The sequence below is a fragment of the Segatella copri genome, assembly GCF_009495355.1.
GTDB lineage: Bacteria > Bacteroidota > Bacteroidia > Bacteroidales > Bacteroidaceae > Prevotella.
Genome location: NZ_VZAD01000013.1, coordinates 115343 through 162644, shown reverse-complemented (window position 1 = coordinate 162644; position 47302 = coordinate 115343). Strand labels below are relative to the sequence as shown.

Here is a 47302-nt window from a genome sequence, read left to right as displayed (position 1 = left end):
TAATTAACGTTAAAAAATACGCTCAAAGCTTGCTCAATTAGAGTAAAACAGGGCGTGCTGATTGTACCCGTTGCCCTGGGCTAAGAGCTTCTGCCCCTTCAGGGCGTGCTGATTGTACCCGTTGCCCTGGGCTAAGAGCTTCTGCCCCTTCAAGCGTGTGGGGCAAAACTTACGAAATTTTGGTGGTGCAAAGTTACGTATTACAGAAACTTCAGTCAAGAGTCCACTTGAAAAAGTCGAAAAACGTATTTTTTGTCTTTGCAACTTATTGATAATCAAGAGTAGGTTTTCGTAAAATTGACTTTTTCAAGTGGGCTCAAAACTGGAATAGAAGACACTTCTTTTTTAGTCTTTTAAATCGACTCAAAGCCGAATTTAATGATGTTTCTTGTGATTTATGATACTTCTATGATACTTCTTGTAAAATAAACGAAAAAGTATCATTCTTGTATTGTACAGTATATCAGATGTTTATAAGGATATCGTACTAAATAATGATACTATGATACATTTTCCAGAAAAATACATTTATGCGCAAGCAATTATTTTCCGATTTTGTCTTTTGATTGTTCGGGGCTATGAAATGATATTTATGTTATCTCTGTGTTAGTGGTAACTCAAAAAGCTCCAAAAAACCTTTTTCGCTCGTATTTTATGATTATCAATGAAAGGAATAATATTGCGAAATGCTCAACTGTTTGTATGTTCCGTAAACATTTTGAGAATATTTTTCCTTTTTCTGAAATTATTCTCGTACTTTTGCAAGCGTATTCACCTATTATATAATAATGTATGGCAAAGAAAGATGTAAACAGATTGAAGATAATGTTGGCAGTAACCAAGCGCTCAAACAAGTGGTTGGCAGAAATGTTGGGTAAAGACCAAGCAACCATTTCTAAATGGTGCACCAATACTTGCCAACCAGACTTGGAAACCTTAATACGGATTTCTGATTTGCTGAAAGTGGATGTAAACGATTTGTTGAATAAAGAATGTATCAAAGAATGACGGACGATATATCGAAACAGATAAAGGCAGGCGAGGTGTCGGGGGTGCAGTTCAAGGAACGCATTCTCGACAAATATGATATTGCCTGTGAGTTAGTGGCGTTCAGTAATTCACATGGTGGCAAGTTGGTAGTTGGCATAAAGGATAAGACCGGAGAAACCAATGCCTTGTCGTATTCTGAGGTACAAGAAACAACCAACTTGTTGAGTGACATTGCTTCAGAAAACGTAGTGCCATCCATTCTGATAAAGATACATACTGTTGAAGTTGAGGATGGCAACTTGGTTGTTGCTATTGTGAAGGAAGGACTCAACAAGCCTTATCATGACAACAAGGGAATCGTATGGGTGAAGAATGGTGCCGACAAGCGTAAAGTGTTCGATAATGCTGAACTTGCAGAAATGATGACCGACTGCGGTAGTTTTGCACCAGACGAGGCTGGTGTTAGGGATGCAACTGTCAACGACCTTGATGCAGCGACCATCAAGCAGTTTCTTAGCAACCGTTTTGATAGAGTGTTGGAAAAGAAAGGCTTGACAGGTGACGCTTTTAATGAAGCATCACTTGATATGATATGCTCTGCCATAGCTAAGGGGCATGACTGTGAGAAGATACTTCGCAATCTGCGATTTATCCGTCCTGATGGTTCACTGACCGTTGCTGCCATGCTTCTGTTTGGCAAATACACCCAACGTTGGTTGCCAATGATGACAGCCAAGTGTATCTGTTTTGCAGGCAATAGCGTCGGCAGCAAGGTTTTTCGTGACAAGGTGAATGATGCAGATATGGAGGGAAATCTGCTTCACCAGTATGACACTATCATGGATTTCTTCACTCGTAATCTGCATAATGTGCAGGTGGGAGCTGAATTCAACAGCATGGGAAAGTTGGAAATACCTTACACAAGCTTGGTTGAGTTCACGGTAAACAGCCTTGTACATCGCTCGTTGAACATGAAAGCCCCTGTTCGCATTTTCATTTTCGACAATCGTGTTGAGATTCACAGTCCTGGTGCATTGCCTAACGGACTCACTATTGATGACATCAAGGCAGGAACCTCTATGCCTCGCAATATGTTCCTTTTTAACAATGCTATATACTTGCTGCCATACACTGGTGTGGGTAGCGGTATCACTCGTGCTCTTGATGAAGATGTTAATGTCACATTTATGAATAATGACAAGGCACAGGAATTTGTCATCACGGTTTGGAGAGGAGAAGGTAACCAAGTCGAGGGGGAAAGTAACCAAGTCGGTAACCAAGTCGAACAAAAAAGTAACCAAGTCGAGGAAAAAAGTAACCAAGTCGAAGACCATAACACTGGACTTAGACACTCTGACACCGACCATGACACTCGACTTAGACACTCTGGCACCGACTTAGACACTTCTGAGAACGACTTAGACACTCGACTTAGACACTCTGGTACCGACTTAGACACTTCTGAGAACGACTTAGACACTCGACTTAGACACTCTGACACTCCAAAAGTGTCATTGTCTAACAAGCAAAGGGACATAGTCAATTTCTGTTCTGTTCCTCGAACCACCAAAGAGATACTTGACAGAATTGGAGTCAGCATGCATTCCAAGAACCGAGAGCGTTACATCACCTCCCTTGTTGCAGCAGGATATTTGCAGATGACCAACCCAGAAAATCCTACGGCAAGCAATCAAAAATACAAGAAAGTAACAACAAAATAGTAAGAATGATGGACTTTTTATATTTCCTCCAGTTTGCATGTTTCATCTTCATGCTCATCAATGCCCTAATCCTCGGCATCACCCACCTGCACATGAAGTGGGTCAACCGACGCTATGAGTGGTCACGCTGGCTGATACTTGCAGGTATGACGGGACTTGCCATACAATATCTCTTGCAGATGCTCTTGGGTTTTCGTGCGAAAAGCGATGACTTGGGAGCTGTCTTCAATATCTTGGTCTATACCCCATGCTTCACCACTATCTCCATGGGCATATACAACATTGAGGCGACCCATGCCAACCGCCGAAAGATGAACATCGTATGCACTTGCATTTATGCCGCCATCATAGCAGTTTTCTGCATAGGTTACAGCAATAGCGGAAGTCTTAACATCGGCAATTGGCTCTATGCGATGCTCGTATTGTTCGGTGCAAACGTAGCGTATTGCATCTATATGATTATGATTGAGATGCGGAAACGCAAGAAAATGTTGGAGCTGATGACTGGTGACGACATGCTGCCCTATGTGCGATATGCCCGAGCCAGCATTTTCGCCCTGTTCTTCTCTACCCTTACCATGCCTTTCGCCATCCTCTCCACCACCTTATTATATATAATAGGTCCGTTGGCTTTGCTCTCTATCCTTTTCTTCAACCTGAGTTTCGTGGCTATGGGCTACAATTACGTTCCTACCGAGGAACTCTTGGACAAGGAGGAAGAAGAAAGCGCAGCCCTCGCAGATGAAATAACAGAAAGCTCCGATGGGCAGGATGCAGAGTCTGCCGATAGTAAAGAAACATTGCCATCGTTTTCTCAGGAGCGTCAGGCAGCCATCAAGGAGAAGCTCGACAAGTGGTGCGAAGAGTTGGGCTATAAAGACACCACAGTAAACATGTTCACCCTGTCACGCTCGCTGAACATTTCTAAGAACGAGTTATCACGCTACTTCACATCATGCCTTAATTCCACCTTCCGCATCTGGCTTGCCGAGGTATGTTTCGAGGCGGCAAAGAAGATGATGCTCGACTATCCCGACTACAACAACGACATCATTTCTGCCGAATGTGGCTTCTCTTCACGCTCCTATCTCTATCGCATATTCAAAGAGAAAGAAGGTTGCTCCCCAACTGTCTGGAGAGCGAAAATACAATAAAATCACGCCTTAGGTGTCTACTTCCCCCACCAAGTAGACACCTATTTTGTAGGAAGTAGACACCTAAGTGGGGGAAGTGGACACCTTTTTCCGAAGAAAAACACTATTTTTGCGCCATGGGAAATATGATAGAGACTCTCACGAAAGAGGAACAGGCTATTTTCATTGTGGCATTGTTTCTTCTGTTGTTCGCCATAGTCATGAGCTATGCCATGGTTCAAGACTACAGGATATATCTTGATGAGAACTACAAGGCTCGCTACAGCTTCTGTGATTTCATCAAGAGAGAAAGATTCTATATCTATCTGTTTCTCGGACTGACTTTCGTCATCATCCTGGGATTTACAGTATATATAATGGCAATGAGAGAATAGGTGTCTTCGGTGGATAATGCCGCTGCATAGTGGCAAGATTTGGCAGAATGCACAAAAGTATTTATTTTTACAATAAATTATTAATTCAAAAACAAAAAATATGAAAAAGAATTTTGTAAGATTGAGATGGTTTTTCACGATGCTCTTGTTCGTGACAACCATGATTATGCCAACCATGATGTTGGCGAAAAGTATTACTCCAACCAAACCGAATGGTGATGGCAAAACAGAACCATATCAAATTGGTACTGCTGAAGAACTTTATTGGTTTGCAGGTCTGGTGAATGGTACGCTTCCAGACGGGGGGAAGAATTTATCTGCCAATGCAATCCTCACGGCAAACATTACCGTGAACACAGGCGTTCTTGACGCAAATAAAAATCTGGTAAGCAAAAGCGACCTTACAGAATGGGAACCTATTGGTGCTCGTTGGTCTCCATATACTGGCACCTTTGATGGCCAGGGATACACCATCAGCGGATTGTATTTCAATAATCCTCACTCATCTTATGTTGGCTTGTTTGGCTGCATAGGAGCCAACGGCAAGATTTCCAACGTAGGAGTTTTGGATTCATATTTTCAGTTCAGTGCGCTTGGGGGAGGTGTATGCGGAGTGAATTATGGCACTGTCAGAGATTGCAAAAATACAGGTTCTGTTAGAGGATTTTCAACAATAGGCGGCGTGTGCGGATTAAATGAAAAAGGCGGAATAATAGAAAACAGCTTTAATGAAGGCACTGTCAGCGGAACAGGTGATAATGCTCAACAAGTCGGCGGCGTGAGCGGCTATAACAATGGCACAATCAAAAGCTGCTATAACACAGCTTCTGTAAGCGGACAAGAATCTGTCGGCGGCGTGTGCGGCTTTAACTCGGTTGGTACAACAACAAATTGCTTTAATGAAGGCACTGTCAGCGGACAAAATTTTGTCGGCGGCGTGTGCGGAAATGGCTGTGGTGTTACAACAACAAATTGCTTTAATGAAGGCACTGTCAGCGGACAAAGTCACGTCGGCGGCGTGTGCGGATATGACTATTACTATGATGGTACATTAACAAATTGCTATTATCTTAGTGACACAGCCACAGGCGGTATAAACGGAAAAGATGTGAGTGGCAAGGCAGAGGGAAAGTCCATAGAGCAGTTTAAAAGTGGCGAGGTGGCATGGCTTCTTAACGGTTCCACATCTGTTCCTACCGAAGGAAGCACCTTGGTATGGTATCAGAAGTTGGGCGACAATGCTGACGCTTACCCAGTCTTGAAATCCACTGGCGACAATACTGTATATCAAGCACCCCTCATCTCTTGCGACGGGACAACCCAAATTGGTGAATATGCAAACAATCCGAATGGCGACCAGTTGTCTCACAACTATCAGATGGCAACTGTAGCAGATGCCAATGGACTCTATGGGGGTGTATGCGTAGAATGTAACTCTCCAGAAGAAAGTGTAAAATACATTCAGCACTTCTGTGGCATTCTTGGCAACAACCTGAAACTGACCTACGCTGATGGTAAGTACACTGCTGAGGCAGTGACGCTCACAGATGGCGAGGCTTATAATAGCCCAGTAGATATAGAGGTGGCTGACTTCAAGTACATTCGTACATTCGATGCCTACAAGTGGCAATCGCTCTATGTGCCATTTAGGATGAGTCTTGAACAGTTGACAAGCAATGGTTTAAACGTGGCAACCCCAGTGGACATCGAAGTGGTCAATAAGACTGTTACACGACTGAACGTAAAGAAGTTGAAGTCTGGTTTCTCGAAAGCAAACTATCCAAGCTTGATCATGTGTGAGAGTGATGGAGAAAAGACCATCGAGTTGGCAGATGTCATGTTTTCTGCAGCGAAGGAAAAATTTATCGACTGTATGAGTATGACAAGAAAATATGTTTTTAATGGTGTTTATCAAGCCAATAAAAACCTTGCGTCTAACTCGGAGGATGCTATCAATTACATCATAAAAGATGGTGGACTGGTCTTGCGAACTGACGATGATGTGCCTGCGCCACAAAGTTGGTACATGAATGTAACTATACGCGAGAATCCTTTCGGAGGTGCAGATGAACCTTTGTCTTCCGACGCTAAGACTATGCCTATTTATGTGATGGGTGAAGGTTATGCTACTGGCATAGAGAATGTGAATACCGCAGAGGAACATATTCTGCATGGCATCTACGACTTGCAAGGTCGCAAGTTGAGTCAGGAGCCAGAAAGCGGCATCTATATCAAGGATGGAAAGAAGTACGTGAAATAATTGACTCAACTTGCGAAACATTCGCTACATCGATATGTACTTTTTGACATTTACTCCATCACCTCCCAGAAACTCTCGGGGAGGTGATGTTCTTTATCTCCTTTGCCTCCTTGAACAGTGGGGCGATGTCCTATGAGTCAAAGCCGGCAATGCCGCAACCGATGGGTGTTATCAGGAACTGCTTCTCGGGATGCAGACTCCTCTGTTCTCATATCATTTGCGATATTGTTTTAATTGTTTGCAAATATATAGTTTTTTGAGGAGAAAAGGGCTTCTTCGCCCAATTTTTCTCCTATTTAAATATTATAAGATTCAAGTTTCGCAAGTGTTTTAGGAGAAAAAAGCGTGGCTATCCGATAGAAGAACTAAGAACATATCGGTAGAAAATCCTTGTTAGCAAATCGGTATCCACAGTGTTGCAGCTCATTAAAACTTATATATAGGCAAAATCTTGACCTTATAACCATTTTTCTCAATTATTCTTTCCTCATTCATCGTGACAATGATCAGATTGGAGCATTTGAGTTCCCCCGCACATTCAATGATGCTATCTACTTCCCGCTTGAGCGTTCGTTCGGATGAGAGGTCATAACATACTTGTATAAGACTTTCTACATGAGCACCCTGCCTTGTAACAAAATCAGTCTCCTTGTCATTACGGGAGCGATAATAGAAAAGTGATGTTTCTGCATGATACCCCCTACGAATCAACTCTATAAAAACCTGATTCTCCAATAACCTGCCTAAGTTCTCACTCACACTAAAAGCCTTGGCTTCTACAAAACCATTGTCAACCACATATACTTTTTGTGGAGCTTTCTTCATTACTTTCAACTTGTTGTTGTAACGTGGCAGATAATACAAGAGATAGGGCTCACTTAAATATCCCATAAACTTCTTGGTGGTTGCTACGCTTGAAAATCCCAGCGTTTCTGCCAGTTCGTTGGCACTGAATGGATTGCAGAAGTTAGAAACCAGATACATGGCCAGGTTGTTCAAATCCTCTACATTGCGTACTTTATGACGCTTGGCAATGTCTTTCCAAATGATGGAATCAAAGAGTGTGGAGAGATAGTTTTGGGTCAGGCTTCTTGCTGCTACAGTCTCTGGATAGCCACCATGGTGCAGATAGTCTGCAATAAGCGAGAGGTCTGATGCGCTGTCTTTCATCTCTGATACTTCCGAAAGATTTCTGTGGTTCCAGATAAAGAATTCAGAAAGACTGAAAGGTAGCATCTCTATTTGGATATATCTGCCTGTGAGCAATGTTGCCATTTCGCTACTCAGCAATTTGGCGTTGCTTCCCGTAATAACCATGTTGATTCCCATGCGGTAAAGTTTGGAAACCCATAAATGCCAACCATCCAGATTTTGAACCTCATCAAGCAGAAGATACTCGAAGTCGGGATAAACGGCATGTAATGTTTCCCAAACCAAATCATCGTCCCATGCACTCAGGAGTTTGCCGTCATCAAAATTCAGATAGGCAAAGTTCCTGCCTTTCAGCATCAGCAAAGCCTCTGTCGATTTGCCAGTTCTTCTGGGACCCGTTATCAACTTGATTTGCTTGCTTGCCAACAGTTCATCCTCATCATATTTGGTATGACGTGTAAGGTAAGGACGGGAAAGCAGAATATCCCGTTCCTTTTTCTGGTTACTGATAATTGTTCTCATTTCTCTTCAGATGAATTGATTAAACCGAGACAAAGATACAAAAAATATTCATTCTATCCATCGTATTGAATAAAAAAGTGCTGATTTTATTCAATACGATGGATAGAATGAATAAAAAACGACAAGGGGCTATATGCCACGATGATAAGTGCAAGCGCATTCACCATTCTTTCATCGTCACCATTCGCTACATCGACTATAATAGTTGTAACTACTCAGTCCACCCATATTGTCATGAGTTGTTACGTTAATGTGAGTCAACGTGTATTATTAATAAAGCTTAAAGTGGTCAACTATATTTTTATAGTTTCTATCAGAATAATGCAATAGGCTTCAACTGCTTACGAAGCCGCTTTCATATTTCGAGCCTTTTCTATTCAAAGTTTTCAATAGGGGTACTGAGTTATAAGACAAATGTAGGGGAAAAATTAAGCAGAGAATCATTTTTTCAGAAAAACTTTGCCAACTGATGTCCAGCCATCACGGCGATGAGGCCAAGGATGAGGCTGCCGAAGAGATAGAGCATCATGTAGAGATATTGCTCATCCTTCATCAGCGATGAACCTTCGTTCATGAAGGTGGAGAAGGTGGTGAAGCCACCGCAGAAGCCTGTGGTGAGCAGCAACTTGGTGGAGGGATTCATCCATCCGCCGCCATTCCACGAAATGCCGGAGAGAAATCCGATGATGAAGCAGCCCAACACGTTTACTGTCATGGTGCCGAAGGGGAAAGCTATGAGGCTGCACGACTGCACCATCTTGGAAATCCAATATCTCAGGCCGCCTCCAAAGAAGCTGCCTATGCTTACGATTAATACTTCTTTCATGTCTGTTTCTTGTCTTATATCTGTTTTCTTGCTTTGCCTCGGAAACTGTTTCGTGCCAGTGCCGACTCGCAGTCGCGGCAAAGACTTTCTGAGGCATAATGGTGCTTGAAACCTTCTATCATGGCCTGGGCTCTTGGCGAGGAGAGAATCTCCTCGAGCGGCTGGTCGAAGAGGTTGCCCAGCACGACATCGCCGTTATGGTCGAGGCAGCAGGGCACGAGGCTTCCGTCTGCCAGCACACCTATCTGTTTGATCAGAGCCTTGCAGAAAACCTCTCTTCCCTTGATGTTACTCTTGTCTTCCTCGCTGTTGCCTGTTTCCTGTCCTTCTTCTTTGTTGTCGAAGTTGGGCCACTCGAACTTTCTGTCAAACTCCAAGTAGAGATTGTCGCTGAGGCGGAATCCGTCGGGACGCTCTTTCCAGGGCTTAGGCACGTACTTCTCGATGAGGCTCATCACCTCCTCGTTCTCTTGGTCCATGCCTCCTTGGTTCCATAGGCGCAACACCATACAGGTGCCTTTGGCTGCTGCCTGAGTGGAGAAGCGCATCACCTCGTCCATATAGTCGGACAGCCTGCCGCGTGCATTGCTCTCGTGCGAGTGAACAGAGAGCTGAATCTTATGAGGCAGCGTGTCTAAGAGTTCCATGGCCCGATGCAGGAGGGTGCCATTGGAGGTAAGCACGGTTTTGAAACCACGCTCTCTTGCCAGAGTGATGAATTGTGGCAGCAGAGGGTGGAGCAGGGGCTCTCCCATGAGATGGAAGTAGAGGAAACAAACCTTGCCTTTCAACTTACTGGTTAGCAAGTCGAACTCTTCTGCCGTGAGCTGTCTCTTCGTTCTGTTGTGCTTCGGACAGAAGTGGCAATTCAGGTTGCACGTATTGATAATTTCTATGTAACAGCGGTCTATCATACTTTGTTGGTTGTGTAACGTAGTGCAAAAGTAACAAAAAATCAGCAATCATCAGCCTCTTGTCCATGCAAAAAGACAAAAAAATGCTTTTCGCTATAACTTTAGCAACCTATGGGAGCGATAAAACCCTGAACGAAAACTTCTGCCCCAGCGAAAGTTCCAATAATCATAGATTAGGAAAAAAAGTAGAGGCTGTTTTTTACTTTTCTTCTCAGAAGAGGTCTAATAGATGTAACAGGTAAGAAATGACATATCTATGAATATAGACGATAAAGAGTTAATAGAAAAGCTACAGGTAAATCCAGAGAAAGGATTTCGCATGCTGATGACCAAATATCAGGAGGCAGTCTATTGGCACATACGCCGACTGGTGGTTTCGCATGCCATTATCAGGGCGACGGTTTCCCTTGCCATTATCAGGGCGACGATATCCGAGTAGCTTTTCCTACCTTCTGATACGTGGTTGACCTTGAGATAAAGGTCGAAGACATAGTCCTGCATACTACTGAGAGCTTTGCTTCGCTTGCAGAGCCAGTAGTGGCGGTCGTTCTTGGCCAGCTTTATGATCTCTGGGCGAATATAGTTTATCAATTGTTCGCCCTCCTTTTCTCCTAATAGGTCGAAGACACTTTTGAGAACATGTGGAAGAAAGTGGTAATAACCACTAAACTTCACAGCCTTGTCTGTCGACGATGTGCATGCCAAGTAGCTGTAGAAGTTGGCTTCGCCCTCATGGGCTATTCCTAAGAAATGTGCATATTCGTGCGCATAGATGGCGGGATAGTCGTGGGGGCGGATTTCGCCGTTGAGGGTAAACTCGCAGAAGAAGGGTGCCATGCTACCTGTTACACCAACCATCGAACTGATGGGTGTGAACACCATCGTCTTGACATGGGGATGAGGATTGAAGGGAGCATTGATGCCTTCTTTGCGTCCCATCTTCTCATATACATTCAGAATCGCATCACTCACTCTTCGTTTCCACTCTTCACTTTCCTGTTCTTCACTCTTCACTCTTTGTTCTTCACTCAATAAGTTGAGGCTGTCAGCGTAGCGATAGGCAAACTCGCGTAGCTTATCCTTATCTACTTCTGCTGGTTTCATGCCTGTGCGCTGATAGATGTTGGGCTGCGAGTAGTTGAGTCCCCAGGCCATGTAGAACCATACGTAGATCCACAGCAGATATTCTGCCACTCTTCCCCACACCGTCTTTGTCTTGGGATAACAGTTCCCTTTAGCTGCCAGGAAGGCATAACGGCGGGCAAGTCGTTTGCGAAGGACAATCTCGTAGAGAGGATAAAGAATGACCCATGCGATGCTGAGGGCGATGAAGATGTCGCCTATGGCAAACGGGAAGATGCCCGAAAAGGAAGATAGTATTCTCCCGATGGTGCTGTATATATATAAGGTGTAAATGTAGCCTAAGTATGGGTGCCACTTAATGACGAGAATGAGGACGAGCAACGACAGGAGCAACCTGTGTCGCCATCTTCGTCGGTTGAAAGTATTTGATAGTTTCATGCGTGGTTTGATAATGAGAATTTTCATACATTTTACAATGCTGCAAAAATACACAATTTTTCTGAATTATTGACAAGGTGACTCTGTTTTTTTTCTATATTTGCAATCACAAAGCAGATTATTAACTTTAACATATAGGAGGGCGGATCATGAAAAAGTCATTAGAAGCATTCGAGGCAAAGAACCTGGAGTATGAGAACATCTACAACGAAGAAGATGATCGTAGAGAATATAACTCTATTTGGTACAACTAAGCATCTTGTTTGAAGCTTTTACCCACGTGCTGTTGAATTTCTGATTCAGAGTACGTGGGTAAATTTTTGTCATTTCTCGAAGTGCTGATAGTCTTTGCTGTGCTTCCAGTCGCCACCCCATCTGAATCCTTTTTCCTTGAAAAGGCGATAGCATAAGTCGCCCCTTTGAATCATGTATGCGTGTTTCTTACTGCGGTCGAGATAAGGACGGGCTGTGGCTGGTTCTGTTACGGTCTTTCCGTTCTTGAGCCTTTTGTGGTAGGGGTTGTAGAGGGTGTTGATGTCTACAGCCATTCCTCTGCCGTGCTTTGATACGGTGTGGGTATGCGAGATAAACCTGAAGTTAAAGCACGAGGAGTTGTTGGCTCTCATGGCCCGTTCGTCGTCTGCGTTCCAATAGTCGATGAGCCGCATTCGTTCTATCGGATATTTTGCCCGGTAGAGTTTGTACAGAATGTCGAGCACATCGTTAGCTATGGCTTTGTTGACCACCATTTCTCCCACGATGCTTCTGCCTTCCTTGTCGGTGTGCAGGCAGCGCAGATAGCGCAGCTCGCTTCTTGGCACAGTACAATTCTTCTTGTATGTTTTTCCCTTCATCATGCTGAAGATGTTGTCGGGAATGGGCACGGCATAAAAGTAATGTTTTTCTCCCTTTTTGCTGATGCTTTGCTCTGTGACAATCTCGCCTGGGTTCTGTGCTTTCAAGGGCATACAGAACAGCGAAGAGAGCATGATGCACAGAAGGAGGAGTGTCTTATAGATGCTGCGGAGGTATTTTTGAATAGTCTTCATCTTTGGTTGGAATTTTTTTTGTTATGAGTTGCTTCTATTTATAATTGAGCCCACTTTAAAAAGGGGCATATTTTGGTACAAAAATAATCAAAAAAGTTAAGCCCTACAAATAATATGAAAAAAACTGCCATCCTGTATAGCAAAATTTTCGACCTGTTGTATGGTTGGAACGCCCTTTACCTTTCCGCTACGCGCCGGTGACCGTTGGTTCAGGGCGTGCTGTGTAATTCCATCCGTACAGGTCGATTTTTTTTTCGCAGTTAAGTGCAGTATGCTTGTGAATATTTATGCACGGCTTTCTTTTTGCGTAAAACTCGGGCAAAGTCTTGGCTTTTTCATGATTTCTCCGTACCTTTGCACGCCGAAGAATAAAACAAAACGAAAAAACATTATGGAATATATGTCTCAGGAAGGCTACGATGAGCTCGTGGCTGAACTTCAACACATGGTAAAGGTGGAACTGCCTGCTGTGCGTGACGCCATAGCCGAGGCACGCGACAAGGGCGACCTCAGCGAGAACTTTGAGTATCATGCTGCCAAGCGAGAGCAGGGCAAGCTGTTGAGCAGAATCAGTTTCAAGCAGAAGATTCTGGAGAATGCCCGCGTAATAGACAAGTCGCGACTGCAAAGCGACAAGGTGGGACTGTTGAGCAAGGTGAAGATTACCAATGTGGCCAATAAGTGCAGCATGACCTACACCATAGTGAATCCTCACGAGGCAGACCTTCATAGTGGAAAAATCTCTATCAAGTCGCCCATCGCACAGGCTCTCTTGGGCAAGAAAGCCGGCGATGAGGTCATGGTGAAGGTGCCTGCCGGACTGATGAAATTCCACATAGACAATGTGGAACTGTAAGAACGATTACTCAGAAAGAATATTTCTCAACTCTCCGAGCATATTTCCTAAGTCGTCGAAGACGGCCTGGATGTATGCTCGGATTTTTTTGTCTTCCTGTTCGCCGATGTGCTCGGGCGAGAGAGCCTGCAGCTGCTGTTGACATTCCGCCTGCATCATCTGGGCTATGGGTTGCAGTTTGTGGGCGATTCTTACCACATTCTGCTTGTCCTCCTGGCTGAGTTCCACTTGTGCCTCCTGTGTATTTTCCTCCTGTGCTTTTTTCCCCTTTTCGGCAGCAGGCAGATACTTGTTCAACGATTCCCGGTAAGTTTCCATTTCTGCCGTCACGGTTTTCACAATCTCCATCTCCGCTTCCTTGTCGCCTCCGGCAAAGATCAAAAGTGAAGACAGCCTTTCACGGACAGATACATCGGCGGCAGGATCTTCTGCAGTTGTTTCTTCAGCGGCAGGCTCTTCTGTAGCTGCTTCTCGGGCAGCAGGAGCCAACAAACTCTCTAAGGCTTCAGGACGGAAGGGCTTGAACAGGCAGTCGTCGAAGCCTGCCTCCGTCAGTTCTTCCTTGATGCTGATGTTGTGGGCTGTCATGGCAATCACCTTCATGTGTCTGTGATTGATCATGCGGATAATCTCCGTTCCGTTCATCTCTGGCATTTCTATATCCATCAGCATCAGGGCGGGCTGCTCGTTGTGCAGAATGGTAAGAGCCTCGGTAACATGCTGACAGGCAAATATCTGCCAGTCGTCATTGGCCTTGCGGTGCAGCATCTCCTGAAGCAGTTGCAGCTGCAGACGGTCGTCGTCGAGGATCAGAATCTTATGGTTGGCAAGGGGCTGCTGGTTCGCTGATGACAGTTCTGTGCCCGCGGCGCTGATACTTGCCGGCTGCTTTTCGGCAGCTTCGCCCATCGAGGCTTCCCGAACGGAAGGAGGATTCTGCCTGATAGGAAGGGTGATGGCAAAGGTGGAGCCGGTGCCCTTCTCTGATTGCAGACTGATCTGTCCGCCCAAGAGAGTGACGAGTTCATGGGTGATGGACAGTCCCAAGCCTGTGCCTTCTATGCCCTGTGCGTCCTTGAGACGTGTGAAAGCCTGGAACACTTTTTGGCATTCCTCGGAAGTCATGCCCATGCCCGTATCCTTTACCTTTATAATAAGGTGGCAGATGCCTGCCGATGGGGCTGGCTTGACGAGGGCAGTGACAGTAACCTTTCCTTTCGCGGTGTACTTGATGGCGTTGCTGATGAGATTGTCCAACACCTGACGGATGCGGAAAGCATCTGCCTGATAGGTGATTGCGGCATCGGCTGCTAATCCTTGCAGCTTGGCAGCCTTATCCTGATAAGAGGAACTTAACACCAGGTTCTTCTTCTCTGCCTGCATCCTCATGCCTTCGGTGCATTGCTGAATGAGCGAGGCTGGCGAGAAACTGGAGGGATGGAGTTCCAGCAGTCCGTTCTCCAATTTGTGATAGTCGAGGAGCGAGGCCACCAATCTTGACAGATGGCTGGCAGAGCTGGCTATGTTGTCGATATAGTTCATGCCTTTCTCGTCGCTCACATGTTCTCTCATCAGGTCGATGAAGCCCGAAATGGAAGCTACGGGAGCCTTGATGTCGTGGGTGATGGTAAGAAGGAGTCTTTCGCGTTGGTTCATGATGCGCTGAATCTCGGTGTTGGCCTCTTCCAAGTTCTCACGATAGATGCGTTCCTTTTTGGTGTCTTTGAAGATGTAGCACAGCAAGACTACGGCGGCGGTCATGGCAAGCAAAGCCATAAGGGTAATCTGCCACAGGAGTGACCGGCGGGCATTCAGGGCCTTGCCTAAAGCCTGCTGCATGGACTGCATCTCGCTTTGGCGGATGGTGTTGAGCAAGTGGGAAGTACGTTCGGCAAGCTGGGCGTTCACTTTCTGCAGGTCGCTCACCTCTTTGTTTACTGCTTTCTCCTTCTTCTGTGTGTTCTGTTTGTCTTCCTGTCCTATCTGCGACAGCACCTGTGCCACCTCTCCTGCGATGTCGACAGGTGTGGAAATCGAGTCGGTTGTAGTTTGGTTGACATCATTGTGTATGGCTATGGTGTCGGTGGCGCCTTTCTTGAAGGCGTCGGCGAGTCGGCGGAAGAAGCCTTTTCGGGTCTTCACCACCTCAACGGTTGTCCTTTTGTTCTCATGGGTTTGTGCAGTCTTGGGGTGCACCACTACCGAGTCTTTTCCGCTGCTCAGATTGCTCACCTTTTCGTGAAGAAAGCTCTCATGATTGTTGGCTATCAACACTCTCCGGAGTTGCTTCAGGTTGACTTGTTTCAGGTTGAGCAGACTGACGAGGGTGTCCATGCGTGCTTTCTGCAGGGAGTCCTTTTCCAGAGCCTTGAGTTTGAGTGCCTGCACCTTGGCTTCTGAGATGGAGTGGTTGAGTTCCTCCCAGTTTCCCGATGTCTCCATATAGATGGAACGTTCGTTGTTGCTCACATCGAGCAGGCTGTACACCAGGCTGTCGGCCATATTGCGCTTGTGGGTATAGTCACGTGAAGCCTTGTCGATGTTCAGGATAGACTGCGTGTTGCTGTATACGAGCGCTACTGCCAGGGCCATCACCACGGCTACGGCAGCATATCCTAAGGCTACTTTGAGAGGAATATTGTTTTTTATCATGGTGCAAAAATACAAAAAAATATCTTGCCTTCGGAAGACAAGGCAAGATATTTTCATTTTAAAAGCTGCATGTATACTGTTTTTTGAAGGTGGAGCGGTTTACTGAGCCTGTTCTGCTGTTGAGTCGGCTGGAGTATTTGTTGTGTCAGCAGGAGCAGGAGTCTCTGTTGGAGCAGGAGTCTCGGCTGGTGCTACTGTGTCAGTTGGCTCGATGTCGCTGAGTGACATTACCAAAGATGCTTCCGCAGGCTTCTCTGTTGTAGTCTCTGTAGTGTCGGCTGGAGCTACTGTATCAGTTGGCTCGTAAGCTGATGTGCTGATCATTTTGTTACTTGCAAATACGTTGTTTGCTGATACGAAAACGAATGCTGCTGCGATAACTGCGAAAAATAACTTCTTCATAATTGTAATGTTTTAAATTGTTAATATTCTATTTTTGTTTATATTCTCTGTTGAAACTCTTGTTGAACATTCAGTTCGTTTGCGAGTTCACTATCTAATATCACAATCAGCGTGCCAAAAATGAAGAAAGTTTGCTAAGCTCTTGATAATCAGAGGTTGGAATGGTTGTGCCAAAAAGTGGGGAAGTGTGGAAAGTGTGGAAAGAGTGTGGAATATTTCCCCAAAAAGTTGTGGAAGTCTGTTGTGGAATGGGGAATTGGCATAGGATGTCGGGACATGATAGAAAAGCTATCATACAGCAAGGACGGACTATGAACCCCATTGGGTTTACAGTCCGTCCTTGCTATGTGTTATAGGAAGTTGCAGAGGTCTACAGATTATATTTCTTGATTTTGTTGTAGAGGGTTTTTCTGTCCACTCCCAACAGTTGGGCAGCCTTGCTCTTGTTGCCATTGGCGGTTTTCAGAGCAGCTTCTATGCGTTGCAACTCGGTTTGCTCATCCCGCAAAGTTAGTGTCTCTGTGGGTTGTTGCAGATGACTCATGCTCTGCTGGAGTTCAGTCCTGCCGATATAGTTTCCCTTAGTCAGCAGGGTGGCACGCTTCATCACGTTGTTGAGTTCGCGCAGGTTGCCGGGCCAGCTGTACGAGGCAATCATCTCTGAAGCCTTGTCATCGAACCCGAGCACGTGCCGTCCCAACTCCTTGTTGGCATGCTTGACGAAGAGGTTGGCGAAGAGGAAGAGATCTGTGCCGCGGTCTTTCAGTTCGGGCATATAGATGGTGAACTCGTTGATGCGGTGGAAGAGGTCTTCGCGGAACTGTCCCTCAGCCACTCTCTGTGCCAGGTTTTCGTTGGTGGCGCAAACCAGTCGGATATCGATATCGATTTCCTTTGTTCCTCCCACGGGTCTTATCTTTCTCTCCTGCAGGGCACGAAGCAGTTGCACCTGCACGTCATAGCTCAGGTTTCCCATCTCGTCGAGGAAGAGTGTTCCTCCGTTGGCCACTTCGAAAGCTCCCTTCTTGTCTTGTTCGGCTCCTGTAAAGGCACCTTTCACATGACCGAAGAATTCGGATGCAGCCACATCTCTTGGTATGGCTCCACAGTCAATGGCGAAGAAGGGCTTGTCGGAACGGCTGCTCAATTCGTGTATGCGATGCGCCACATATTCCTTGCCTGTGCCGCTTGCTCCGAGTATCAGCACCGACATAGGTGTAGGGGCTACGAGTGACACATATCTATATAGCTGTTGCGAGGCTTCGCTCTTGCCCTCTATGTATTTGGGTGCCTCGTCTTCGTCGGGCTGTGTGGTAGTTTGCTGAGGTGTTTCTTGTTGAGTCGGCGTGGCAGGAGAGTTTGCCGGAGCAGGTGCCGACGAGGCTTGCTTGATAGCCTCGTTGATTTTCTCTAACAGAATGTCGGGATGAAACGGTTTGGCCACATAGTCGTTGGCTCCCGATTTCATGGCGAGTACAGCGTTCTGCACCTCTGCATAGCTTGTCATGACGATAAAGGGAATGTGAAGGCCCTGTTTGTGGAGCCATCTCAGTATGGTGAGTCCGTCGTGGTCGGGAAGTCTGAGGTCTGAGAGAATCAGATCGCGCTGGCTGTCTTCCTGCAACAACCTCAAGGCAGCACCAACCGATGTGGCTTTCTCTACTTCGAAACCTTTCTTTCTGAGCCATGTCTGAATCATGGTTCCAAATGCCAAATCGTCTTCTATAATCAATATCTTTGCCATCTTGTTGCTGTTTTTATGGTGCAAAGATACGGCTATTTAAAGACTCTACCAAAAGAAACTGATATTTTATAGATTTTTGCTATTCTTTTCACTTCTTATTTCCTTTTGGGGTCATGACAGATGACCAACCTGTGGCTTAATAGAAGGCTGAATAAATCCTACTTCTTAAATCGTAATCAGTTGTTTATAGTGCGATACATTCTATAGTATGCGTATATATAAACGAGTGTGTTGGAAAAAGCAGAGAACATATTGACACAGGTGAAGGCTGTTGGATGACTGATTCCCAATAGATAAAATATAGTGGTTGGGAGGATGTTTACACATATCAGCCATACGATGAAAACCAGGATAAGTGCTGTGCCCAGTTGTTGCATGCTTCCTTTATGTTTTCTTCCTAAATGGCAACCGGCAATCAGTGATGCGATGACAGAGAGCAAGCCGATGCTGCTTTCTGTCCAAGTGAGGATAGTTGCAGTCCTGGTTATCAAGCCATTTTGTGTCATGGGTATTAGGTTGAACTTAAAACATATTGACAGGACGAATGAAAACACATAGTAAAATACCATCACCTCGCAGCAACGTCGCAGCAACTTTTCGTTTCTTGGTTGTATTAATCGGAATATTCCCCATAATGCTATGGGGGCAAGCATTAATACCCATTGTTTGATGGTGAGTAAGATGGATGGAATGTTGACTGCAACACCAAGACTTCCACAAACCGTGTTTACGAGTGAAAGAATCGCAAAAAAACAGTATGCATACATGGCATATTGTGCCATGCGTTTTTTTCTGTTATGTCGTTTTTTCATGCAATAATCTTAATAACGAAGTTTTTATACTCTTGCGGCATTATTTATCCAAAAACGCCGCATATTTTGCGGCAAAGATACGAAGAAAACGCCGCGTCCCCAAATTAATTTAGGTTATATTAAACGTTATCAGAAACTTTTTCACTTCTAATTCTACAGATTTATCTTCCTTGGCACCTTCAATTCTGTTGGAATGAACAACAGCACTGGTCATTTGTCTGCCTTTTCCTACAGACTTGAATTTTACCACAAAGAAATCGTCTATGCTATAGTCACTGGAGAACAGATCATAATACTCAGAGATACTATTCTCTTCACCCTTCATTTTGGGTTTGGATCTGTCTGGAAATGGCTGCTGTAAATACATTTTTAAGGACGACTTTTTGTGATTTTCCACACTTTTAAGGACGACTTTTTGCGATTTTCCACACTTTTAAGGACGACTTTTATTGGTCGGCAGAAAATTCACGTGGTGAAATAGATTTCCTGGTGCAGGATGAGGAAAGAATCATTCCGATAGAAGTAAAGGCTGAGGAGAATTTGCAGGCTAAGAGTCTGAGGGTGTTTGTGGAGCGCAATCAAGGATTGAAAGGTATGCGCCTATCCATGTCACCTTATAGAGAGCAGGATTGGCTTGCTAATTATCCTTTATATTCTGTATCTGCAATATTCGACTAATTTCACTCAAATCGTATCAAGTTATTTTTTCCCGTCACTAAGTTGTTGTGTTGGACATCCATAACTTTGTTGCCACTATGGTTAATACAATCATCTTCGAGTTACAGTTCCAAAAAAGGCATGGCGCAAATCGCTTGCGCCATGCCCGATACATAGAACACCTTATAGTCAAAAAAGAATCGATTAGTTAGTATCTTGCGTTCTGAGGGTCGAAGTTGGTCCAGCCGTTCAGCCAGTTGTTGCTGCCATCGAATGCACCGATGAAGCTTACTACATCAAAGCCTGTCCAGCCAGAGAATGATGCTGCACTGAGCAGAGGGCTGCCAGCGATAGGAGTGTAACCGTCGGCACCTACCAGTGAGGTCCAACTGTCGAAGTACTTGTTGTTCAACTCGGGTAAGAGGAAGAAGGTGTGGCTGTATGAATCCTTATTCTTGTCGAGATCCGTCTTGTTGGCTGCATCGTAGAGGTAATCCTCATACTTTTTGTTGGCATCGGTTCCTATCGCGTCCATACCTGCGAAATAAACATTCTGGAGTTTGAACTTCTTGTCCTTGGCATTCTGAACTGTTTCACCCTTCTCACCGTCGATAATCAAGCCGATAGGCCAGCCTAAGGCTACAGAGTTGATGCAGTTGAGATTAGAAGAACGGCGAATCTGCATGGCTGCCTGGAACTTGCCGAGGGCAGAACCGTTGTTGGGATTGTATGCGCCGGCGTTGATATAGTTTGTTGTGTTCTGGAACTTGTCATCCAAAACTTTTGGACCTACGAAGGTGATGTTGGAGAAGGTGGCTGTAGTGCGAGGATCCACGGTAGCACCGTCAGAACAGTTGTCGCTCTCGAAACCGTTGCTCTGAGAGGTGTCGGCAATCTTGCTGTCGCGGATAGAGAGACCATACTGTACCTTTCCTGAGAAACCGTTGTCGGTATCGAAGTCATCATCCCAGCCCTTGTAGGCAACGAGGTACTTGCAGTTCACAGCACCACCAAACCACTCGAAGGAATCATCATTAGAGTATGATACCTGAACGTGGTCAATCTGTGTGCCAGAACCTACAGAACCTAAGGTAAGACCATTGATCTCCTTATCCTTCTGGAAAGGATAACCTGCGAACTCGATGCGAACATAGCTCAAGGCTCCCGAATTGTCGGCATCGTCGTTGCCGCCATGTTGTGTACGAGGACCACCCTCTATCTGTTGCTGAGTCTGGTTGCTCTTAGCCTTGCCGCAGAGGATGACGCCGCCCCAGTCGCCAGGTTTTCTGCTGCCAGCAGCCTCTTCTGATGTGAAGACGATAGGCTCTGTTGCTGTACCTTTGGCGATGAGTTTACCGCCACGCTCTGCGATGAGGGCTGCCTTGCTCTGCTTGTCGCCCTTGATAATCGTTCCCGGTTCGATGGTGAGCTCAGCGCCATCTGCGATATATACCCATCCCTTGAGGAGATAAGTGCCTTTCTTCAAAGTCTGCTTTCCTGTGAAAACGAATTCCTGGTCGCCGTTTCCGATTTGTGTTCCGTTGGCGTTCTCCTTGTTGTCAGTTTCGAAGAGAATGTGGTCGCAAGCCTTAAGACCGCCATTGGTAGTCCACTTGTACTCGGTAGTGCTGCCTCCATTACCCTCGTCGTCACTGCTGCAACTGCTCAACATGGCAGATGCTGCGAGAATGCCTATGCATCCCATTAAATACATCTTGTTCATCATTGTTTCTTGTTTTAAATTTTTTATTTAACAAACATCTAATATTTTCTTTTTAAACCACAGAAATCTTACTCTTATACTATATAAATGTTTTCTTTGCCTTATAAAATCTCTGTTCAAAGCCTTTGAATGTCCGTTCAAAGCCTTTGAATGTACGTTCAGAGCCTTTGAATGTCGGTTCAAAGACTTGGAACAGACATTTCCAAACAATGGAACGGAAATTTAATCATAGAGACAGAACAAATCATAACGAACTGAAAACAATTTGTATCGTATTAAAGTAACTACTTATGGCTATAGGGGGCTGAGTTGTTACCTTTGCTAAACTTCTTCCTAAAATTTATATATCGCCTGCAAACCTATGTTTCTGCCAGGTTTGTAGCATCTTGTAATCTCCTCTACCTCTTTGGTTCGTCCATCGCTGTAGGTCACGTCGGCAAACTGCTTGTAGTAAACTTTTTCTGCCAGCAGGTCTCTGATGTTGAGTTTCAGTTCCAGGTGGCAGCCAAACTTCTTGGCAAACGAGAGGTCGATGGTGTTGCGAGGCATCTCGTAGCTGTGGGGCACTCGTGCATTGGAGTCATCGCCAGAGCTTCCTTCGCTTCTTCCCACACCGATGATTCGTTTTCCGATGCGGTTGTAGAGCAGGGCAATGTCCATCTTGAGTGGCTCGTTCTTATAGAAGAGTCCGGTGTTGATGAGGTAGGGCGACTGTCCCTGCATGGGTCTGTTCTCCTCTTTGGCTCCTTTCTCAAACTGCACCTTGCTCTTGATCAGGGCTCCATTGAACGACCAGCTGAAGTTGCGAAGACCGATGAAGTCGAGACTCTTGCGGATATCCAACTCTATTCCGTAGTTGCTGGCACTCTTGGCGTTCTTGTATGAATAGATGAGGTCGGTACCGCCAGCCACGGTGTAGGTCCATTCTACGGGCGAGTCGAAGTGCTTGTAGAAGACAGCCAGTGAGATGAGTTCGCCTCTTGATGGATACCATTCGTAGCGCAAGTCGAGATTGTCGACATAGCAGTTCTTCAACTCTGTATTTCCCTGCACGTTGCTTGCCAGGTCGAAGTCGTAGTAAACTGATGATGAAACCTCGCGGAACTCAGGTCGGTTGATGCTGCGGCCATACGACAGACGAATCTGATGCTGGTCGTTCAACTTGTAGGTGGTATTGAGTGAAGGGAAGAAGTCGCTGGTTCTGTAGTGGCGGCTTGTCTCGCTTTTCTCGTAGTCGCGGGTATTGGAGATCAGCTCCATGTCGTTGTGCTCAAAGCGGACACCAGCGTGGATGCCAAACTGCCCAAAGGGGAGAGACAAGGTAAGGTATCCTGCGCCTAATGTGTTGTGTCCGCGATAGTTGTTGCGCATCTGCTTCTGCTCAAGCAAGTACAGTTTGTCGTAGCCCATATTCTCCTCATTGGAAAGAAGGGTAGGAATGTCGCTGTGGCGGAAGTCGGATGGCATATTATTGTCAGAAACATTCCAGTTGTAGATAAAATTGCGAGTCTGGTACTGGCGGCTTCGATACTCTCCATAGGCACCCACCTGCAAGTCTGGCTCAAAGTTGCCAAACTTGAAGTGGTGCTTGTCGTTGATGCCAAGAGAGAGAATGTGCTCGTCGAGTTGTGTCCACTCGCGAGATATGTCGTTTCCGGTGCTCAGAGCGTATACGCCCGATTCGAGAGCATCGTCGATGAGATATCTACGACGGTCAGGCAAATGACGGTTGGCATACGCATACCCGATACTCCAGTCAAGGGCATCGCTGGTGAAGGTGTGCTTGCCGGTAAGCTGACCGTTATATGTAGTTCGACTGCGGTAGTAATACTCAGCACTTCGCTCCAGGTTCGACTGTGCGCTCACACCGTCACGCCAGGTATATCGGCTTGTAGCCAACTGGTTGAAGATGTTCTTGAGCTGGTACTTGTGGTTGCCGTTCTTGGAGAGGAGGGTGAAGTTGAGCATGGCTCCGAGTCTGACATTATTATTATATTGGTCGTCGACAGAATGACGCAGATAGTTGGGCTTGTCGTTAGCAGCATCGTAGATACCAAAGAGGTTGTTCTCCATCTTCTCGTAGGTGCGATATTCATTGGTGTAGTTCAGTGCGGCAAGCATGCCGAGTGTTCTGCCTCCCAACATCCATCGGTGGTTCAGGCTGGCTGCCAACTTCAGGTCGCCCAGGGGCTTCTTGCTCTTTACCATCCATTCGTTGTTCAGGTGGTTGCCCAAGAGGGATGTGGCATAGTTGTCTATCGGGCTGCCGTTGGCTTCGAGCTGAGGAGCCAAGGAGGCATTGATACCTCCGTGAATGCTCCGCATCCCGTTGTCGAAAGCCAGGAAGTCGGTTGCCGAACCTTTAGAATAAGCAAAGTCCTGGAAGGCTGAAGCTGTGTTCCAGTTTCCACCTACAGATAAAGAAAAACTGTTTTCTGCCGGAATCTCTTTGGTGTTGACGATGATAAAACCGCCCGAATAGTCGGCAGGATATTCTGCGGTTGGGCTTTTCACGATAGTAAGATTGTCAATTTGTGAACTTGGGATGATGTCGAAGGAGAATGCCCTTGAGTCGGCCTCCGAACTGGGCACCGCTCCTCCGTTGACCCAAACATTGTTGTAACGCTGAGACAGTCCACGTACCATGACGAACTTGTCGTCGATGAGGCTCACGCCTGGCACACGGCGTATCACCTCACCCGCATTGGTGTCTTGCGTACGACTTATTTCTTGTGCTGAAACATTGCTCACGATGACGGGACTGCTTTTGGCTACCTGTATCATTGCCGCATCCGTATTACGCCTTTCCACTGCGGTAACGGTAACGCCTTTCAGTTGCTGTTCATCAGGCTGCAAAGCAATCGTCAGGTTTGCATCCTTCATCTGAACCCCGTCAATTTTTAGAGTTTTATACCCTACATATTTAATATATAATGTATAAGTACCATCTTTCAATCCTTTGAACGAAAAGTTTCCGTTCACGTCGGTTACTGCTTTCACATCGGTTCCTTCGATGCTGATAACGGCTCCGATGAGTGTCTCTTTCGAGTTTTTGTCGATAACGACTCCCTTGAGTTGTTGCGCCCACGACTGCAAGCTTACAGCCGAAAGCAATCCCAAAGCAATGATTCCCCTTTTTAGTTTCATACCTTTTTCTTTTTTCTTGTTACATCTTCTTTTGTCTGAGAGGACTGCTTGTTTCAGCTCCCTCTCTCTTTGTCGGGATTTGGGTTATGATAACCCTCTTCTTTTCGGATGCAAAGATACGATGGTATTGTTACAGGGTGGTTGCGATGAGATTGAAAGGTATTGACGAAAATGAGACAAAGATGTTACAAAAAAGGAGCACTCACAAGGAGTGCCCCCTACCTAATCTAAATCATCAATAAAAGTGAAATGTCGGTAGTATTCTTCTTATACCCATTGCGGCAGGAAGCTCGAGATGATGAGCACCACGATGCCGAGGATGAGCACGGCAATAGTCTTGGGTGAACAGCCCTTCCATTCCTTCAGGATGATTCCCCATACGTTGGAGAATACAACGTTGAGTGCCATGAGGATGCAGAAGGAAAGTGTCATGAGGGTAGGTGACTCGTTGAGGAAGCCCTTGCCCAATGACAGTCCGAAGAACTGACTGTACCACAGGGCACCTGCCAAAGCACAGAACAGGATATTGTTGTTCCATACCTCGCGCTTCAGATAATCACCCCAAGTGTGGTTCTTGGAGTTCTGATAGAAGCAATAGATGGCATTGGTGATGAATCCACCCACTGTTACCAGGAAGGTAGCGGGAAGCGTCTTGTACATATCGGGAGTGAATGTTCCGAAGTGTATGTCGCTGCCAAAGGCCAGACCTACGTTGAAACATCCGCTCATGAAACCTGCCAGCAACGCTATGGTCAAGCCCTTGGGGAAGTTGAAATCCTTGACTGCAGCCTTCTTCTCTTCTTCTGAGAGCGATGAGGCCTTCATGCTTCCTGCCACTCCGATGATGGCGATACCCAACAAGGTGACCACCACTCCGAGGATAACGCTGAAGGTAAGCGAAGACAAGGCATCCATCTCGGGTAAGAAGATGTTGAGCAACACAGGTCCCATGATGGTTCCCAAGCCTGCACATGTACCTAAGGCAATGCTCTGTCCTAATGCCACTCCCAAGTAGCGCATGGAGAGTCCGAAGGTAAGGCCTCCCACTCCCCAGAGCATACCGAAGAGCATGGTCATCATCACCTCGAAGCCATAGCCGTCGAAGAGCTCGAAGAACGAATGGCCGGTTGGCACGGCAAGCATGGCACCTATGAAAGGAAGGATAAGCCATGCAAAGACGCCCTGTACAATCCAGTAAGATTCCCAGCTCCAGTCCTTTATCTTATTGATTGGAACATAGCAGCTCGACTGGCAGAAGGCGCCCACTGCTATGATTAAAAGTCCTATTAATATTTCCATATTGTTAATAGTTTGGTTTTTAGGTTACTGAACTTTAGTATATAAAGAAGTTAAAGAAGTTAAAGGAGTTAAGGAAGTTAAGGAGTTAAGACGTATGTCTTGTTGCTTAAAAACTACGTGCAAAGACTGTTGTCTTAACTCCTTTAACTTCTTTAACTCCTGAACATACAAATGTTCAATATCTTAGTTTCTCTTAGCGAGTACTTCTGCCTCGTATTTCTCGATGTCGGCAATGTATTCCTCGCCTACAGGGATATTGTTCTTCAGGTTGAAGTAGTCGTATACAGCACCGAAAGGCAATGTTTTCTCTTCCTCCAAGAGAGCCAAGCGCTGGAAGAGCTTGCCCTCGTCCTCATACTTGCGGAGAGTATCGAGAGGCTCAAGGAATGCCTGCAGCAAAGACTTCTGGGCAGCACGTACGCCGATGATATAAGCTCCGATACGATTGATGGAACCATCGAAATAGTCGAGACCGATGTGTGCACGATCGAGCGCATTGGCACGAACCAACTCTGAGAAGAGGTTGCGGGTGTTGTCGTCGAAGAGAGTCACGTGGTCTGAATCCCAGTGCATAGGACGAGATACGTGGAGCATCAACTCAGGAACGAAGAGAAGGAGTGCAGAAACGGCATCCGAAACATTCTCTGTAGGCTCATAGTGACCTGTATCGAGGGTGTACATCACATTGTTCTTGGCGCAATAGCCTGCGTAGAAGTCGTGAGAACCTACGGTGTAAGCCTCCAGTCCGATACCGAAGAGTTTAGCTTCGAGGCATGACTTCATATTTGGCAACTCCTCTGCCAGGATTTCATCGAGCGAGTTCTTCAGAATCTCACGATAGCGGCCTTTCTCTACGGTGATGTCCTTGCTGCCATCGTGTACCCAGATGTTCATGATACATGGATCGTTCTGGAACTTACCCATAGCATCGGCAATGCGGCGGCAACGCTTGGTGTGCTCTATCCAGAACTCGCGGATAGCAGGATCGGGATTTGACAAAGAGAGACTTTCACTCTTAGGGTGAGAGAAAGAAGTAGAGTTGAAGTCGAGCTTCATGTTCTGCTCCTTAGCCCACTGCATCCAGCCTGTAAACTGATCTACGGTTACCTCGTTGCGGTCAATCTGCTTGCCACCGAACTCACCGTAAATCTCATGCAGGTTAAGACGGAAGGTACCAGCCAGAAGAGAGTTTACCTTCTCGATGTCCTGACGCAGCTCGTCGATATTGCGAGCCTTGCCGGGATAGTTGCCAGTACTCTGTATGCCACCCGATGCAGCTTCGCCACGTTCAAAACCTACTACATCATCAGCCTGCCAGCAGTGCAGGGAGATAGGAGTCTTCTCTAATGTGGCAATAGCCTTGTCTGTATCCACACCAAGAGCCGCATAGCGCTCCTTGGCAATCTCGTAATTCTTTAAAATCAAATCTGCTTTCATTGTTTTTAAGTTTTTTCTTATTGTTGTTATTATTTTTTGAATTTTAGCAAGTTCAGAAGTTTTTACTTTTTTACCTTTTTACCCTTTTACCTTTAAAAACTTCTCGTATGCCGCATCCCATGCCTCCTTGTCCTGAGGCTCAAATTGCTGCAACTCGATAGAGTTGGCGATGATCTGTCGCATTTCCCATATATCCTTCACATCGCCCGATGCCTTTGCCTGCAACATGATATTGCCTATGGCTGTTCCTTCCTGAGGACCTGCCAATATGCTGACACCACAACTGTTGGCGGTGAACTGGTTGAGATGTTTGTTGAGCGAGCCTCCACCTATTATATGAAGAACATTGAGGTCGATGTCGGCAAACTCCTTCAGCCAGCCAAATACCTGACGATAACGGAGAGCCAGACTCTCGAAGATACAACGGCAGAACTCGCCATTCGTTTGTGGCACATGCTGTCCGGTCTTTTCGCAATATTGTTGGATGACCTCTGTCATGCTCGAAGGATTGGCGAAGCAGTCATCGTCGGGGTTGATGATGCTCTGGAAGGCTGGTTGCTTCATCGCTTCTGCTATCAGTTCGCCATGTCCCAAGGCTGTCATGTCTTTCTGATGGGCTGCAGCCTCGTCTTTCCATTCCTTGCGGCAACGCTCGTAAATCCACATGCCGCAGATATTCTTGAGGAATCGGGTAGTGCCCTCTATTCCTCCCTCGTTGGTGAAGTTGAGTTCGTAGCTCTTCTCGTTGATGATGGCGTTCTTGGTCTCAATGCCCATCAGGCTCCATGTGCCAGAGCTCAGGTAGGCAAACTCCTCGTTCTTGGCAGGCACGGCAGCTACTGCACTGGCTGTGTCATGTCCTGCCACGGCAATAACGGGCACAGCCTTCAGACCAGTCATCTGCTGAACCTCTTCGGTCAGGGTGCCTATGATGGTTGCAGGATGGGTCATCTTTCCAAACTGCTCTCTCTTCAGTCCAAGGCTTTCTACGAGATCGTTGTCGAGGTCGCCTGTCATAGGGTTGAGAATCTGCGAGGTGGAAGCCACGGTGTATTCACAGATGGCATTGCCTGTAAGCATATAGCTCAGCGCGTCGGGGATGAAGAGTATCTTGTCGGCATTCTCGAGCGCCACGTTGCCAGCCTTGCGCATGGCATAAAGCTGGAAAAGCGAGTTGAAGTTCATAAACTGTATACCCGTCTTCTCGTATACCTTTTCCTTGCTTATCTTCTCGTCGAAGTATTTCTCCATCATGCCCACGGTGTGTGGGTCGCGGTAAGCCAGTGGGTTGCGCAGGATAGCTCCATCCTTGGCTACGTACACGAAGTCGCATCCCCAGGTGTCAATACCGATGCTCTGTATGTTGATGCCGCGTTGCGCCACCAGTTTCAGACCTTTGATGATTTCCTGATACAGGGCATAGATGTCCCAGTAGAAGTGTCCGCCTGTCTGTATCAGGTTGTTGTCGAAGCGTGTCAGTTCTTCGAGACAGAACTTACCTTCCGACAAAGAACCGATGATGGTTCGTCCGCTGGTAGCACCGAGGTCTACCGCAAAATAGTATTTTTTGTTGTTCATTCGATTAGGTCGTTAGATTTCCTATGTTGTTTACGGTTGCAAAGATAGTACTAAAAGAAGCTGCCGACCACGATTATTTGATTTTTCATCCTTATTTTTTGACCCGGTGATTTTTCTGTCGTCAGGAAGGCTACGTGAAACAGTAACAGATAGAAGAAAACACCTGCTGTTTCGGACAAAAGTAAAAGTAAGTAAACGATTTCATATAAATATAATAAGGAAAAGAACAGATATTGCGTTTCTTTTCGTAACTTTGCACCCGTTTGGCAAAAATACGATCCAATACAAACAAATATAAAAAATATCTAACACAAACAATTAAAAATGACAACATTAACAATTTCGATTATCGTCGTCTTTGTGCTTGGCTATGCTCTCATAGCCACAGAGAGCCTGACGAAGGTAAACAAGGCTGCGATAGCCTTGCTCATGCTCGTGGGGTGCTGGACACTCTACATGGTTGACCCTATGCAGTATCTTCAGATGATGCACCCTGACTATACATGTGGTGCTGCAGGAATGGTAGAAAAGGTAACGGGTATTATCCAGGAACACCTGGGCGATACAGCAACGACCCTCTTCTTCCTGATGGGAGCCATGACAATCGTAGAGATAGTAGACCAGAATGGCGGATTCAACTGGGTTCGCAAGGTGATGAAGACAAAGTCGAAGCGTGCTCTGCTGTGGCGCATAGCCTTCCTTACCTTCTTCCTTTCTGCCATCCTCGACAACCTGACTACCAGTATCGTGATGATTATGATTCTGCGTAAGCTCGTTACCGACCACAAGGACCGTATGGTATATGCCTCGCTTGTCATCATTGCAGCCAACTCGGGTGGCGCTTTCTCGCCCATCGGCGACGTTACCACCATCATGCTTTGGAACAAGGGACTGATAACCGCAGCTGGTGTGATCGCCGAGATCTTCATCCCATCTGTGGTTTCCATGGTTCTTCCTGCCTTGATTCTTCAGACCATGTTGAAGGGCGAACTCGTGATGCCTGAGGTTTCTGCCCAGCAGAATGCTTCTGTAAGCGACTTCACAGAAGGTCAGCGCAAGGCTGTGTTCTGGTTGGGTGTTGGCGGTTTGATCTTCGTTCCTATCTTCAAGAGCATTACCCACCTGCCTCCATTCGTAGGCATCCTCTTGGTATTGGGTGTGCTGTGGACTGCTACCGAGGTGTTCTATCGCAGTTTGCATCGCGGACAGGATGCTGAGGGTACACAGAAGCGAGTAACCAAGTTGCTCTCTCGTGTGGATATGAGCACCATTCTCTTCTTCCTCGGTATCTTGATGGCTGTGTCTTGTCTGGCAGAAATCGGCGTACTGACAGCTTTAGGTCAGGGACTGAATGTTGCCTTCGACGGCAATCACTACCTCGTAACAGGTATCATTGGTGTGCTTTCAAGTATTGTGGACAATGTGCCTTTGGTAGCAGGCTGTATGGGTATGTATCCTGTGGCTGCTGTAGGCGATATGGCTGTTGACGGAATCTTCTGGCAGTTGTTGGCTTACTGTGCTGGTGTCGGTGGTTCTATGCTGATTATCGGTAGTGCTGCTGGTGTGGTTGTCATGGGCTTGGAGAAGATCACCTTCGGCTGGTACATGAAGCACATTTCCTGGATCGCCTTCGTAGGCTATTTGGCTGGTATCGTGTGCTACTGGTTGATCCGCACATTCCTCTATGCAGTGTAAGCTGACTCTTTTGAGTCGATGAAATAAAAAGAAGGCAACTTGTCGTAGTGACAGGTTGCCTTTTTTCTTTGCTTTCTCCTTTTCATCTCCTGCGTTTGCGAATACGCTTTTTCTGGTTCGCAGGTGCTGTTGTCTTACTGACGTTTCGCATGTTTGGAAGTTATAGGAGTTATCTCATTTTGTTGCGGAACTCAGAGGGCTTGAGACCGGTCTGGTTCTTAAACTTCGATGAGAAATAGTCGGGCGACTCGAAGTTGAGTCTGTAGGCTATTTCCTTGATACTCTCATCGGTGGTGGAGAGCAGTTCCTTGGCTCTTTGCAGTCGTAGGTCTTGCTGATACATGGCAGGAGCGATGCCTGTAAACTCCTTGAAGAGTTTGCGGAACGATGAGTAGCTTACCCCCAGGTCTTCGGCTATCTTCTGTATGGTGAGGTCGCTCTCCAAGGATTCGCGTATGCGCAGTCGGGCCTTGTTGATCATATCCACATGGGCTGTGTTCTTGTTCAGGATGATGTTGCGTTCCAGAGAGTACATCATGCCGATGAGGTGGTTGACGATTCCTGCCAATGTTTGCTGTGAGTAGGCGGCCTCCTCTTGTGCTATGCGGTAAGCCTCCTTGTAGAGGCTTAGTATGTCGTTGCTGAACCCAACATGGTAAATAGGTTTCTCGGGTGAAAGGAATCCTGCCTTCACTCTGTCGTCGATGTTCTTGCCTTTGAAGCCTATCCAATAGCTGTGCCATCCCTTCTCAGGATAGGGGTGGTAAGTGTGCCATTCGCCAGGAAAGAGCAGGAATATGTCACCGGCCTTGATAGGTGTCTCTGCGATATGTGCCGACTGGAACACGCCTTCTCCCTCGGGTTGGTAGAGCAACTGGTATTCATCGAGCTCGCGTCCCTTCTTCAGGTCGAAGTAATAGCCGTCGGCATGTCCTTTTGTGGGATAGGATTCTCCCGGCTCGATCATCTCGTACCCTATGGTGCTCACGGTGAGTCCCCATTCTTTGTCACGTTCGTTGGCCAATAGATATTTGCTTGTCTGCATGTCTGTAATAAACTTGTTCTGGCTGCAAAAATACAGAATTTGCAGCAGAAAAGAGCATGATGAAAGTTTTTTTATGCTTTTATGTGCATAAAAAGTACTGTCGTCCGCACCTCCTCAGCTGTTTTTTCCTTCCATGTAGCCCGTTGCGTAAAGGTGTCCTTCCTCTATGATGTAAGGGGGTGAAGAATGGAATAAGTTGCGATAACTCCGCCCTAACTATAAAAAATAGGTTATACCTTATTATATATAGGTGATGAGTAGAGTCTAAAGTATGTGTATAATGGGCTGGGAGGAATGCAAGGGATACTGATTACGATTACAGTTCGATTTTCCGCTGTTTCACCTTCGTTATTTAGAACATGAATCAGCCCTGTGATGCAGGGTAGGAGGAAAGATGCATTTTAATGTCGTTTTTCATGACTGATACAGCCTCTATGAGATAGGGGATGAAGATAGATGAAAACGTTGAAAATTGCCCTAATCCCAAAAAATAGTATGAATTTTGGGATTATAATCCTAAAACTTAGTATGTTTTTCCTCGAGACAACCAAGCAAATTAAAAGAGATTTTTAATAATGGTATAGAGTACCTGTTTTTATGTGCTAACTTATCAACGACCTTGGTGGCAAGATGGAGCAGAACCAGTTGTAGGAAAAGTTGAATGATAAGATGAGACGGGATGAAGAATTGGAGAGGATGAAATGATAGATAGGTGTGAAATTGGAATTTTTGGTAAAATTCAACTGAAAGTTAACAAAAAGCTTGGTAATGTGGAAATAAAAGCATATTTTTGCAGATTAAATAAGTACATAACATTAAAAATAAGAAGATTATGGCAATAGAAATTAAAACAATACCTGTCCTTCATGGTGAGGCAGCAGCTCGTTTCGTTGAAGCGGCTGATGAGGCATTGGAAAAGCGAGGCTCCATTGACTTCTCCAAGCAAGTAGCCAAGGCACGTGCTATATTAAAACGTTGTTATGTTTTTAGATAAGGGGTACAATGTATATGGAACTTCCGTACATAGGAAAGTTCGGTGTGTAAAAAATTGGGAGACAAAGACTTTCTATCAAGCCTTTATCTCCCTTTTCGCTATTCAGCTAACTTATAAATGAACCTGCTTTACAGAGGATATTCCTCGAAAGCATAGAGTACAGTGCTTAGATATCGCTCGCCTGTATCGGGGAGCAGCGCCACAATCTTCTTGCCCTTGTTCTCAGGACGCTTCGCAATCTCGGTGGCAGCAAAGGCTGCAGCACCAGAAGAGATTCCCACCAGGATGCCTTCGGTCTGAGCCAAGTCGCGGCCAGCCTTGATGGCATCATCGTTCTGTACGTCGAACACTTCGTCGATATATTCCGAAGAATAGGTCTTTGGCACGAAGCCGGCACCGATGCCCTGAATCTTGTGAGGACCACTCTGCTTACCATTGAGAACTGCCGATGTGGCTGGCTCTACGGCGATGACCTTCACGTCAGGATTCTGCTCCTTCAGGTATTTGGCAATACCCGATATGGTGCCGCCTGTTCCTACACCTGCCACGAAGATGTCTACCTTGCCATCGGTGTCTTCCCAAATCTCAGGACCTGTAGTGGCGTAATGCTTGGCTGGATTGGCAGGATTGACAAACTGTCCTAAGATGACAGCGCCAGGGATGGAGTCGCGGAGTTCCTCGGCTGCCTTGATGGCACCTGTCATTCCGTCTTTACCACTGGTCAGTCTTACCTCTGCACCATAAGCCTTTACCAGGTTGCGTCGCTCAATACTCATCGTCTCGGGCATGGTGAGGATGAGGTGGTAACCCTTCACGGCAGATACCAATGCCAGTCCTACACCTGTATTGCCACTGGTAGGTTCGATGATGGTAGCTCCCGGTTTCAATATGCCTTTCTTCTCGGCATCCTCTATCATGGCGAGGGCTACGCGGTCTTTTACGCTGCCGCCAGGATTGAAGAATTCTACCTTAGCAATCACAGGAGTCTCCAAACCCTTGGATGCTGAATACTTACCCAATTCTACTAATGGGGTCTTACCGATTAAATCAGTAATCTGCTTATATATCTTTGCCATTTTTGTTTTTTTTGAAGTTAAAGAAGTTAAGACTAATGCTTTGTAATGTTTACTTTACGTAAGTGAATGCCTCGTCGAGTGCCTCGATCAGGTCGTCGATGTTCTCGATACCGATGCTCAATCGAACAGTAGAAGGATAGATGTGCTGCTCCTCCAACTCCTCTGGACTCAACTGAGAGTGGGTGGTGGTGGCTGGGTGGATAACCAGTGACTTCACGTCGGCTACGTTGGCCAGCAAAGAGAAGATGCGCAGGTGGTCGATGAACTCCCATGCCTCTTTCTCGCCGCCCTTGATATCGAAGGTGAAGATAGAACCACCGCCGTTAGGGAAGAGCTTCTTGTAGAGCTCGTGGTCGGGATGAGAAGGGACGGCTGGGTGATTGACCTTGGCTACCTTTGGATTGTTCTCCAAGTACTCCACTACCTTCAATGCATTCTGTACGTGACGCTCTACACGGAGGCTCAATGTCTCCAAGCCCTGAAGAAGAATCCAGGCATTGAATGGAGAGATGGTGGCACCGGTGTCACGAAGGATGACCGCACGGATTCGGGTTACGAAGGCTGCTGCTCCGGCTACATCTGCGAAGACTGCACCGTGATAAGATGGGTCTGGCTTGGCGAGGGTAGGGAACTTGTCTGCATTCGCCTTCCAGTCGAACTTACCGCCATCTACGATGACGCCACCGAGAGAAGAACCGTGACCGCCGATGAACTTAGTGGCAGAGTGAACCACGATGTCAGCACCATGCTCGATAGGACGGATGAGATATGGAGTGCCGAAGGTGTTGTCGATAATCAATGGGATGTTGTGGCGATGAGCAATCTCAGCCAACTTATCGATATCGGTTACATCTGAGTTAGGATTTCCGAAGGTCTCGGCATAGAGAGCCTTGGTGTTGTCCTGGATGGCTGCCTCTACCTGCTCGAAGTTGCGAGGATCTACGATGGAGTAGCTGACACCCTGTGTGGTCAATGTATGAGTGATGAGGTTATAAGTACCACCGTAGATATTGTCGGCTGCTACGATGTGGTCGCCATTCTGAAGGATGTTCTGCAGAGCGTAGGTAACAGCGGCAGCACCAGAAGCGACAGCCAGACCTGCCACACCACCCTCAAGGGCAGCCACACGGTCTTCGAATACACCCTGAGTAGAGTTGGTCAATCGACCATAGATATTTCCTGCGTCACGGAGTCCGAATCGATCGGCAGCGTGCTGAGAGTTGCGGAACACGTAACTTGTAGTCTGATAGATTGGCACCGCACGAGCGTCGGTAGCTGGATCTGGATTTTCCTGACCTACGTGCAACTGAAGTGTCTCAAAGCGAAGTTTCTTTTCTGTACTCATGATCTATGTCCTTTCTTTAAATTGTTTATTATTTCTGATTGACGATGCAAAGGTACGGCGAAAAAACGAGTTATAAAATCGCATAATAGTGGCATTCTTACTACCACGTTTGTGGTATATGACAGTTTTTACCCTCTTTTTCTCCCTTTATACCTTATTATATATAGGGAATGGGGAGATTTGCTTTCTGTCTTTTTTATGTATAAATGACGAGGTTGGCAGTAAAAAGTAAGCGAAAGATAGTAATTGATAGATAAAACGTAAGGAAAGGGGAGTTATCGTAAACGTTTTCGTAATTAATTGCGAAAAAATGATATGCAAAAAGAAAACGTTTTGATTTTTTTACTAATTTTGCCCCTGTGAAAGAAGATATACGTTTAAAACGTTCATCTGGGAAAAGGTAATTCGCAAGAACAAAAAATATACTCAAAATAATCCACTAAAACTGTAAGTAAAATGAAAAGTTTAATTCTATCTCGATTATGGATGCTGATTAGTATCATCATCCTCACCACAGGACAGGCTTGGGCTCTAACGACAGGGTCGACAACAACGCAGAGGGTTTTTACCTCTATCGAGCAAATACGTGATGTTGCTCAGTCAAATAATCAGAAACATCAAGATGTGGTCATACAGTTTGATGCAACAAATCCTGCTATCGTAGTGGCTGTGATGAAACATGCAGACCCAGACATCAAAGATGAAAAATTCATCAACTCATTTTTTATTGTCGATAATAGTAAATATGGCTTATGGGTTTCACCTTATAATATAGATAAGGGATTCTCGTTGCCTTCTGATTTGGCTGTTGGTAGCAAAATCACAGGTTCGATCATAGGTGACTATAATGAGGGTGAGAGCGGAATGGTGTATTTCGGTGCCATACATAAAACGAAGGATATCGATGGGACTACTTACAAGACTTCTCTTACTGTATACCATTCGGGCGAGGCAAGCGCAGATGGAACAAAGCCGGCTGTTTATCCTGTTACTGAAGTCAAAGATGTGAATACAATTGCAAATACAAATCCTGCCGATGGAAATCCGGCAACAGCTTCGTATGGTAAGTATTTGAATACAATTATCAAAGTACCAGGAACCATTAAGAAGGCAAGTAATAAGGACAATAATACGGAGTTTTATTTGGTACAGGATGAAAAGACTGGTACAAGTGAAGATGATATGAGTAATCGTATTTACTTCAATAGTTCACAGTTGGATGGCATCAATCTTAATGACTATGTAGGAACCAGCGGAACCTTCGAGGGCATTTTGGTGAAGCGAAATCAAAGTGAGTCTAAACTCATTGTACTGAAAGGCGATTTCTTTAAGGTAAACAAGATTTATCTTGATGAGAATGATGCTGAGGGTCGTGTTGAATACTTGGTGCAACAGGGTGCTCTTCAAGATAAGGTGGATGTGTATGTGCATCGCACAAATTTGGTCAACAAGGTTGGTGCGTGGAATACAATCTGTCTGCCTTTCGATTTGACTAAAGAAGATTTTAAGACAGCTTTCGGCTGCGAGCTTACTGCTCTTGCCAAACCTACGACAACAAGTAGTGAAACTGCTCAGCAATTGGTTGGACAGATAAATAACGGTGTGCTTGCCTTTACTAAACTGACAGACCTAACTATTAAGGCTGGCGTGCCTTATCTGATGCAGGCATCGGGTACACAGACAGCTTGTTTAAAGACCATTCCAGGTGCAGAGAACATGGAGCCTGAAGCTCTTATGGGGGAAGAGTCAACTTATTATGCCCATATCGGAGAAAAACTTATTTCCGTGGTGCCTCCTTATGAGGTGAAGGCTTCGTATAACGACAAAATTGTGAACGGCGAATTCTATTATCGTGGACTGTATGGTCGCAAGAAATATATAGATGGTAGCACATCGACTCCTATTTCCGACGGCGGCAGCCAGAAGTATCAGTACATCAGCACAGCTGCTGGCAACTATCTGAAATATCTGCCAGATGGTTCCACTCTTCAGTTCAACGGCATGCGTGCTTATTTCTATTTCCCCAACTGGAATGCGGCGAACAACAACGCGGCACAGGCTGCAAGCAAGAACAATAACACCAACGCCAAGATTCATGTAGCAGTGATGGCAGCTTCGACAACAGGCATCAGCAACATTTCGGCAGAGGAAGCTTCTAAGCAAGCCGAGGTTTACAACCTGAGCGGACAGCGTGTGGATGCTTCTTACAAGGGCATCGTGGTGCGCAACGGCAGAAAATATCTCCGTAAGTAAGAGTGTGCCGAGAATGCACATGAAGGGAAAATGATGTAAAAATAATAGTAAAAGGAGAAAAGAAAATGAAAAAGATATACAACAAGCCAACTATGATATTGGTGAAGATGGAAACAGAACATTTCATAGCCGCATCGCCTGGAAAAGTAGACCAGAACCAAATCGTCCACGAAGGAACTGGCACTAATGTGGGTGGAACTTCATCAGAAGGAGGAAATGAAAACAACGGCAACGGCAGTGTTGCCGATATGGCAAAACCCTACAACCCCTGGACTGCATGGGATGAATAGAAGAGGGAATACCCCCTAAAACGAAGCCGGCTTCTATGGCAATCGTAAGTACTTTAAATCAACAACGAAAGTACTTGCGTTGCCACATGAAGCCGGCTTCGTTTTTTCTGCATGTTTTCTTTCATCAGACTTCATATATTGGGGCATAATTGTTGCCTTAAAAATACTTATTTCTTTATACTATTCTCAAAGAAAATTGTTATATTTGCAGGCAAAAACATAAAATCTGAATAACTTATGGCATCTATTATTTCTATTGTACCCATTGTGTTGCTCTTCGTCTTGATGCTCGGCTTCAAGATGGCAGGACATAAGAGCGCCTTGTTGACACTCGTAGTAACTGTATTGCTGGCTCTTTTCGCCGCCTCTCCACTGGGGATGATAGCCCCGGAACATGCGGGGGACAGCATCCTCGCCCTGACGGGATGGGCTGTGGTGGAAGGTCTGCTGAAGGCGGTGTTCCCGATCCTCATCATCATCCTGATGGCTATCTATAGCTATAATATATTGGTGGAAAGCAAGCAGATTGAGGTTATCAAGAAACAATTCACTTCGATTACAGACGATAAGGGATTGCTCGTGCTGCTGCTCGTCTGGGGATTCGGCGGATTGCTCGAAGGCATGGCTGGCTTCGGTACGGCGGTGGCGATTCCTGCCGCCATCCTCATCGGACTGGGATTCAAACCCATGTTCTCGGCTCTGGTGTCCTTGGTCGGCAACACGGTGGCAACGGGATTTGGTGCCGTCGGTGTGCCTGTCACCACGCTCTGCAATGAGGTGGCGGAAAGCGGCTCGGCATCGGTGGCGCAGATTTGCGAAACATCGGCATTCGCCATCATACAGTTGTCTCCGCTCTTCATCATCCTGCCTTTCATCATCCTTACCCTTACCGACAGGCATAATCTCGTCAAGAACCTTGTCATATCCCTTTGGGTGGGAATGATTTCCGTGGCGGTGCAGTTCGTCTGCGGCTATTATCTCGGTTCGGAGACTCCTGCCATCATCGGCTCTATCGCCGCCATCGTTGCCATTATCGTTTATGCCAAGGTGTTTGCGAGAAAGAGCAAGGTGCAGAAACAGGAGACCTTCACTTTCTCCGAGAGCTTCAAGGCGTGGAGCGTTTACCTCTTTATATTGGTGTTTATCTTGGTGTCGGGTGCGCTCTGTCCTCCAGTCAACGCCTTCCTGAAGACGCATTTGGTGAGTGCTGTTAATCTGCCGGTGCTGGGCAGTACCTTTAAGTTCGGTTGGATTTCGAATGCAGGGTTGATGCTCTTCCTGGGTGCTACGATCGGTGGATTGGTACAGGGGTTGAGTTTCAAGCGACTGATGGTCATCTTGGCCCGAACCACGGTGAACTTGCGCAAGACGGTGGTTACCATCTGTTCGCTGATAGCCTTGGCGAGTGTGATGAACTATTCGGGTATGATAACTTCCATCGCCTCGGGCTTGGTGGCTGTGACGGGTGATTTCTATCCATTGGTAGCTCCGATGATTGGTGCCATCGGTACCTTCGTAACGGGTTCTGATACTTCATCCAATATTCTCTTCGCCAAGCTCCAGGCGCATGTTGCCAACCAGCTCGGCATGACGGGCACTGATACTTTCTTCGGGGTGGAGGGAAGTCAAAGCAACTGGCTTGTTGCCGCCAATACCACAGGTGCCACGGGTGGAAAGATGATCAGTCCGCAGAGCATCGCCATCGCCACTGCCTCATGCGACATGGAGGGTAAGGACGGCGAGATCCTCCGTTCCGCTATCCCATACGCCGTGTTGTATATCGTACTGGGTGGACTTATGGTTTACTTAGGATGCTGATCTCTTGCCCGTAAATATTTTTTTTTGAAAGAAAAGTATCAAAGTATCATTCTTGACTTTGAAACTTTTTGTAATACATTGATAGATAGACATATATAATAAATGAGACTTTTCGGATTTTGTTCCGAAAAGTCTCATAAAAGTATCATGGAAGTCTCATTTTAGGCTGCTTTATCTTTTCTTTACCAGATATTTCATTCCATCGGCGAAACGCTTGTGGTTCAGTTGCGTCATGTTAGCCAATTTTCGTCCGAATCCCATCAAGCTGTTTACTTTCAGCGACGAACCTATCTGCTTTTTCAGAAAGTCGAAAATCTCGGCGGCCGTCATGTACTCACCTTCCTTCTCGTCGTCGGCAGGTTCGAAGTAGAGACGGAAATACTGGTCTATCGGCTGAACCACCTCAAACTGGCAGTTGCTCTGCATGATGAGCTTCACCTGCTCGGCGTCGAAATAACACTTCTCGCCATTGCCCAACGCCACAAGCGCCTGGGCGAAAAGCTGCTGGTGGTTGGGGCGGACACTCACGTCGATGGGCCCCGTCAACTCGATGCCGATGAAACGGCGGTTGCCGGATGGGTCGGTGAGGATATCGTTCATGTTGCTCGTGGCGATGAAGGAGGCGAGGCGTGGAAACTCCATGACGTGACTTCCGTACGGCGGCTTGTATTTCAGCGTAGGTAACTGGATAAGATTCTTCAGAAAACCCTGTTGCACCTGTGGTGAAATCTGGTTGAACTCGTCAAGATTGATGAGCATGAACTGTGCCATCGCCTGGTACACCTGTCGTTTCTCCGAGAGAATCAGGTTGTCGCTGTAACCCCATTGCAGTTCGGGCGGCAAGAGGCGGCGGCAGAATGTGCTCTTGTTGAAGCCCTGTTTGGAGATGAGGAGCGGAGCCACCGAGTTGCCGTACTGGCGATGTGTGTATCCACGCCATTGGTCCACCATGCCGAGAAACCACGTGTAAAACCAGTCTGCCCAGTATGGATTGTTGGTGGGCACGGTGCGGGCCAAGGCACGGATGTGGTCCTTGCCGTCCCACTTGTTGTGGCACAGATAGAGATACTCTTCTATCGGATTGTAATTCTTGATGTAGTCCGACTCCAGAAAATTCCTCACGTCCTTGATGCTCACCCTTAGTCCAGCCAACTGTACTTCGAGCGTCATTCTTTTCATCACCCTCGGCTCCACGGGTCGGTATCCGTACCATCCTTTCTCCTTCGGCTGGTATTCCACGTATTTCATTACCGAGTTGTATCTGAAATGGTATTGGTTTCTCAACAGCAGCATCATGCTTGCTATGTCGTTTTTCTCGTCCTTGCAGTCCATGTCCTCGTTTCTGGCCTTTCCTTTCGCTTCAGGATCGGCTTGCTGGTCGGTGTCTTCCGTGCGGTAATGACAGTCTATCCTCATCGCCACCGCCTTGGCATTGTAATAAGGGTGGGCATCCAGCGTCATCATGAAACTGTTGTGCAGCGAAGGCTCGTTCGACATGGCAGAGGAAGCCTCGACGGAAGCAACCTGGGCGCCGATGGTGAGCGATGCCTTGACCACGGCTTGGTAGATGGGGTGGATCTGTTGGTAGGCGATGCGATAGAGCTGCTCCGCCTCAGGCTCGGAAGTAGGCAGCTTGTCGTTCTGGTTGGTGAATTTTACCAGCACGATGACGCTCTTTCCGTCGGCACTTTCCAGTGCGGCAAAGGTGGAGGGCAGGATGGCGACCGAACGCTTCACGCCTTCCGTGCCGTCGGGGTCGGTGATGTTGTTGAACTTGAGGAGCAGGATGCCATTACAAATCTTCATCTTCAGGTTGCTGTTCTCGTCCTTCGCAAACTCGGCGGCAGGATAGATGTGCATCCATGTAGGCATGTCCTTGTAGAAACGGTAGTCTTCGTCGATGTAGGCGGCGTAGTCTCTGAATCGGGTTACGCTCTGCTTGCTGTCGTCCTTAGCGATGCGCTCCAGTAGTTTCTCCATCGTCTTTGTGCTTACGAGGAGTTGCTTCTTATTGTCGTTGTGTACGATTGTAATCTTCATGATGTTTTTTTTGAAAGCTTGTTGGAAAAAGAAAGTATAGTGCCCAAAAGTGGGCTTCCCATTTGGGCACTTGTTGCCCACTGTGTTGGCAGTGTGTGCCCGAGGCTTGTTCAGTCGATGCCCAAGGCTTGTTCAGTCGATGCCCGTCCGTCGGTCCGTAAGGGAACATGTGGTGGGCACGGAGAAACCATGGGTGGCAGGATTCTTCATCATATACTCGTGAAGTCGATTTCCTCGGCGAAGTATTCGAAATCCACATCCTTGTAACCGAAGCGAGCGAAGAGTTGCTTGATGTATTCCTGCTGTTCGGGCACGAGTTTCTGTTGTCCCAGTTTATATCGGTAGTACTGTCCCTTGCTGCCGAGGTAGCTTCTCATCTCGGAGCGGAGCAGGGGAGCGTCCTTCAACTTCACCTCGGCAAAGAGCTTGTCGAATCCCCAGGCCATTTTCACGATACGCAGTGGGGCGAAGAACTCGCATTTTCCGTCTTTCAAGGCATTGGGGAAGATGGCATGGCCCCGCTTGGTGTCGTCGTTCTTGTAAAGCGAGGCGAGATAGTGGATACAGTTGTTTTTCATCGGACAAAGTTCGGTGAAGCAGTAGGTGATGATGCCTGGCACCTCGCCATACTCAAAAGCTTTTCTCAGCAGTTCTTTTTCGTCCATGTGTTATTGGGTATTAAGTTAATAATTGATTATCTTAATAACGTGGAAAATGGCAAAATGTTGCATCGAAAATGATATTTTTTTCCAAAAAATGCGACTTTTATGATACTTCTATGATACTTTTATGATACTTCTCATCATATTTCACGAAAAGTCTCATTGCCGGCAACTGCTAATATATCAATTAGATATAACGGTGCTGAACATCAAAAATGATACTTTGATACATTTTTATAAAAAATAAATTATACGTACGTGTGGGCACGAACCATAATTATAAAGAGAAAGAACGCATCCATTATCTATCGTGGTGAGCCGAATCTTTTCATTACACTTCTTTCCAATCGACGAGGCCTTTTCCTTTGTCGTCCAGTTCCACGGCGAGGGCGATGACTCTTCCTTTGTAAGCCTTGAAAGGCTCGGTATATTGGTTGGCTCTTATCTGCTTTTCTGCGGCATCAACACCACCTTCTACAACAATCTTGATTTCTTGCGCTGTTTAATTTTGTGGCAATGCTTCGTGTTTTTTTTATTTCGTGGGGCATGAGGAGACTATGTTTCTCCCTTTATATCCCCTTCCACAACTTTTTTCGTAACTTTTTCTGCAAAAAGTTTTGCAGTTTCAATAATATTTTTTACTTTTACATTGTCTTATCCTTACTGGAAGCTCCAACTGGGCGAAGGTGGGATGGACATATATACATAAAGGCGTAACTGTACGCTTTGGTTTTGACGCTATTAGAACTTCGCAACTTCCAAATGTCTGTCAAGAACAAAGCAACGGGGACGCCCCTTGGGATGTATCATATATACAGCCCTTATTGGCTCATAGCACTTAGCAATGAGTTGATAGGTGGTACTATATACTTACATCGGCGTGGGGCTTCCAGCGTTGTTCGTTTCGACAGACAGGGCAATGCGAAGGCCTTAATAGCGTGGAACGAGCAGCAGACTGGCTCCGCGCTTCTTTGTATATATACCTTAATAATAATCTGGCAGGTTGGGAGCCTCTGTCATTAAATAGGAAAGGCATGAGGCAGTCTGAACGTGCAAGTATAATGAGAATAGTTTCTGATTTGATAGAGGCTGATGGTATCATTGATGCAAGAGAGATTATCTTTCTTGATTCTTTGCGTGAGAAATATGGAATCAAAAAAGAAGATGAAGTGGTTGCCGCCTCCTATACTTTTGCTGCAGCTTTGAATGAACTTCTTTTGGCTGATGATAGTCTTAAACATGATTTGATTGGTGATTTCAATCAAACGGCAATGTCTGACAATTATTGTGCAAGGGAAGAGGCTTTGCTAATATTAGCTTTACGTTGCTGTTTGACTATCAATATGGGAAGTTCGGTAACTGTACTTTCCATTGATACATCTGAAATAAAATTTGAAGATACTCAAATTCTCTATGTTGAAAGTGAATTTGATAAGAAAATCAATGAGCAAATCCAAAATAGTTATCGGGAAATCTGTTCGGAGATACGATTATCGGGTTTTGATTTTGTCTATTTGCCAAAAATAGCGGAGCATTATCAAAGTATTTCTGAAACGGATTTGTATCAGATTGCAGATTTCTTATATCCTAAGGTGAGCTATGAACGACTGCAAGTTATTATTAAGCAGTTGCGTAGCTTGTCAACAGAACGTTTTTGTAAAGACCTGTTGGCTGCGAAATTGAATGTGAAAGAGTTTGGAATGGTAAATCCTTCTTTCATGATAAAGATTGGGGAATCTTTTGTGAATGATAGAATGGTGTCAAATTTCTTGCTTGTAGAAATAGAGGATGATGCTCTTGGTACTATTCGTAAGATATTGGATTTGTTGGCAGAGAACTATCATAATCTAAGACTGAATTATTTGCAAGAAGAAACTGGCCGTTTTATTTTCCGTGGTTTTTATAAGCAGATCTTTGATATTCTAATGCTTCGTAAGGGTGTGAAGAGTTCTGTTGTCATTGATACTTTTAAAGAGCAAATTTATTTTCCAGAGGCAGATGTCAAGTTGGAGAAAATCCACAGAAGGGAAAAGGCATTATATGCTTTGTTTTTGTTAGAGTCTATGAGTGGAGGTATCAACTTTAATAAGCCTGTAACTGCCAAACAACTTGAAAGATATCAAAAACGAATGGCTGCTATTATGAAGAAATATCAAATCATCTATAAGAAGTTTGGCGGTGAGGCTGATAAAGCTCCTAATATCTTGGATTATGCAACTCGTGCGCCAATGATTGCATTATTGAAAAAACAGATATTGAAATTGAATGATGTTTTGTTCCATGCAGAAGACTATATAATACAGCGTAATATGTATGGTAATTATGGAGTAAGAATCTCGGCAGATTTGATGACTTATCAGGATGGTATAGATGAGGGAATAAAACCTTTATTAGATTCTGACGAATGGCAGAAAATTTCAGCCTTGTAAGGTTGCAACCTATTTGTTAGACATTTTACTCTTGTTGACTTGCAACGTTTGCATATATAAAAGGTATAGAGAAAAATGATTAGCTTTGCACCATCAAACAGATAATAATAACAATTTAAATATTTGAGAATATGATCAATCTTGAAAAAGGACAGCGCATTAGTATGGATAAGGGGCTGTCATTAGTAGGTGTAGGACTCGGTTGGGATCCAAATGAGGGTTCTGGTTATGATTTCGACTTGGATGCTTCTGCATTCATGTTGGGTGAGAATGGTCAGATTCCACAACAGGACTTCTTTGTATTCTATGGAAATCAGAAAGCTCCAGATGGTTCTGTGGAATCTACAGGCGATGATCTGACTGGTGGAAATAGTGATGGTGGTGATGATGAAACCCTGAATGTTGACTTGACAAAGGTTAGTCAAAACATTAAAGAGATAATCTTTACTGCAACTATTTATAAAGCTGATGAACGTCGCCAGAATTTTGGTCAAGTACGAAATTCTTATATTCGTATCTATGATGCAAAGACAAATACAGAGATAGCTCGTTATGATTTGGATGAGGACTTTTCTATAGAGACAGCTGTAGAGTTTGGCCGTCTGTATCGTCATAATGGAGAATGGAAGTTTGAGGCTATCGGTAATGGTAATAAAGGTGGTCTGCAGGCTCTCGTGAACAAATATGCTAAACAATTTGCATAATCGCTTATGGCTATTAATTTGATTAAAGGTCAACGAGTTGAAATCGAATCTGGTTTGACTCGTTTGAAGGTAGAGATGGGATGGAAGGTGAATCCAAATGCAGAACCTGCTTATGATTTGGATGCATCTACTTTCCTGTTGGGTAGCAATGGACAGATAGAAAACGAATATGATTTTGTTTTCTATGGTTCTGGTAATCAGACTCAGGCTTTAGATGATAATGGAAAGCCAATCTTTGATGAAAACGGCAAACCTGTTATGCGTCCAATATCTTTAGATAAAAGCGTCTTAGGATCTATTGATGATTTAGGTGATGATGACGATGATACCGGAGAGGGTAATGAGGAAATAGAAGTGGATTTGACAAAAACTTCGGCTAAGGTGCAAGAAATCCTTTTTACAGCAAGTATCTATTGGAGTCCATCAGATGCAAATGACCCTGTGAATGCTCCACGAATGAAGTATAATTTTGGTCAGGTTCGTGATGCATATATTCAGATTAAGAATGCAATAAATGGAGAGGTAATTTGCCGTTATGATTTGGATGAAGACTTCTCTACTGATAAAGGTGTAGAATTTGGACGCTTATATCGTCGTGGCTCTGAATGGAAATTCCAGGCAGTAGGTGAGGCTCATAAAGATGGACTAGAACCTATTTGCAGAAAGTATGCTTCTAAATTTATGTAATTATGGCAATCATTCTAGAAAAGAGCGGTGATACTCATCGCATTAATTTGGAAAAGCCTACAGCGGGCAAACCTTCTGCAGGTGAGATTGTTATCAATCTTGACTGGAGTAAAGGGGGATTTTTCAAAAATCTCTTTGGCAATGCCATTGATCTGGATTTAGGCTGTTATTATGAATTGCGTAATGGCAAGAAAATGCTGATAGATGGTTTGCAATTTTCTCATGGTAGAGGAGGTGATCGTCATCATGTGACTCGACAAGGCTGCTATGATATGGCTCCTTATATATGGCATCAAGGCGATGATCGTGGAGGTGGTGCTTCTTCTGGAGAAACCATTCTTGTGAATCCTGTTGGTATCAATGAAATCAAGCGTATTATAGTTTATACCTTTATTTATGAAGGTGTAGCTAAATGGTCGGAGACGAATGCAGTTGTAAAAGTCAAAGTGCCAGGCAATCAAGAGGTAATTGTGGAAATGGGGCAACAGTACAATGACAAAAAGTTCTGTGCAATAGCCCAACTGGATTTTGCAGGTGATAATTCTATTACAGTGAAGAAACTGGTAACATTTCATGATGGACATCGTGATTGTGACAAACAATATGGATGGGGATTCAATTACAGTCCTGGCAGTAAAGATTAATTATTTAAACTTGAGAATTATGGCAATAAAACTTGAAAAAGGACAACGCATCAATCTTGAAAAAGAGACTGGTGCGAAATTGACCAACTTCTGTGTTGGTTGTAACTGGGGTATGATTGAAACTGGACGTACTCTTGAAATCGTTGACAAAGAGGGATTTTTGGGTTTTGGAAGACAGACTCATATAGAAAGAGAAAAGATAAGTGTGGATTTAGATTTAAGCTGTATCATGGTAAATGCTGCAGGAGATATTGTAGATCACATTTATTCTCCAGAATATCGAGTTGATTTTCTGGCTCAATATGGTATGCCTCCAGGAAAAGTAGATTCTAGAGATTATGCATTGCATCATTCTGGAGATGATAGAGAAGGAGATGCTGATGGAGATGATGGATTAGACAATGAAATCATTAAAGTTGATTTGTCTAAGATTAGTTCCGATGTACATCAGATATTCTTCTTCTTGAATAATTGCGGCACAGAGGATTTTTCCCAAATTCCTTATGCAGCTATAAGGATGTATGAAGGAACTCCTGATAAAGTTCATCATGTATTTGCTCAGTATGATGTTGCCGCAACTCCTCAATATAGAGGTAAGCTAGCCTTGATTATGGGAAAACTCTATCGTCGTGGAAATGACTGGAAGTTTGCTGCCATTGGTGATGCTTATGAAGATGCCAATTTGTGTTTAACAATTAGACGTATATTAACTAATTATTCTAAATAAAATGAGAAGATTACCAGTATATTTACTCCTCGATACATCGGGTTCTATGTATGGTGAACCAATCGAGGCCGTGAAAAATGGTGTTCAGACACTTATCTCCACA

At 45.4% G+C, this 47302-nt stretch carries 38 protein-coding genes and 1 pseudogene (1 of these 39 only partly in view); 19 read left to right on the top strand and 20 right to left on the bottom strand.

All coding sequences use genetic code 11. The features are described 5' to 3' along the window. Positions 1–792: 792 nt before the first annotated feature. The 5 genes from F7D20_RS01510 (at position 793) to F7D20_RS01490 (ending at position 6499) form a co-directional block, all read left to right on the top strand. The gene (locus tag F7D20_RS01510; RefSeq protein WP_022251786.1) at positions 793–1008 is read left to right on the top strand and encodes a helix-turn-helix transcriptional regulator; all 216 of its coding nucleotides are present in this window, start codon (positions 793–795) and stop codon (positions 1006–1008) included. Then, positions 1005–2711: an RNA-binding domain-containing protein gene (locus tag F7D20_RS01505; protein ID WP_158462495.1), complete on the top strand. Its 1707-nt coding sequence runs from the start codon at positions 1005–1007 to the stop codon at positions 2709–2711. The genes F7D20_RS01510 and F7D20_RS01505 overlap by 4 nt, the downstream gene beginning before the upstream one ends. 5 nt (positions 2712–2716) lie before the next feature. After that, positions 2717–3865 (top strand): helix-turn-helix domain-containing protein, encoded by a 1149-nt coding sequence (locus tag F7D20_RS12995; RefSeq protein ID WP_228114064.1) that lies wholly within the window; start codon positions 2717–2719, stop codon positions 3863–3865. Between the two features lie 116 nt (positions 3866–3981). After that, a complete protein-coding gene (locus F7D20_RS01495; protein WP_158462493.1) occupies positions 3982–4239 on the top strand; it encodes a hypothetical protein in 258 nt (85 codons plus the stop codon). Positions 4240–4339: 100 nt separating this feature from the next. Then, positions 4340–6499: a hypothetical protein gene (locus tag F7D20_RS01490; protein WP_158462491.1), complete on the top strand. Its 2160-nt coding sequence runs from the start codon at positions 4340–4342 to the stop codon at positions 6497–6499. A gap of 426 nt (positions 6500–6925) precedes the next feature. On the opposite strand, the gene F7D20_RS01485 is transcribed toward F7D20_RS01490, so the two are convergent. Then, positions 6926–8173: an ATP-binding protein gene (locus F7D20_RS01485; protein WP_158462489.1), complete on the bottom strand. Its 1248-nt coding sequence runs from the start codon at positions 8171–8173 to the stop codon at positions 6926–6928. A gap of 98 nt (positions 8174–8271) precedes the next feature. Between F7D20_RS01485 and F7D20_RS01480 the strand changes: the two genes are divergently transcribed. Beyond that, positions 8272–8424 (top strand): hypothetical protein, encoded by a 153-nt coding sequence (locus tag F7D20_RS01480; RefSeq protein WP_158462487.1) that lies wholly within the window; start codon positions 8272–8274, stop codon positions 8422–8424. Positions 8425–8621: 197 nt separating this feature from the next. Here the strand turns inward: F7D20_RS01480 and crcB are convergent, their stop codons facing one another. The 4 genes from crcB to F7D20_RS01460 all read right to left on the bottom strand — a co-directional run bounded on the left by crcB (position 8622) and on the right by F7D20_RS01460 (position 12483). Beyond that, the gene (gene crcB, locus F7D20_RS01475; protein WP_022252712.1) at positions 8622–8999 is read right to left on the bottom strand and encodes a fluoride efflux transporter CrcB; all 378 of its coding nucleotides are present in this window, start codon (positions 8997–8999) and stop codon (positions 8622–8624) included. Between the two features lie 14 nt (positions 9000–9013). After that, positions 9014–9913, bottom strand: coding sequence for a radical SAM/SPASM domain-containing protein (locus tag F7D20_RS01470; RefSeq protein ID WP_158462485.1), 900 nt, complete (start codon positions 9911–9913; stop codon positions 9014–9016). A 348-nt stretch (positions 9914–10261) separates the two neighbouring features. After that, positions 10262–11461 carry a DUF3810 domain-containing protein gene (locus tag F7D20_RS01465; protein WP_228114063.1) on the bottom strand — a complete coding sequence of 400 codons (1200 nt, stop codon included), beginning with the start codon at positions 11459–11461 and terminating at the stop codon, positions 10262–10264. Between the two features lie 296 nt (positions 11462–11757). After that, positions 11758–12483, bottom strand: coding sequence for a M15 family metallopeptidase (locus F7D20_RS01460; RefSeq protein WP_228114062.1), 726 nt, complete (start codon positions 12481–12483; stop codon positions 11758–11760). 391 nt (positions 12484–12874) lie between these two features. Here F7D20_RS01460 and greA point away from each other — a divergent pair, with 391 nt between their 5' ends. Continuing rightward, complete coding sequence (greA, locus tag F7D20_RS01455) at positions 12875–13339, top strand: transcription elongation factor GreA (protein WP_158462484.1); 465 nt, start codon at positions 12875–12877, stop codon at positions 13337–13339. Between the two features lie 6 nt (positions 13340–13345). Here greA and F7D20_RS01450 read toward each other — a convergent pair whose 3' ends face one another. The 5 genes from F7D20_RS01450 to F7D20_RS01430 all read right to left on the bottom strand — a co-directional run bounded on the left by F7D20_RS01450 (position 13346) and on the right by F7D20_RS01430 (position 19346). After that, positions 13346–15991 carry a hybrid sensor histidine kinase/response regulator gene (locus tag F7D20_RS01450; RefSeq protein WP_194253465.1) on the bottom strand — a complete coding sequence of 882 codons (2646 nt, stop codon included), beginning with the start codon at positions 15989–15991 and terminating at the stop codon, positions 13346–13348. 99 nt (positions 15992–16090) lie between these two features. Further along, positions 16091–16393 (bottom strand): hypothetical protein, encoded by a 303-nt coding sequence (locus F7D20_RS01445; protein WP_158462482.1) that lies wholly within the window; start codon positions 16391–16393, stop codon positions 16091–16093. A gap of 370 nt (positions 16394–16763) precedes the next feature. Beyond that, on the bottom strand, positions 16764–18137 hold the full coding sequence (locus tag F7D20_RS01440) for a sigma-54-dependent transcriptional regulator (protein ID WP_158462481.1): 1374 nt from the start codon (positions 18135–18137) through the stop codon (positions 16764–16766). 176 nt (positions 18138–18313) lie between these two features. Then, complete coding sequence (locus F7D20_RS01435) at positions 18314–18643, bottom strand: hypothetical protein (protein ID WP_158462480.1); 330 nt, start codon at positions 18641–18643, stop codon at positions 18314–18316. Between the two features lie 415 nt (positions 18644–19058). Continuing rightward, positions 19059–19346: a hypothetical protein gene (locus F7D20_RS01430; RefSeq protein ID WP_158462479.1), complete on the bottom strand. Its 288-nt coding sequence runs from the start codon at positions 19344–19346 to the stop codon at positions 19059–19061. A gap of 47 nt (positions 19347–19393) precedes the next feature. On the opposite strand from F7D20_RS01430, the pseudogene F7D20_RS01425 reads away from it, so the two are divergent. Then, positions 19394–19627, top strand: a pseudogene (locus tag F7D20_RS01425) (ATPase); the annotation flags it as partial. A gap of 187 nt (positions 19628–19814) precedes the next feature. Here F7D20_RS01425 and F7D20_RS01420 read toward each other — a convergent pair. The 5 genes from F7D20_RS01420 to rhaB form a co-directional block, all read right to left on the bottom strand. Then, positions 19815–21332, bottom strand: a complete 1518-nt coding sequence (locus tag F7D20_RS01420; RefSeq protein WP_158462478.1) for a hypothetical protein — start codon at positions 21330–21332, stop codon at positions 19815–19817. 330 nt (positions 21333–21662) lie between these two features. Further along, positions 21663–24476, bottom strand: coding sequence for a TonB-dependent receptor (locus F7D20_RS01415; RefSeq protein WP_158462477.1), 2814 nt, complete (start codon positions 24474–24476; stop codon positions 21663–21665). A gap of 267 nt (positions 24477–24743) precedes the next feature. Further along, entirely contained in the window at positions 24744–25775 is a 1032-nt protein-coding gene (locus tag F7D20_RS01410; RefSeq protein ID WP_158462476.1) for an L-rhamnose/proton symporter RhaT, read from the bottom strand. 183 nt (positions 25776–25958) lie between these two features. Then, positions 25959–27212 (bottom strand): L-rhamnose isomerase, encoded by a 1254-nt coding sequence (locus F7D20_RS01405; protein WP_158462475.1) that lies wholly within the window; start codon positions 27210–27212, stop codon positions 25959–25961. 78 nt (positions 27213–27290) lie between these two features. Further along, positions 27291–28790, bottom strand: coding sequence for a rhamnulokinase (gene rhaB / locus F7D20_RS01400; protein WP_158462474.1), 1500 nt, complete (start codon positions 28788–28790; stop codon positions 27291–27293). Positions 28791–29114: 324 nt separating this feature from the next. On the opposite strand from rhaB, the gene nhaD reads away from it, so the two are divergent. Beyond that, on the top strand, positions 29115–30485 hold the full coding sequence (nhaD, locus tag F7D20_RS01395; protein ID WP_158462473.1) for a sodium:proton antiporter NhaD: 1371 nt from the start codon (positions 29115–29117) through the stop codon (positions 30483–30485). Positions 30486–30654: 169 nt separating this feature from the next. Here nhaD and F7D20_RS01390 read toward each other — a convergent pair whose 3' ends face one another. Beyond that, positions 30655–31530, bottom strand: coding sequence for a helix-turn-helix domain-containing protein (locus tag F7D20_RS01390; protein ID WP_158462472.1), 876 nt, complete (start codon positions 31528–31530; stop codon positions 30655–30657). Positions 31531–32362: 832 nt separating this feature from the next. Between F7D20_RS01390 and F7D20_RS12860 the strand changes: the two genes are divergently transcribed. Next, positions 32363–32524 carry a hypothetical protein gene (locus F7D20_RS12860; RefSeq protein ID WP_194253464.1) on the top strand — a complete coding sequence of 54 codons (162 nt, stop codon included), beginning with the start codon at positions 32363–32365 and terminating at the stop codon, positions 32522–32524. A 128-nt stretch (positions 32525–32652) separates the two neighbouring features. On the opposite strand, the gene cysK is transcribed toward F7D20_RS12860, so the two are convergent. Beyond that, a complete protein-coding gene (cysK, locus tag F7D20_RS01385; RefSeq protein ID WP_158462471.1) occupies positions 32653–33600 on the bottom strand; it encodes a cysteine synthase A in 948 nt (315 codons plus the stop codon). Between the two features lie 49 nt (positions 33601–33649). Next, on the bottom strand, positions 33650–34945 hold the full coding sequence (locus F7D20_RS01380; RefSeq protein ID WP_158462470.1) for an O-acetylhomoserine aminocarboxypropyltransferase/cysteine synthase family protein: 1296 nt from the start codon (positions 34943–34945) through the stop codon (positions 33650–33652). 456 nt (positions 34946–35401) lie between these two features. Here F7D20_RS01380 and F7D20_RS01375 point away from each other — a divergent pair, with 456 nt between their 5' ends. The 3 genes from F7D20_RS01375 (at position 35402) to F7D20_RS01365 (ending at position 39306) form a co-directional block, all read left to right on the top strand. Beyond that, the gene (locus F7D20_RS01375) at positions 35402–37198 is read left to right on the top strand and encodes a hypothetical protein (RefSeq protein WP_158462469.1); all 1797 of its coding nucleotides are present in this window, start codon (positions 35402–35404) and stop codon (positions 37196–37198) included. Between the two features lie 65 nt (positions 37199–37263). Further along, positions 37264–37488, top strand: coding sequence for a hypothetical protein (locus tag F7D20_RS01370; protein ID WP_158462468.1), 225 nt, complete (start codon positions 37264–37266; stop codon positions 37486–37488). A gap of 237 nt (positions 37489–37725) precedes the next feature. Continuing rightward, positions 37726–39306, top strand: a complete 1581-nt coding sequence (locus F7D20_RS01365) for an L-lactate permease (RefSeq protein ID WP_158462467.1) — start codon at positions 37726–37728, stop codon at positions 39304–39306. A 171-nt stretch (positions 39307–39477) separates the two neighbouring features. Here F7D20_RS01365 and F7D20_RS01360 read toward each other — a convergent pair whose 3' ends face one another. Together F7D20_RS01360 and F7D20_RS01355 are read right to left on the bottom strand one after the other, a co-directional pair. Next, positions 39478–41346, bottom strand: coding sequence for a VapE domain-containing protein (locus F7D20_RS01360; RefSeq protein WP_158462466.1), 1869 nt, complete (start codon positions 41344–41346; stop codon positions 39478–39480). Between the two features lie 209 nt (positions 41347–41555). Further along, positions 41556–42011 (bottom strand): DUF6078 family protein, encoded by a 456-nt coding sequence (locus F7D20_RS01355; protein WP_158462465.1) that lies wholly within the window; start codon positions 42009–42011, stop codon positions 41556–41558. A 935-nt stretch (positions 42012–42946) separates the two neighbouring features. On the opposite strand from F7D20_RS01355, the gene F7D20_RS01350 reads away from it, so the two are divergent. From F7D20_RS01350 to F7D20_RS01325, 6 genes are all read left to right on the top strand, one after another. Next, positions 42947–44437, top strand: coding sequence for a hypothetical protein (locus F7D20_RS01350; protein WP_158462464.1), 1491 nt, complete (start codon positions 42947–42949; stop codon positions 44435–44437). Between the two features lie 131 nt (positions 44438–44568). Beyond that, positions 44569–45141 (top strand): TerD family protein, encoded by a 573-nt coding sequence (locus F7D20_RS01345; RefSeq protein ID WP_158462463.1) that lies wholly within the window; start codon positions 44569–44571, stop codon positions 45139–45141. Between the two features lie 6 nt (positions 45142–45147). Then, positions 45148–45828 (top strand): TerD family protein, encoded by a 681-nt coding sequence (locus F7D20_RS01340; protein ID WP_158462462.1) that lies wholly within the window; start codon positions 45148–45150, stop codon positions 45826–45828. A gap of 2 nt (positions 45829–45830) precedes the next feature. Further along, on the top strand, positions 45831–46472 hold the full coding sequence (locus tag F7D20_RS01335) for a stress protein (RefSeq protein ID WP_158462461.1): 642 nt from the start codon (positions 45831–45833) through the stop codon (positions 46470–46472). Between the two features lie 19 nt (positions 46473–46491). Further along, complete coding sequence (locus tag F7D20_RS01330) at positions 46492–47199, top strand: TerD family protein (RefSeq protein ID WP_158462460.1); 708 nt, start codon at positions 46492–46494, stop codon at positions 47197–47199. 1 nt (position 47200) lies between these two features. Further along, positions 47201–47302: the start of a vWA domain-containing protein gene (locus tag F7D20_RS01325; protein WP_158462459.1), read on the top strand. It continues 537 nt past the right edge of the window; the window shows 102 of its 639 coding nt (coding positions 1–102); the start codon lies at positions 47201–47203; its stop codon lies beyond the right edge, outside the window.

What these genes read in the sequence shown, in the direction of transcription:
- F7D20_RS01490 (WP_158462491.1), top strand. Translation starts at nt 4,340, where the DNA reads ATGAAAAAGAATTTTGTAAGATTGAGATGGTTTTTCACGATGCTCTTG.
- F7D20_RS01380 (WP_158462470.1), bottom strand. Translation starts at nt 34,945, where the DNA reads ATGAGTACAGAAAAGAAACTTCGCTTTGAGACACTTCAGTTGCACGTA.
- F7D20_RS01375 (WP_158462469.1), top strand. Translation starts at nt 35,402, where the DNA reads ATGAAAAGTTTAATTCTATCTCGATTATGGATGCTGATTAGTATCATC.
- F7D20_RS01465 (WP_228114063.1), bottom strand. Translation starts at nt 11,461, where the DNA reads ATGAAAATTCTCATTATCAAACCACGCATGAAACTATCAAATACTTTC.
- F7D20_RS01365 (WP_158462467.1), top strand. Translation starts at nt 37,726, where the DNA reads ATGGCATCTATTATTTCTATTGTACCCATTGTGTTGCTCTTCGTCTTG.
- F7D20_RS01420 (WP_158462478.1), bottom strand. Translation starts at nt 21,332, where the DNA reads ATGATGAACAAGATGTATTTAATGGGATGCATAGGCATTCTCGCAGCA.
- F7D20_RS01495 (WP_158462493.1), top strand. Translation starts at nt 3,982, where the DNA reads ATGGGAAATATGATAGAGACTCTCACGAAAGAGGAACAGGCTATTTTC.
- F7D20_RS01460 (WP_228114062.1), bottom strand. Translation starts at nt 12,483, where the DNA reads ATGAAGACTATTCAAAAATACCTCCGCAGCATCTATAAGACACTCCTC.
- F7D20_RS01470 (WP_158462485.1), bottom strand. Translation starts at nt 9,913, where the DNA reads ATGATAGACCGCTGTTACATAGAAATTATCAATACGTGCAACCTGAAT.
- F7D20_RS12860 (WP_194253464.1), top strand. Translation starts at nt 32,363, where the DNA reads ATGGCAATAGAAATTAAAACAATACCTGTCCTTCATGGTGAGGCAGCA.
- rhaB (WP_158462474.1), bottom strand. Translation starts at nt 28,790, where the DNA reads ATGAACAACAAAAAATACTATTTTGCGGTAGACCTCGGTGCTACCAGC.
- F7D20_RS01355 (WP_158462465.1), bottom strand. Translation starts at nt 42,011, where the DNA reads ATGGACGAAAAAGAACTGCTGAGAAAAGCTTTTGAGTATGGCGAGGTG.
- F7D20_RS01390 (WP_158462472.1), bottom strand. Translation starts at nt 31,530, where the DNA reads ATGCAGACAAGCAAATATCTATTGGCCAACGAACGTGACAAAGAATGG.
- cysK (WP_158462471.1), bottom strand. Translation starts at nt 33,600, where the DNA reads ATGGCAAAGATATATAAGCAGATTACTGATTTAATCGGTAAGACCCCA.
- F7D20_RS01450 (WP_194253465.1), bottom strand. Translation starts at nt 15,991, where the DNA reads ATGATAAAAAACAATATTCCTCTCAAAGTAGCCTTAGGATATGCTGCC.
- F7D20_RS01445 (WP_158462482.1), bottom strand. Translation starts at nt 16,393, where the DNA reads ATGAAGAAGTTATTTTTCGCAGTTATCGCAGCAGCATTCGTTTTCGTA.
- F7D20_RS01330 (WP_158462460.1), top strand. Translation starts at nt 46,492, where the DNA reads ATGGCAATAAAACTTGAAAAAGGACAACGCATCAATCTTGAAAAAGAG.
- greA (WP_158462484.1), top strand. Translation starts at nt 12,875, where the DNA reads ATGGAATATATGTCTCAGGAAGGCTACGATGAGCTCGTGGCTGAACTT.
- F7D20_RS01370 (WP_158462468.1), top strand. Translation starts at nt 37,264, where the DNA reads ATGAAAAAGATATACAACAAGCCAACTATGATATTGGTGAAGATGGAA.
- F7D20_RS01405 (WP_158462475.1), bottom strand. Translation starts at nt 27,212, where the DNA reads ATGAAAGCAGATTTGATTTTAAAGAATTACGAGATTGCCAAGGAGCGC.
- F7D20_RS01415 (WP_158462477.1), bottom strand. Translation starts at nt 24,476, where the DNA reads ATGAAACTAAAAAGGGGAATCATTGCTTTGGGATTGCTTTCGGCTGTA.
- F7D20_RS12995 (WP_228114064.1), top strand. Translation starts at nt 2,717, where the DNA reads ATGATGGACTTTTTATATTTCCTCCAGTTTGCATGTTTCATCTTCATG.
- F7D20_RS01410 (WP_158462476.1), bottom strand. Translation starts at nt 25,775, where the DNA reads ATGGAAATATTAATAGGACTTTTAATCATAGCAGTGGGCGCCTTCTGC.
- F7D20_RS01440 (WP_158462481.1), bottom strand. Translation starts at nt 18,137, where the DNA reads ATGGCAAAGATATTGATTATAGAAGACGATTTGGCATTTGGAACCATG.
- F7D20_RS01360 (WP_158462466.1), bottom strand. Translation starts at nt 41,346, where the DNA reads ATGAAGATTACAATCGTACACAACGACAATAAGAAGCAACTCCTCGTA.
- F7D20_RS01345 (WP_158462463.1), top strand. Translation starts at nt 44,569, where the DNA reads ATGATCAATCTTGAAAAAGGACAGCGCATTAGTATGGATAAGGGGCTG.
- F7D20_RS01340 (WP_158462462.1), top strand. Translation starts at nt 45,148, where the DNA reads ATGGCTATTAATTTGATTAAAGGTCAACGAGTTGAAATCGAATCTGGT.
- F7D20_RS01480 (WP_158462487.1), top strand. Translation starts at nt 8,272, where the DNA reads ATGGATAGAATGAATAAAAAACGACAAGGGGCTATATGCCACGATGAT.
- F7D20_RS01335 (WP_158462461.1), top strand. Translation starts at nt 45,831, where the DNA reads ATGGCAATCATTCTAGAAAAGAGCGGTGATACTCATCGCATTAATTTG.
- F7D20_RS01435 (WP_158462480.1), bottom strand. Translation starts at nt 18,643, where the DNA reads ATGACACAAAATGGCTTGATAACCAGGACTGCAACTATCCTCACTTGG.
- F7D20_RS01505 (WP_158462495.1), top strand. Translation starts at nt 1,005, where the DNA reads ATGACGGACGATATATCGAAACAGATAAAGGCAGGCGAGGTGTCGGGG.
- nhaD (WP_158462473.1), top strand. Translation starts at nt 29,115, where the DNA reads ATGACAACATTAACAATTTCGATTATCGTCGTCTTTGTGCTTGGCTAT.
- crcB (WP_022252712.1), bottom strand. Translation starts at nt 8,999, where the DNA reads ATGAAAGAAGTATTAATCGTAAGCATAGGCAGCTTCTTTGGAGGCGGC.
- F7D20_RS01510 (WP_022251786.1), top strand. Translation starts at nt 793, where the DNA reads ATGGCAAAGAAAGATGTAAACAGATTGAAGATAATGTTGGCAGTAACC.
- F7D20_RS01485 (WP_158462489.1), bottom strand. Translation starts at nt 8,173, where the DNA reads ATGAGAACAATTATCAGTAACCAGAAAAAGGAACGGGATATTCTGCTT.